At 36.4% G+C, this 45,468-nt stretch carries 32 protein-coding genes and 1 CRISPR repeat array; of the genes, 23 read left to right on the plus strand and 9 right to left on the minus strand.

What is annotated here, in order from left to right:
- Positions 1-171: 171 nt before the first annotated feature.
- Positions 172-714, minus strand: a complete 543-nt coding sequence (gene hslV, locus QM524_RS00005; RefSeq protein WP_095162887.1) for an ATP-dependent protease subunit HslV — start codon at positions 712-714, stop codon at positions 172-174.
- A gap of 137 nt (positions 715-851) precedes the next feature.
- Positions 852-2,537, minus strand: coding sequence for a 2-oxo acid dehydrogenase subunit E2 (locus tag QM524_RS00010; protein ID WP_283342926.1), 1,686 nt, complete (start codon positions 2,535-2,537; stop codon positions 852-854).
- A 553-nt stretch (positions 2,538-3,090) separates the two neighbouring features.
- On the opposite strand from QM524_RS00010, the gene QM524_RS00015 reads away from it, so the two are divergent.
- On the plus strand, positions 3,091-4,332 hold the full coding sequence (locus QM524_RS00015; protein ID WP_283342927.1) for a hypothetical protein: 1,242 nt from the start codon (positions 3,091-3,093) through the stop codon (positions 4,330-4,332).
- Between the two features lie 132 nt (positions 4,333-4,464).
- Here the strand turns inward: QM524_RS00015 and QM524_RS00020 are convergent, their stop codons facing one another.
- Positions 4,465-7,767, minus strand: a complete 3,303-nt coding sequence (locus tag QM524_RS00020) for a UvrD-helicase domain-containing protein (protein ID WP_283342928.1) — start codon at positions 7,765-7,767, stop codon at positions 4,465-4,467.
- Between the two features lie 260 nt (positions 7,768-8,027).
- On the opposite strand from QM524_RS00020, the gene QM524_RS00025 reads away from it, so the two are divergent.
- Both QM524_RS00025 and QM524_RS00030 read left to right on the plus strand, forming a co-directional pair.
- Entirely contained in the window at positions 8,028-9,908 is a 1,881-nt protein-coding gene (locus QM524_RS00025; RefSeq protein WP_095162898.1) for an SPFH domain-containing protein, read from the plus strand.
- A gap of 337 nt (positions 9,909-10,245) precedes the next feature.
- A complete protein-coding gene (locus QM524_RS00030) occupies positions 10,246-11,484 on the plus strand; it encodes a DUF819 family protein (RefSeq protein ID WP_283342929.1) in 1,239 nt (412 codons plus the stop codon).
- 455 nt (positions 11,485-11,939) lie between these two features.
- On the opposite strand, the gene QM524_RS00035 is transcribed toward QM524_RS00030, so the two are convergent.
- Positions 11,940-12,137, minus strand: coding sequence for an MbtH family NRPS accessory protein (locus QM524_RS00035; RefSeq protein ID WP_095162902.1), 198 nt, complete (start codon positions 12,135-12,137; stop codon positions 11,940-11,942).
- A gap of 400 nt (positions 12,138-12,537) precedes the next feature.
- On the opposite strand from QM524_RS00035, the gene pgi reads away from it, so the two are divergent.
- From pgi to QM524_RS00050, 3 genes are all read left to right on the plus strand, one after another.
- Positions 12,538-14,184: a glucose-6-phosphate isomerase gene (pgi, locus tag QM524_RS00040; RefSeq protein WP_283342930.1), complete on the plus strand. Its 1,647-nt coding sequence runs from the start codon at positions 12,538-12,540 to the stop codon at positions 14,182-14,184.
- A gap of 258 nt (positions 14,185-14,442) precedes the next feature.
- Entirely contained in the window at positions 14,443-15,222 is a 780-nt protein-coding gene (locus QM524_RS00045; RefSeq protein ID WP_283342931.1) for a carboxylesterase family protein, read from the plus strand.
- A 67-nt stretch (positions 15,223-15,289) separates the two neighbouring features.
- Positions 15,290-16,120 carry a phosphatase PAP2 family protein gene (locus QM524_RS00050; RefSeq protein WP_283342932.1) on the plus strand — a complete coding sequence of 277 codons (831 nt, stop codon included), beginning with the start codon at positions 15,290-15,292 and terminating at the stop codon, positions 16,118-16,120.
- 281 nt (positions 16,121-16,401) lie between these two features.
- Here QM524_RS00050 and QM524_RS00055 read toward each other — a convergent pair whose 3' ends face one another.
- Positions 16,402-17,736, minus strand: a complete 1,335-nt coding sequence (locus QM524_RS00055) for a rhamnogalacturonan acetylesterase (RefSeq protein WP_283342933.1) — start codon at positions 17,734-17,736, stop codon at positions 16,402-16,404.
- 205 nt (positions 17,737-17,941) lie between these two features.
- Here QM524_RS00055 and QM524_RS00060 point away from each other — a divergent pair, with 205 nt between their 5' ends.
- From QM524_RS00060 to QM524_RS00080, 5 genes are all read left to right on the plus strand, one after another.
- Positions 17,942-18,529, plus strand: a complete 588-nt coding sequence (locus tag QM524_RS00060; RefSeq protein WP_283342934.1) for a Crp/Fnr family transcriptional regulator — start codon at positions 17,942-17,944, stop codon at positions 18,527-18,529.
- Positions 18,530-18,657: 128 nt separating this feature from the next.
- Positions 18,658-19,104 carry a carboxymuconolactone decarboxylase family protein gene (locus QM524_RS00065; protein ID WP_166577499.1) on the plus strand — a complete coding sequence of 149 codons (447 nt, stop codon included), beginning with the start codon at positions 18,658-18,660 and terminating at the stop codon, positions 19,102-19,104.
- A gap of 251 nt (positions 19,105-19,355) precedes the next feature.
- Entirely contained in the window at positions 19,356-20,102 is a 747-nt protein-coding gene (locus QM524_RS00070; RefSeq protein WP_283342935.1) for a hypothetical protein, read from the plus strand.
- A 1,062-nt stretch (positions 20,103-21,164) separates the two neighbouring features.
- A complete protein-coding gene (locus tag QM524_RS00075) occupies positions 21,165-21,689 on the plus strand; it encodes a hypothetical protein (RefSeq protein WP_283342936.1) in 525 nt (174 codons plus the stop codon).
- A gap of 209 nt (positions 21,690-21,898) precedes the next feature.
- Positions 21,899-22,636, plus strand: coding sequence for a protein phosphatase 2C domain-containing protein (locus tag QM524_RS00080; protein WP_283342937.1), 738 nt, complete (start codon positions 21,899-21,901; stop codon positions 22,634-22,636).
- 112 nt (positions 22,637-22,748) lie between these two features.
- On the opposite strand, the gene QM524_RS00085 is transcribed toward QM524_RS00080, so the two are convergent.
- Complete coding sequence (locus tag QM524_RS00085; protein ID WP_283342938.1) at positions 22,749-23,300, minus strand: DNA-3-methyladenine glycosylase I; 552 nt, start codon at positions 23,298-23,300, stop codon at positions 22,749-22,751.
- A gap of 88 nt (positions 23,301-23,388) precedes the next feature.
- On the opposite strand from QM524_RS00085, the gene QM524_RS00090 reads away from it, so the two are divergent.
- Positions 23,389-24,261: a helix-turn-helix domain-containing protein gene (locus QM524_RS00090; protein WP_283342939.1), complete on the plus strand. Its 873-nt coding sequence runs from the start codon at positions 23,389-23,391 to the stop codon at positions 24,259-24,261.
- 87 nt (positions 24,262-24,348) lie between these two features.
- Complete coding sequence (locus QM524_RS00095) at positions 24,349-25,431, plus strand: alpha/beta hydrolase (RefSeq protein WP_283342940.1); 1,083 nt, start codon at positions 24,349-24,351, stop codon at positions 25,429-25,431.
- Positions 25,432-25,604: 173 nt separating this feature from the next.
- On the opposite strand, the gene QM524_RS00100 is transcribed toward QM524_RS00095, so the two are convergent.
- The 3 genes from QM524_RS00100 to QM524_RS00110 form a co-directional block, all read right to left on the minus strand.
- Positions 25,605-26,624 (minus strand): aldo/keto reductase, encoded by a 1,020-nt coding sequence (locus QM524_RS00100; RefSeq protein ID WP_166577507.1) that lies wholly within the window; start codon positions 26,622-26,624, stop codon positions 25,605-25,607.
- A gap of 118 nt (positions 26,625-26,742) precedes the next feature.
- Entirely contained in the window at positions 26,743-27,642 is a 900-nt protein-coding gene (locus tag QM524_RS00105) for a helix-turn-helix domain-containing protein (RefSeq protein ID WP_283342941.1), read from the minus strand.
- A gap of 55 nt (positions 27,643-27,697) precedes the next feature.
- On the minus strand, positions 27,698-28,579 hold the full coding sequence (locus tag QM524_RS00110; RefSeq protein WP_283342942.1) for a LysR family transcriptional regulator: 882 nt from the start codon (positions 28,577-28,579) through the stop codon (positions 27,698-27,700).
- 274 nt (positions 28,580-28,853) lie between these two features.
- Here QM524_RS00110 and QM524_RS00115 point away from each other — a divergent pair, with 274 nt between their 5' ends.
- The 10 genes from QM524_RS00115 (at position 28,854) to cas2 (ending at position 41,146) form a co-directional block, all read left to right on the plus strand.
- Positions 28,854-30,056 carry an MFS transporter gene (locus tag QM524_RS00115; protein WP_283342943.1) on the plus strand — a complete coding sequence of 401 codons (1,203 nt, stop codon included), beginning with the start codon at positions 28,854-28,856 and terminating at the stop codon, positions 30,054-30,056.
- A gap of 21 nt (positions 30,057-30,077) precedes the next feature.
- The gene (locus QM524_RS00120) at positions 30,078-30,788 is read left to right on the plus strand and encodes an MBL fold metallo-hydrolase (protein ID WP_283342944.1); all 711 of its coding nucleotides are present in this window, start codon (positions 30,078-30,080) and stop codon (positions 30,786-30,788) included.
- 426 nt (positions 30,789-31,214) lie between these two features.
- Complete coding sequence (gene cas6, locus QM524_RS00125) at positions 31,215-32,045, plus strand: CRISPR-associated endoribonuclease Cas6 (RefSeq protein WP_283342945.1); 831 nt, start codon at positions 31,215-31,217, stop codon at positions 32,043-32,045.
- 758 nt (positions 32,046-32,803) lie between these two features.
- The gene (locus tag QM524_RS00130) at positions 32,804-34,639 is read left to right on the plus strand and encodes a hypothetical protein (RefSeq protein WP_283342946.1); all 1,836 of its coding nucleotides are present in this window, start codon (positions 32,804-32,806) and stop codon (positions 34,637-34,639) included.
- Positions 34,640-34,667: 28 nt separating this feature from the next.
- The gene (locus QM524_RS00135) at positions 34,668-35,612 is read left to right on the plus strand and encodes a type I CRISPR-associated protein Cas7 (protein ID WP_283342947.1); all 945 of its coding nucleotides are present in this window, start codon (positions 34,668-34,670) and stop codon (positions 35,610-35,612) included.
- Positions 35,613-35,615: 3 nt separating this feature from the next.
- Positions 35,616-36,416: a type I-B CRISPR-associated protein Cas5b gene (cas5b, locus tag QM524_RS00140; RefSeq protein WP_283342948.1), complete on the plus strand. Its 801-nt coding sequence runs from the start codon at positions 35,616-35,618 to the stop codon at positions 36,414-36,416.
- A gap of 1 nt (position 36,417) precedes the next feature.
- Positions 36,418-39,231: a CRISPR-associated helicase Cas3' gene (cas3, locus tag QM524_RS00145; protein WP_283342949.1), complete on the plus strand. Its 2,814-nt coding sequence runs from the start codon at positions 36,418-36,420 to the stop codon at positions 39,229-39,231.
- Positions 39,231-39,773, plus strand: coding sequence for a CRISPR-associated protein Cas4 (gene cas4 / locus QM524_RS00150; RefSeq protein WP_283342950.1), 543 nt, complete (start codon positions 39,231-39,233; stop codon positions 39,771-39,773). Before cas3 ends, cas4 begins: the two co-directional genes overlap by 1 nt.
- Before the next feature lie 37 nt (positions 39,774-39,810).
- On the plus strand, positions 39,811-40,815 hold the full coding sequence (gene cas1b / locus QM524_RS00155) for a type I-B CRISPR-associated endonuclease Cas1b (protein WP_283342951.1): 1,005 nt from the start codon (positions 39,811-39,813) through the stop codon (positions 40,813-40,815).
- 31 nt (positions 40,816-40,846) lie between these two features.
- On the plus strand, positions 40,847-41,146 hold the full coding sequence (cas2, locus tag QM524_RS00160; protein WP_283342952.1) for a CRISPR-associated endonuclease Cas2: 300 nt from the start codon (positions 40,847-40,849) through the stop codon (positions 41,144-41,146).
- A gap of 215 nt (positions 41,147-41,361) precedes the next feature.
- Positions 41,362-45,452: a CRISPR direct-repeat array (repeat unit 30 nt; unit sequence CCTTTAATCGTACCATGTAGGAATTGAAAC).
- Positions 45,453-45,468 lie beyond the last annotated feature (16 nt).

Consider the following 45,468-nt stretch of genomic DNA (forward strand, 5'->3'; position numbering starts at 1 on the left):
AAGCTCTTTTAGTGAGATTCGAATTCTCAGTCAGAAACTGGATGTCGTTACATTTTATGGCATTCTCAGTCATTTTCTTACGCAAAATCAATAAAAAAAAGAAAGTTTAAACAGCTTCAATTCTATCGGAGTTACGGAGCTTTTGACTTAACTCATAATTTAGTATTATCCCTAAACAGCAGGTTTTTCGATAACGAAGTTATGATTAGTATAGATACAAATATCTGCCGCAATGGTTAATCCTTCTCTAACCATTTCTTCAGCTGTTAGATGAGGAGCATGTTTTTTCAAAGCCAAAGCTGCTGAAAGGGCATAGTTACTTCCAGAACCAATCGCAGCAATACCATTTTCTGGCTCTAGTACATCGCCTGTACCTGAAATAATCAAAGCCTCCTCTTTATCAGCTACAATCATCATGGCTTCCAATCTACGCAAATAGCGGTCGGTACGCCAGTCTTTTGCTAATTCAATACTAGCACGCTTCATATTCCCACCAAAAGCATTGAGTTTCTCTTCAAATCTCTCTAAAAGGGTAAATGCGTCAGCAGTAGAACCAGCAAAACCTGTTACAATTTTACCGTTTAGAAGTTTTCTGATTTTACGAACATGGTTTTTGGCTACGGTACTTCCCATAGTTGCTTGTCCATCTGCTCCGATGGCTACCTCGCCATTGTGCACAATCGCCAAAACGGTGGTTGATCTAATTTTTTCCATTTATTTTCAAGAATAAAATGTTTGTCGGTAAAGAAAAGAAGTACGTTAAGTCCTCTATAAAACACAAAAGATGAAAGACGCTTCCCATCTTTTGGATAAGAAGTATCTTTCATCTTTTGATGGTTCAAATACTTGGATTACACCAATAATTTGATTGGATCCTCAAGCAATTGCTTGAATGTTTGCAAGAAAGCAGCACCAGTTGCGCCATCCACAGTACGGTGGTCACAAGTCAATGTTACTTTCATCACGTTGGTAGCATAGAATTGTCCGTTTTTCACACCAACTGTTTCTTTGATACCACCTACAGCCAAAATACAAGATTCTGGTTGGTTGATGATAGAAGTAAACTCGTCGATACCGAACATACCTAAGTTACTTACTGTAAATGTATTGCCTTCCCAATCTTTTGGTTGCAATTGTTTATTTTTAGCCTTACCACCCAAATCTTTCGCTTCAGCAGAGATTTGTGATAATGACTTCGTATTAGCAAAACGAATAACTGGAACCAACAAACCGTCTTCAACTGCTACCGCCATACCGATGTGTACGTGGTGGTTGATACGGATTTTGTCACCCAACCAGTAAGAGTTTACTTTCGGATGTTTAGTCAATGCAGCAGCTACAGCTTTGATTACCATGTCATTGAACGAGATTTTCACAGGAGAGAATTCGTTCATTGAAGTACGAGCAGCCATAGCTTTGTCCATATTGATTTCCATCGTTAGATAGAATTCAGGAGCCGAGAATTTAGACTCAGACAAACGACGTGCAATAGTTTTGCGCATTTGGTTTACTGAGAATTCCTCGTAGCTTTCTTGACCCAAGATAGTGGCAGGTGCTGCTGCTGCCGCCGCTGGTTTAGCAGCTGGTGCAGCCTTAGGAGCAGGAACATAATTGTCGATATCAGTTTTTACGATACGACCGTTTTCTCCTGAACCTTTTACCTCGTTCAAATTGATGCCTTTGTCTTTTGCTAAAGCTTTTGCTAAAGGGGAAGCTTTAACACGGCCATCAGCAGAAGTTACGGTTGCTTCGGTTACAGGCGCTGCTGCTGGTGCAGGAGCTGCCGCAGGAGTAGCAGTTGCTACTGGAGCAGGTGCTGGCGTTGCTGCTGGAGCTGGAGCTGCTGGAGCAGAACCCGCTGACAACAATGCTTGGTAGTTGGCACCAGGCTCACCAATTACAGCGATAACGTCATCAACTGAAACGGTTTTGCCTTCTTCGATACCGATGTACAATAAAGTACAAGGAGAATATTTTGAAATATCAATGAAGTTATCAAGGTCAAACTCCATTGTTGCTTTGTCAGTTTCAACTTCTGCCAAAAGAGCTTCGCCAGGTTTGATCACATCCCCAACTTTACGAAGCCATGTTACAAGTGTACCTTCTGTCATGGTATCACTCATTTTTGGCATACCAATGATTTCTGCTTTGATACCTGACGTATCAACCGCAGGAGCTGCTGGAGCAGCAGGCGCCGCCGCAGGAGCTTCAGCAACAGGTGCAGGAGCTGCCGCCGCAGGAGCACCACTCAAGAGATGCTCGTATGCTTCGCCATTTTCACCGATGATAGCAATGATACTATCGATAGGTACAGCTTTACCTTTTTCTAAGCCAATGTATAAAAGTCTACAATCTTTAAAATTGCTCAAGTCCATTCTCTCATCCAAATCAAGCTCCATTGTCGCTTTATCTGTTTCGATTTCAGCCAAAAGACCGTCGCCTGGCTTGAGGACGTCGCCAACTTTCTTGAGCCACTCTGCCACAACACCTTCAGTCATGGTGTCGCTCATTTTGGGCATCGTAATAATTTCTGCCATGATTCTTAGTTATAGGAAATTTATGGTCGAAGCAACTTGCGTTGCATCAATCTTTAATTAAAGGGATTGAAAATACTGTTTTAAAGTAATTCACAAATATAAAACAAGCATTAAAGCTAGACAACACATTTGTATTAGTCAATAACCACTAATCAAATCTTTTTCTGGCGGCACCCTGTTTCATTTCAGACGCCAAAAATAAGAGTAAAGGATTTGTTTCAAAAGTTATCTTTGAAAAATATAATTTTGTCCTCTATTAATCCTGATAGTTTTTACTCAAACTTTCTATAATTAAATTTAGAAAAGTTAATTTTGCAAACCTGAGAGGAAGACTCATTGATAAAAGGAGTTTCCTTTGTTTTTTTACCCTGTTTTTGTAACGATTCTAATCACATTTTGTTTAAGTTACCCCGTGATTTCTCTTGCTAGTTACATCAATCATGGTGTTTATCTTATAATACAGACTATCGGTAAAAGTGGTTCCGTAACTGAGCTTAGAAAATTTTACCATTAGGTTAAATTTTCTGGAAAAGAATCCACCAACAATCTATTTATGTACGAAGTTATTTACAACAAAACATATCTTTCTTTAAGCCTCTGTTTGATTGCATGGTTGGCATTTAGATTCAGACCTCAAATCGAATCATTTTTTGACCGAATCGGCAAAACTGCTTCTTTTTCTTTATTAGCTTTCATCTTTAGGATACTCCCGTTTTTGGTTGTATATGTGTACTACGGATTCGATGCGCAGTCTGATGTACAGATTTTTTGGCGTTCGGCTCAAAAAGCAAAGGAGCTTGGTATCGTCTATCGCGATTTTCCTTCCTTGTATTCTCCTTTATTTGCGTATGTTACGGCTATTCCTGTGATCTTTTGGGATACAGCTAGAGCTGTGACTCTATTAATGATTATTATTGAGCTGTTGATTTTACTCCTAACAATGCGGACCTACCGCAATGGTTTGTCTAATGGTGAAATCTTATTCAAAACCTTAATATACCTGTGTTTTCCTGCACCTTTTATCTTTTGTGTCATCGGTGGACAAGAGGATATTTGGATGTGGGGATTTGCGTGTTTGATGGTTTTGGCGTGGTTGAAGGGTAAATCTGATTTTATATTGGGTGTTATTGTAGCATTAGGGCTGATCGTTACAAAAGCGTTTTTTGTCTTATTTGTCCCTCCAATTTTCCTAAAACTAAGTAATCGTTGGAATTTTATTTTGGGAATGGCTACTCTAGGAATCCCAACATTAGCCTTCTTGTATTTGCATGGAGGTACTGCTTTTTTGATGCCGATACAATTGGCACAAGAGCCTATGTGCCCTAATATCTGGTCAATAACCTACCCCATATTGGGCGAATTAATTGCTAAATTTAACATTCGAATCTTAAACTGGATTGGACTTTTTGTGATTATTGGGGTTTCGTGTTGGCAAGCAGTCAAATTCAAAAATCTTGAATTAAAACAATTTGTTCCATTTGTTTGGCTGGGTATTTTTGGCGTGATGATGATATTTCAAATAGGAGCCTACTCAAATTATATTTTTATCTATGCTATGCCAATGCTTTTTGGTCTGGTCAACTTTGAAGATAAAAAGTTTTTTGTTTATTCATTTATCATTCAAACGGCTGCTGTTTTACAACCTTCACTTTGGTTTAGAATAGGTAAGCCGTTTTATAATTGGTTATATTTCTTACAAATCAAGTTTGTTATTGATTATGTTTTCCAATTGATTATCTTCTTTGGGGTAATTTATTGGATGAAATATGCCTATCAACAAATGAAAAAAATGTAAAGTTCTCAACAAATAAAAGCGCCATAAATACCACGATGAAATGGGATTTATGGCGCTTTTGTTTTTATGAAATTGGGTAATCAGCGATGGGTATTCGGCAAAAATGCTTCCATTATGTCATTCGAAAACTTCCTAAACTTTCACTATATCCATAGTTTCGAGATACACCAAATATCCTTCTACTTCGGTATATCCCATGGCTTGATAGATTTTCTGATAGTCTTTTACTTGATATTTATGACTATTACTTTTTGACCCTGTTTTATAATCTAAAATTACGATTTTTGAGCCCATTTTGATTACTCTATCGGGGCGTAATGGCGACTGATTGGGTCTTAGGATTTCTCTTTCATTTCTGATAAAGCGTTCTGGAACTTCAAAAAACGGACTAATTTCTGGCAAATCAATGATTTTTTGAATGGTTACTTTTAGCTCTTCTTGCTCATTTTCGACTATTAATCCTTCACGCTGTAAATCTGCCAAAGCGCTATCTATATCTTTTTTGGTTTTTATTTTGGCAAAAGCCGCGTGTACTTTATTTCCGTAATCTTTACTTTTTTCAAAAGTCTCTAAGTCAAATAATCTTTCCGCCGATTGTTTTAGCTGAATCGTCTGACTACGTTCTGAAGTAACGATTTCTTGAATAATCATCGTAGGAGACATCTTCTCTTTTTCGGGTTTTAAGACCTTGGGTAACCCTTCGTATAGTACCTTCGTAAAGGGTTCTTCAGGAGGTAATCCTTCTCCATCTACAAAGCGTAGCAATAAGCCACCTACAGTCTTATTGAGGTTTCTACTATCTCTTTTGACCACCATGTATAGCCTATCTTTGGGACGAGTAAGCGCTACATAGAGCATATTTAGACTCTCAAGAAACGTTTCTTCTTTTTCGGCTCGATACTCGTCTACCAAATGTGTATTTTCTAACTCCTTAACCATTTTGAGCGGAGCTGTTGTCAAGGCTTTGGTAATATTCTCTTCCGCTTGCTCCACGATTAATTCTTCAAAAAGCCCTTCGTCTTCCAACCCAAACCAACGAGAAGAATTAAGCCCTGTGTCAATTGACCAATGACAATAAGGAATAATTACCACTGGAAACTCCAAACCTTTAGACTTGTGTACACTTGTCACCGTAACGGCATTTTGTCCTGCTGGCGACATGATAGAAAGGCTTTCTTTTTTATTTTCCCAATAATTGATAAAATCGGTCAAGTGAGTACTTTTCATGTGCTGAAACTCAATGACAACGTCTAAGAATCGGAATATAAAGTCGAGTTCTTTGTCATGTTTGAAAAGCTCGAAAGTCTGGAGGAGTTTTTCGGCTATTTCGTACAAACTCATTTGCTGTAAGGCAGTAGGAACAAGATTTTTGTCAATTAATTCAAAAAACTTCAAGATATCACGACTCTCTATGGTTTCCTTGATCACCTTGTTTTCTTGTGTATTAGGCACTTTGTGCAAAACCACTCGATAGTACAAATACACCGCCTCATATTTAGCAAGTGCATTATCTGGATTTTGTACTACCTTCATAATCGCCATGATTAAATTGACGGCATCTGAAGCGGCTAAACTCAATGAATCTGAAGAAATTACGTCGATATTTCGTTCCTTCAATGCATTGGCGATTACCTTAGAATCTTTATTTCTACGACATAAAACTGCTACATCTTTGAGCTTATAACCGATAGCGAGTACCTCTTCCAGAATTTGCTCAACTTTTTCTATCATCAAGCGGTCGGTTTCTTTTCCGATGATAAAATCCACTTGCACATGACCGCCCTCCAGAGGTTTAGCAGGTACTTTTTGTGCAAAATAGTCGTCATAAACCCTTGGCAAACTTGGTGCAATTGCCAAATACTCAGGGTCCACTTTGATAGCTTCGAAGAGCGCATTGTTAAAGTTGATAACCTCGGCAGAGCTTCGGTAATTGGTATTTAAGTTTTCAGGTTTGATATAGGGGCGAATACTCTCATAGCGTTCTACCAAAAAGGTATCATCGGCAATAGGTTTGGTCAAATCATCGATTTGTTTTTTGTGCAAATTCACAATCAATCCCATCTCACCACCTCTGAATCGGTAAATAGACTGTTTGGCGTCACCCACAGCCAAGTTGAAGTGCCCACTGGCAAGGGCGTTTTCTATCAAAGGCAAAAAGTTGTGCCATTGTAAGGTAGAAGTATCCTGAAATTCATCTATCAAAATATGATTATATCGTTCGCCCAAACGCTCGTAAATGAATGGAATAGGTTCATTGACCACAATTTCAAGGATTTTACGGTTAAATTCCGAAATATGGATTTGTCCCGATTCGTCCTGAATAGCAGCGATTTCTTTTTTCAACTGGCTCAACAAAGCAAGCTTTTTGATTTGCTTTAAGATTTCACGATAAAGCAAAAATCTTGGCTTCAATCGCTTTTGTGCTTCCAGCAAAAAGTTTCCAGTGTCGGTTAGTGTATCGGCAATACCCATAATTGTGGCAGCAATAGGCTTGGTCGCACTTTTGGCATGCCAAGTATTGTCAGCCAAAGCGTTCAAAAATCTTGCACCAGGTTCTTTGAAAACATCATTACCGTTTGCCAATTGGATAAAATAGCTAAACGGACCAGTTTTTTTAAAAGCAAAATCATCTACGGTCAAATCATTTTCGTTGGCAGTTTCTAGCGCAATCGCCACAATTTCTTTAATATGTTTTTCGACGCCTTGATTAAAATCCTTGAGTTGCTGTTCTATTTTCAGAAAATCCAGCGGTTCTAATGCGCCTAATTTTTCAATATGTTCTTGAAACTGGTCATTCAATAAATCTCGACCAAAATTGGCAATTTCATCATTGATACCATTCCATGAACGCCCGTCGGTAGCTTTGTCTAAGGCAAAACTTTTAATGGCCTCAGTAATCTGCTCGTAGGTTTCGGTATTAGTTTTTTGTAATAATTGCTCAACGGCAGCATCCAATAGCACCTCAGAATCAAGGTTTACTTCAAAATTGAATGGAAAACCTAACTCTTCGGTAAAGGCACTTACCACTCGCTGAACGAACGAGTCAATTGTCGAAACCGAGAAGTTCGCGTATTCGTGTATGATATGCTTGAACGTGGCGGAGGCACGTGCACGTAAAGTAACCTCGTCTATCTCGATACCTTCTTGTTGAAGTTCTTCTAATATCTGATTAAAAAGTCCTTGTTCAGTCGCTTGCTCTTGTGGGTCGTTACTGGAAAAAATACGTAGATATTTCAAGATACGCTCTTTCATTTCGCCCGCTGCTTTGTTGGTAAATGTTACTGCCAAGATATGGTTGAAATACCAAGGAGATTTGGAGCGAAGAGCCAGTTTGATGTATTCCTTTGCTAAAGTGTAGGTTTTCCCCGAACCCGCCGAGGAAGAATATATTTTGAAATATGTTTCGTGCTGTGATGCACTCAAAAAATCCGTCATAAGTGTTGCTGTTAAAGCTGAGGAGGTACATTTTGGAGATACAAATTTAGAGAAATATTTAGGCTATTTTTCTAAAAAGAAAACTGAAAAAGTATTCAGATTTAAAAGCGTTTTTAGGATAAAATCAAAAAGCTCCTTTTATCCTAACCGCCTACCATTCTTCACAAAAGCAGTATAACGAGTCTGACTTCCCTACAAATTTAGCATGTGAACCACTGCTAATCAGCGGTTTGATACTTTCACATAACATATATACTTCAATGTTAGCATCTTATTCTACGTATGTGGTGATTTTGATACCCGTACTTTGCCTCATTTTTTACAAATTCATTTTCCGTTTATTAGGTATTATCATTGTTCCAGAAGATCGCATTGGTCTAGTAACCAAAAAGTTTGTATTACTTGGTGATAAAAAATCTTTACCCGAAGGCAGGATTTTTGCCACCGAAGGTGAGGCTGGTTTTCAAGCAAAACCATTGGCTCCAGGGATTTATTTTTGGCTTTGGATTTGGCAGTATGATGTGGTATTACAGCCACTTACCGTAGTGCCAACTGGCAAAATTGGTTTGGTTTTGGCACGTGATGGCAAGGAGTTAGAAACAGGTAGTATTTTGGCTCGTAAAGTCGAATGCGATGGTTTTCAAGATGCTGAAGCATTTTTGAAAATTGGCGGTCGAAAGGGTCGACAAACTGCCGTAATCACTGCGGGTTCTTACCGCATAAACACGCTTTTGTTTGAAGTAGAAATTACAGACATTACCGAAATTCAGGAGAATATGGTAGGAATTATTACCACAATGGATGGTGCCTCAATTCCTGTCGGACAAATTTCAGGAAAGCCTATCGAAGGGCATAATAACTTTCAAGATGCCGACCAGTTTTTGAATGCTGGAGGTAATAAAGGTTTGCAACAGCAAGTAATCCTGGCGGGTTCGTATAACCTCAATCCGTGGTTTGCCAGAGTAGAGGAAATTCACATGACCGAGATTCCGATTGGACATGTTGGTGTTGTAATTTCGTATGTTGGTGAAGACGGGGTAGATATAAGTGGGACAGAATTTAAACATGGCAATATTGTCGAAAAAGGTTTCAAAGGAGTCTGGAACGAACCTCTAGGGCCAGGTAAGTATCCCTTGAATACCTACGTGCAAAAAATTGAATTGGTACCAACGACTAACTTAGTTTTGAACTGGGCAAGTGCCCGTTCTGAATCCCATCAGTTGGATAAAAATCTTTCGACGATTACGGTACGTTCTAAAGATGGTTTCCCATTCAATTTGGATGTTTCACAAATCATTCATATTCCTAATTATGAAGCGCCCAAAGTAATCGCTCGTTTTGGTAATATGAACAATCTGGTGAGTCAGGTGTTAGAACCAACGATTGGTAACTATTTCAGAAACTCAGCGCAGGATTCAGATGTAATTTCATTCTTGGGTTCGCGTGCCGAGCGCCAAGACACCGCACGTAAGTATATTGCTGAAGTACTCAATCAATACAATGTAAATGCAGTAGATACGCTGATAGGGGACATCGTTCCGCCAGAGTCTTTGATGAAAACACTTACCGACCGTAAGTTGGCTGAAGAACAAAAAGTAACATATGATACCCAGAAAATGGCGCAAGAAACCCGTCAGGCATTAGAGAAAGAAACGGCGATTGCGGATATTCAGAAAGATATTGTAAAAGCCGATCAAGGCGTGGTAATTGCCGAAAGGGTTGCAGATGCAGCTGTAAAAAAAGCACAAGGGGAAGCCCAAAGTTTGAAATTGCAAGCAGGAGCTGAGGCTGAAAGAGTAAAACTCCAAGCCAGTGCCGAGTCGGAGCGAGTAAAATTATTGGCGATTGCCGAAGCAGAAAGAATTAGTAAAACGGGTAATGCTGAGGCTGAGAAAATATTGGCCATTGGTAAAGCAGAGGCTGAATCGTATCAGTTGCAGGTATCGGCGATGGGTGGAGATAATTTTACACAATTGAAAATAACAGAAAGTATTGGTAAAGAAAAAATCAAAGTAATGCCAGATATTTTAATCACAGGAGGAAACAATGAACAAGGTGGTCCACTGAGCGGATTGTTAGGATTGAAATTGATGGAAGAAATGACCAAAAAACAAAAGAATGAAGAAAATCCTGCTGAATAAGTATCAGGAATAAATCCTCAAAATCAAAAACACCGACTGGCAATTTTGCGGTCGGTGTTTCACATACACAACATAAGTGGTATTTTGTTGTCTCTAAATGATTTAGCATTAAGTTTGAATGCTAAATCAAATTTATTCTTGTTTTTGACCTATTACAATACTAATTATTAGGTATATTTTAAAAAACCTGCATAAAACGTTTGTTTGATACATTTTCTTATTTTTTGAGGAGAAAAAATATAGAAAGAAACCCATGAAAGAAAACTGGATACTTGTCTGTTTCGCAATATTCCTTTAATTTGCTAATTAACAGAATACCTACTTACCTCTATTTTCTATGCAGACACTCATAACAAACGATGCCATTGTTTTTGGTTTACTCATTGGAATCATTGCATTTACCTTCTATACTTCAAGTATTCAATCTTCTTTTTGGCAAAAGTTTTATCAAATTATTCCCAGTATTTTGGTTTGCTATTTTTTGCCAGGGCTACTCAATTCGTTTCATATTATTTCTGGAGAAGAATCTAAATTATATGCTGTCGCTTCTAAATTTTTATTACCTGCTTGTTTAGTCTATTTTACCATAAGTATTGATTTTCAGGCACTCAAAAAACTTGGTCCAAAAGCTTTAATTGTGTTTTTGGCAGGATCGCTAGGTGTGATGGTTGGCGGACCCGTTTCTCTTTGGGTAGTAAAAACTATATGGCCTGAAGTATTGGTAGGCGAGGTTTGGCGAGGCTTGGCGACTATTGCAGGTAGTTGGATAGGAGGAAGTGCCAATCAGACAGCGTTGAAGGAAGTTTTTCAACCCAGTCCAGAGGTCTTTTCACAGGCTATTGCCGTCGATGTGATTACGGCTGAACTATGGTTAGCTGTATTATTATTTGGAGTAGCTCGTAGTGCCAAACTTGACAAATGGCTTGGGGCAGATACATCAGCCGTGGAGGAAGTAAAGCAAAAAATGGAAGCAGAAGCAGCGCATCAGCAATCAAGCTTAAGCGTGAAAGACTTGATGCTGGTGTTGTTTGTGGGTTTTGGAACTACAGCCCTTGCTCATGCCTGTGCCGATATCATTGTACCTTTTATTGAAACTCATTATCCTGATTTAAAGAAATTTAGTCTTACCTCTTCCTCATTTTGGGTAATTTCTTTGGTTACGCTGTTTGGACTGGCATTATCACAAACCAAAGCACGTCAGATAGAACGTATGGGTGCTTCACAATTTGGATCGCTTTTTTTGTACATCCTCATCGCAACCATCGGTATGCAGATGAACGTTATTTCGGCGTTAGACAAACCTCAGCTATTTCTGATTGGACTTATTTGGATGTTTTTTCATGCAAGCTTTACTTTATTGGCGGCTTATCTGGTCAAAGCTCCCTTCTTTTTCACGGCTGTGGGCTCTCAGGCAAATGTGGGAGGTGCGGCTTCTGCCTCGGTAGTGGCGGCAGCATTTCATCCTTCTTTAGCATCGGTAGGTGTTTTGCTAGCAATATTAGGTTATGCCTTGGGTACGTATTGTGGGTATCTGACAGGTTTGATGATGCAATGGGTGAATAATTTAGTGATTTAGTGAATTTTGAATTAGTGAATTGTGAATTAGAAGTGTACGAAGGATTTTATTTTGTTTAAAAGCGTTCCTATCGTTTGCATTTTTGTTGTAGTTGCAACCCTTGCGGTTGCCATGTTGATTTGGGTAATCGCAAGAGTTGCCAACTACATTTTATTTAAAAAACAAAATTTAAACCTTAGTATGGTACTAAATAGTGCGTTAATAATTGATTGTCTTGGACTTAAGTTTAAGTTTTGTTGATAAATTTGTGTTATGAAGTGTACTTATTAGTAAACTATAGAGACTTATTGCCGTCCGCCTATAGCTGACCACTGAAAGCCTAATAGTACCCAAAAGAAAAGGGTTCCAGCCAAAGCTGGAACCCTTTATTATTTGGAAAAAATCGTTTTGAAATCTAGAAATTTTGAGGAGCAAATGACGGATACAATAAGTTACTCACAGTCTTGCTCTCACGTTTAATAGGTACAATTACCTCTGTTCCTCAAAAAAGAAATGATTGAATTTCTTGTTACCTCGTCGATATACTCCAAGCACAAATCTTTTGTCCCCGAACGACCCGTTGTTTTCCACCCTGCTGGAACATCATTTTCCGCAGGAATGATGGTGTGAATATGACCATCACAAATTACCTGATAGATTGTTTCTTGTTTCATTGCAGCACTTATTTTACGTAAAGTGATTAGAATACGAATTATAAATATAACAAAAAAATCAAGAAAAAATTACATAAGCAGCAAAAAAACTATTAAATAATTGTCAATTAATGGTTAAAATACATTTTGGTAGTTGTGATTCAAGTGAGGAGCTTTGATTTTTGTATATAATTGAGAAAATTATTCTCTAAACATTTGATTATCAAGGTTAATCTAAAAAAGCTGTAAAGCTTATGTCTTTTTAGATTTTTGAATTAAAATCGGTGATTTTGGATAATTCTATTATTATTTTACACCTAATAAAAATTACCAAAGCTAAAAAGCTATTTTTTTCGGTATCTTATAACTGGTTTTCGTACTTTTGTCCATCAATTCCTTTTTATAAATTTAAAGACTAATCATGCTTAAATCTGTCCCGTTCAACCAAACTGTCGCCTTTCAACATTTAACAAAATTAAAAGCTGAAGTCGAACAAACACCTCTTAAAGAACTTTTCACAGCCGATTCAGAGCGTTTCGAGAAATACTCAATCCGTTTTGAAGACATTTTAGTTGATTATTCTAAAAACCTTATCAACGAAAAAACAAAAGCAGCATTGATTGCTTTGGCCAACGAATGTGAATTGGATGATGCCATCGAACGTATGTTTACTGGCGATTTGATTAACAAAACAGAAAATCGTGCGGTATTGCACGTAGCCTTACGCAATCGCTCCAATACGCCAATCGCTGTAGGTGGCGAAGACGTGATGCCAGCGGTAAATGCTGTTTTGGATAAAATGAAAGACTTTTCTGAAAAAGTTATTTCAGGTGCTTGGAAAGGTTATTCAGATCAAGCTATTACCGACGTTGTAAATATCGGTATCGGTGGTTCGGATTTAGGTCCTGTAATGGTTACAGAGGCGTTGAAACCATACAAAAATCACCTTAATTTACATTTTGTATCTAACGTAGATGGTACTCATATTGCAGAAGTTTTAAAGAAAGTTAATCCAGAAACAACGTTGTTTTTGATTGCTTCTAAAACTTTTACAACGCAAGAAACTATGGCCAATGCACACTCAGCACGTGATTGGTTTGTGGCAAATGGTGGTTCCCTAGAGGCTGTTGCCAAACATTTCGTTGCCATTTCAACTAATGAAAAAGAAGTCGTGAAATTCGGTATCGATTCTGCCAATATGTTTGGTTTCTGGGACTGGGTTGGTGGTCGTTACTCTTTGTGGTCGGCTATTGGTTTATCGATTGTCCTTTCTATTGGTTTCGAAAACTTTATTGAACTCTTGGAAGGTGCTCACGCTATGGACAAGCACTTCAGAACTACGGATTTCAACGAAAATATTCCAGTGATTTTGGCATTAGTTGGTATTTGGTATAACAACTTCTTCGATGCTGATTCTCACGCTTTGTTGCCTTATGATCAATATATGCACCGTTTTGCAGCCTATTTCCAACAAGGAGATATGGAATCAAATGGTAAATATGTAGGTCGTGACGGAAAAGCGGTTGATTACCAAACGGGTCCTATTATCTGGGGCGAACCAGGAACAAACGGTCAGCACGCTTTCTATCAATTGATTCACCAAGGTACAAAATTGATTCCTTGTGATTTCTTGGCGCCTGCTCAATCACAAAATGTTATTGGCAATCACCACCAATTATTGTTGTCAAATTTCTTTGCGCAAACTGAAGCTTTGATGAACGGCAAAACGTATGAAGAAGTAGTAGCAGAATTCGAAAAAGCAGGTAAATCCGCAGAGGAAATTGCTGAGTTGGCTCCATTCAAAGTATTCCAAGGAAATAGACCAACGAACTCTATCTTGTTTAAAAAATTGACTCCACGCACTTTGGGTAGCTTGGTAGCAATGTACGAGCACAAAATCTTTGTACAAGGAGTTATTTGGAATATCTTTAGCTATGACCAATGGGGTGTAGAATTAGGTAAGCAGTTGGCGAACAAAATTTTACCAGAATTAGCTTCGGAAGATAACATTACGTCACATGACTCTTCAACTAACGGCTTGATCAACGCTTACAAAGCTTGGAGATAGTGATGAATTGAGTGATTGAGCGAGTTGTGATTTAGTGATTGATTTTAATCAATATCTTACAAATTTTTGAAAAAAGCGGTCGGAAAATAATTTTCGATCGCTTTTTTGATGTTTTTACGCTAAATAGAAATTTTTCAAAATTAAATTTAATCAATTGTGAGCTCAAAGTGCTGTTAATTGAAATTCACAATTAAGCATTAATGCTTGAATGGTATACTTTTAACCAATAACTACCATTTACATAAACCAAAATCAATTATGAAATATCTTCTCAACTTACTTTTACTATTGTCAGCTATCAAAGGTTATTCTCAATCTGGAAATTTTGAGAAAAGAACCTTTACTGATAAAGAAGGACATATTTTGCCCTATCGAATTCTTTTTCCAGAGAATTATGATGCTTCAAAAAAATATCCTATCGTTTTAGTATTGCATGGTGCAGGTGAACGTGGCAACGATAATGAAAAGCAATTGACGCATGGTTCTAAACTATTTCTGAGCCCAGAAAATCGTCAGAAATTTCCTGCTATTGTTATTTTTCCACAATGTCCTACAGATAGTTATTGGGCTTCTGTAAAAATTGATAGAAGTAAGTCTCCATTAGATATTGATTTTACCTATAATGAACAACCTAATTGGCCATTAGCTGCTGCGGTTGATCTAGTAAAACAAATCAGTAAAACTGAAAAAGTTGACAAAAACCGTATCTATATCATGGGCTTGTCGATGGGAGGCATGGGGACATTTGAAGCTATTGCCCGTAATCCTAAATTATTCGCCGCCGCTGCACCAATTTGTGGGGGAGCCAACTTGACATGGGCCAAAAAGTATGCTCAAACCGTTCCTGTTTGGATATTTCATGGCGATGCTGATGGTGTCGTAAAAGTAGGCTATTCAAGAGATATGTATGCGGCTTTGCGTGCCTTGGAAGCTAAGGAAGTGAAGTATACTGAGTATCCCAATGTAAATCATAATAGCTGGGATAATGCCTTTGCTGAACCAAATCTATTACCTTGGTTGTTTGAGCATAAAAAATAGTGTTATGTAGACTTGTTGAAAAATATTGGAATCACAAGACTCAATTTATGTTTTTAAGTCATCATATATGAAATTAACCTTAGCTGTTCTCCTTTTTTTATCGGTATGCGTGCCGTCTTTCGGACAAAAAGACTCCGTAGAACACCAAAAAATCTATTTTGTAAAGCCCAAAATTGAGTTAACTGCGGGCGTTGGATTGACGGTGGCGTCCTTTTTCGGTTTTCGTCAATTGGATAAGGTCGCACACTTATCAAAAGAGGATATTCTAAAGCTTAATCCTAATGATTTGAATAGTTTTGATAGACCAATCGCCTTCAAAAATCCAGCAAATTTTCCTTCGGCTGAGAAAAGCTCTGATTTGTTTCTCAATATGTCTATCATTAGCCCTGCACTTTTGATGCTGGATAAAAATATCCGAAAAGATTGGGTTGATTTACTGAGTATGTACATGATGACGCATGCTGTGGATAATGCCCTGTATTTTGGTGCGGCATATTCTATTCGCCGTCCGCGACCGTTGACGTACAATCCTAATTTGACTGCGGAGGAAAAAATGGGCGATGGACGAAGCAACTCATTTTTTAGTGGACACGTTTCGTTTAGTTCAACGGCAACATTCTTTTTGGCAAAAGTTTACACCGATTATCATCAAATAAAAGGTTTGAAAAGAATCGGTTTATTTACGCTTGCTGCTATTCCACCAGCCTTGGTAGGCTATTACCGAACTGAAGCAGGGAAGCACTTTAAATCAGATGTGATTACAGGTTTTGTATCAGGGGCTATTTGTGGTATCCTAGTGCCTGAATTTCATAGGAGATTACAACAAAAGAAAAATTTGACTTTTCAACCGATCTATTCTCCGCAATTTGGTGGAGTAGCGGCGACGTTGGCGTTTTAGTGGTGAGTTATGAATGGTGAATTTGTGCTGTACGAAGGATTTCTAACTATTTCAGATTTGGGATTTCTGATTTCGGAAATATAAAAATATACTTTTATTTTTTATAAAATATAGAAGCTTACTCTTCCGAAATCCAACATCCGATATCCGAAATAAACAGTCTTATAATCCTTCGTACAACCCTAATGGTGAATTAGGGGCTGTCCTTGACTAAAAATTCAGGGCAACCTATTTTAGGCAAGGACAACTCAACACTCACAACTCACAACTCATCACTCTATTCAGTTACCATCAGGTTTGATTACTGAGACCAAAGGGCTCACTGGGAAATCCCATGTATTCAAATCATCGGGCTGAGCTGGATTGTAGGCATTTATATCCTTATTAAGATATTTTTCAATCCCTAAATGATTGGATTTGATTCCCTCTACAATACACTTTGCCAATTGGTAGGCACCATAATTACTAAAATGTGTGTCGTCATGAATCGCTTTTTCTTGATTCGGAAAGGTATTTGCTTCATAATGAACAAAAGCTTTTTTAGAGTTTTCTACACCGAGTGTTTCCCAAAGCGTTTTACTCTTATTGTTCAAATCAATTAAGGCTACATTTTCGTCTTTTGCTACCTGACGCATAGCGTCTGGAAAATCTTCAAGCGTATTAATGATTTTACCATTTTCGTCAAATTTACGACGGTGCATAGAGGTAACCAACACAGGAGTAGCGCCTTTCTCACGTGTTTTTTTAATGAAACTTACCAGATATTCCTTGTACGTCGTTTGTGATTTGAGCCCAGAGCCTGGTTTTTGGTCGTTATGCGCAAACTCCATAAAGAAATAATCTCCCTTTTTGATTTGGCTCATGACTTTTTCGAGACGTTTTTCAGAAGTAAAACTTTTAATAGTTTCACCTGATTCGGCGTGATTAGCAAACACTACTTTTCCTGCTTGGAAAAAACTTGGAATCATTTGGCCCCAAGCGGCAAAAGGTTCAATGGCTTGATCTACTACCGTAGAGTTTCCTGCCAAAAATACAGTCGGAATCTTACTCGATGCTGGCGTGATTTCTAAAGCACAAACCTTGGGCGATTTGCCATTAAATTCTAGCGTTAGTTGGTGATCCCAATGTAAATACTCCTTTTCTCTAGGCTTGAGTTTTACGCTTGAAGAATCTGAAATTTCAGGGTAACGAACGTTTACCGTAAAATTTTTAGTAATCAACTTTCCCTTTTCAGTCTCTACTTTTGCTAACATCAATCGGCGACATTCGGCTTTTATGCTAGTAGAAGAAGTCCCCTCGGCATCGCCCAAGATTACTCTGACATCATAATTTCCTTCAGGAACATCGACCGTAAAGAAAAAGGGAGTATTGCTTGTGCAAAAATCTGAAGAAAGTACATCCTTAGTAGCTCGATTTTCGGATGAGATTTTAGCGTTGGGCATAAAACCAAAGCCTTTTGCTTTTGAATAGTAGTCACTTGGACCAACAGCTTGATACCCTTTGGCAACAGCACCCATGCCAAAGTCAAACTTAAAAGAATTTTTTACTTGAGAAAAAGCAGTCAAGTTTACTGCTGTTAACAGGCAGAGTGATAAAACGGATTTGTGTGAAAACATTTGTTTTGTTGTTAGTTAATTGACTTGGAATAAACACATTGTTTTCAACAGTTAATTGATTTTATATTTTATAGGGGGATATCTTGTTTTATCTCCATAAAGCAGGAATCAATAATGATTTACTGATAATCTTGTTTAAATTTTTAGGAAGTCATCTCTTAATATTCAATATCTTTACCCTCTCAAAAATAGAACTTCTAAAGCCATGTCCCCACATCCATTAATTGTACATATAAACAAACACGTTCATTTGACTGAAGCACAAGTAGCAACCGTATTAAGTCATTTTCAATTACAAACTTTTGCTAAAAAAGAGCACTTGATACAAGAAGGTAATATTTGCAAAAACTTATTTTTTGTGTCGAAAGGCTGTTTGAGATTGTATTTTATGAATGAAAAAGGGCAGGAGCAAACTATTCAATTTGCGCTCGAAACTTGGTGGATGACCGACCTGATGGCTTTCGAAAAATCTGGAGAATCGGGTTTTAGTATACAAGCACTCGAAAAAGTGGAGGTAATGGCAATTACCAATGAAAGTTTGGAAAAACTTTTGTGTGAGGTTCCCCAGTTGGAAAGGTATTTTAGAAAAGTCTACCAACGAGCGTATTCAGCTTCTTTGCTTCGCGTCAAATACCTTTATACGATGTCAAAAGACATTTTCTATGAACATTTCGCTTCACTATATCCTGAGTTTGTTCAGCGTATTCCACAGAAAGTATTGGCCTCATTTCTGGGTTTTTCTCCAGAGTATTTGAGTGAACTTCGCAAGAAAAAAACCGTAGAGAAAAAGTAGCATTTGAGCATTCTTAAACTGGTTTAAGTTTTTTCTGTAGTCAAAAAGTGAACTTTGTCATGTAGTCCAGCGACGAATATTAAAACAAAATTCGATGGATATTTTTAAACGACAAATGACATCATACTATGACAACTAGAGTAAAAATTCACGCATCACAGCCAGCGGCTTGGAAAGCCATGTACGGATTAGAACAATATTTGGCAACGACATCAGTAAGTAAAACTCACAAAGAGTTTATCAAGTTGCGTGCCTCACAAATTAACCATTGTGCTTTTTGTATCGATATGCACAGCAAAGACGCCCTAAAAAATGGCGAAACAACGCAACGCCTACTATTACTAGATGCTTGGCGTGAAACTGACCTATTTACGGAAGAGGAAAAAGCGGTATTAGCCATAACAGAAGACATTACGCTTATCAGTGAAAAAGGTTTGACAGAAGAAACCTACCAAAACGCCTTGAAATACTTCTCAGAAGATTACATTGCCCAAATCATCATGGTAGCAGTCGCAATCAATGCTTGGAATCGTATATCGGTAAGTACACACATAGCGGTAGGTACGAAGTTTTAGAGTGGTCAGAAAAGCAAATTATGCCACGAACCCTGATGGAAATGGATATTTCTGTCAGGGTTTTGTTGGTATATTGATGTTGGGTAAGAAAGTTGTTGGGGGGGGATGTAGCTGACTTGAATTTTAGTATATTTAGAGGTATTACTTAAATTAAATGAGGCTAAAAACTGAAAATTTAACAACTGGAATGTTCTATTGGTTATGAGCCATTGACAAACTAATGAGTACCTCTATTTCAAACTACAAAAATTATGGAAAGAAATTTTGCCAAAGATTTTATTGAGATTGCAAGTGAATTCAAAAGGGCTAAACCCTCAAAAGATAGTATCATAAAAATGTATGATTTACTTTATGATCTAGAGTCCGCAACAAGAACTAAAAACGATGACATAACACTTGCTAATGTATATAGCATGTTGGGTTTTCATCTTTCAGCCTATAAAGTTTTGAAATCGGTGGCTGATTTAAGTGATAAAAAAGTGGTCGCCAAATTGTATGTAATGGAGGAAAAATCTCAATCTCACGGGAATAGATATATCATAAAAGATTTTAGAAAAAAACAGCAGGAAAAAATACTGTCGAAACTATTACCTACAGATTTTGTAGCTTCCGAAACAGTGGAGAATCATTATCTTATAACAACCAAGGAGATTTATATTTTTGATAAAATTATTGAAAAGGACACTATAAGTATTTCGCTTTACGGAGGAAATCAGTTTGATACTTATGTAGAAAAAATAATTGACTTTATCTTTTGGCTAGGAACGTGTAAAAAAGAGCTTATAAAATTTTATAATAAAAATATGAGCGATTTTTCAGGTGATGAGGCAAATGGAGAGTGGTATCACACTTTAGACATATATAATGTTAAGATCGGTGTGGCAGAAAATGGAAAGCTCTACGCAGAGATTTCGGTTGGAGATATTTTTGTATCAGATCATACTTTGGAAATAGAAATTGTTGAAAGAAAAGTAATAAATATGAATTATGATGGATAGGAAATATAATCCATCTTTCCCACCAATTGATTTTCAACATGAACAAAAGATTACCTTATTTTAATGATATTTTGTATTTAGTCATTATCATATCATTTAGCGTGCTCGTAATTTTTATTGGCTGTAAATTAGTACCGAGTGAATACAAAATATATTCACTCGGTATTTTAGCCCTTTTTTTAGGATTACTGTTTGAAAGTTTAAGAATATCTGATAGCTGGGTAAGGGTTGGCTACATTTTTATTGCTGCTTTTATCTGCAGCATTATTATGTTGCTACCTCCTTTCTATAATATTCGGCAAAATCTACCTTTTTTTCCTTATATATTTTGGATCGTCTTTTCTTTTCTATCTGCTATTTTCCATGATGAGAAAGCAACGCTTAAGCTAACAGAAGGAGTAACGTTGCTATACTCAATTTCTATAATCTATTGGGTTATCGATTATGGATTTATGAGAATTGAAAACTGGCTGGTAAAATCTCTACTTATCCTTGGGTTACTGTTATCATTATTTTCCATATTCAATGCTCTGACACCTTTCATACTTTCTAGAACTACGAGGTTGGTATTGAGTCTTTGGAGCTCTATTATCGTATTGTTGATGAGTATTGATTTGATATATCGAGTGTACCAAAATCATAATATTACATCTAATCAATCTCTTGCAGATGGAGCGTATTTCGTACTTCAGTATTTTTTTCTAGGCGTTTCGAGCATATACATTGTGCAAAATGTACTTATGTTATTGTTTTTTTTACCTAGTAGAGGTTCATTTTTTAATTCAAGACACTTTAGTGAAATCCAAGAGTTTAAAAATAAACACATCATGAGATACTCTGACCACCAAACTGACTTTAAACATGCGTGCGTTATTATTGTACTCACGGTAGGGCTTTACTGGTTAAATTATCGATTTGATTTCCTCCCAAGACATATTATTATTTGGATTGTATTTATGTTGTCACCCTTGGTTACGAAGTTGACAAGCCGCTGATTAGACGAGAAAATTTCTTCAAATTATAGAATTGGCAAAGCGCTCTTAAATCCTAAAAAACAAAGATATGTTCTCACTTCTTCACCAAACTAACCAAATTAAGATATCAGACGAGTCTGGATTTTTAGCAATTGTGAATTCAGAATCATATCAATCTTTTGTTGACGAAGACTGGCAACTTACTCAGCTAGTAGAACATTTTGTAAATGAGATGAATAATAAAAGTTTAGTTATTTGGTCAACAGGCTTACCAAGTATTTGGGTTGTTTCTTTTGTTGATAGACCTATTCACAAAAATCCTTTTCGTGAAATTACCAGCACTATTGCAGTTACCGAGGGAAAGCTATATTTAACTAATTTTGAAGATTTATCCATGTCTGCTCAGTTCGAGGAGGTAAATATTCCTGCACCACATCATGCTGACTTGGCAATAACGCTTGAAAATGGATTATATAATTTAACAATTCGGCAGTTGTTTGACCCGCAAGACTATACTTTTGAAGCTGATGGAGAAGTAAGCTTTGAAATTGTTGTGCAGAAAACGTTAAAAGAAACAGAAAAAAAGGAAGGGATATTTTGGTGGACTTTGTAGCGTAGGTACTTGAAAATTATTCGTTTTGTAGCCATTGAATTTGCGATAATTTGGTCTATCAAGTAAATTTTTCCTGAACCATACATCTCATAAATTCAACTTATATTAGGCGTAGACTCATGGTTTCGTACAATATTCAAAATAAGTGCTCATTATATTTTTCTGTATCAGTAAATAAAAAATAGAACTAGTAAGATTAACACTCAAGAATGAAAATTTATTCAACCATACAAATAGGCGATTACCATATAAATCATTGCGAAGATTATTTGTTTACAGGTAATATTGGAGATGATAAAGTCTTGTGCGCGGTCATGGACGGATGTACAATGGCTACTGATAGTTATTTTGCTTCTACACTTGTTGGAAAATTATTAAGAAAAATAACTATTGAAAAGGGATATAGTGAGTTATATAATTTAGGGACAATTTCCAATGACATTGACAACTATCTTAAATCGATACTTAGAGAGCTTTTTAAGGAACTGATAATTATTAAAAATCAGCTTTTGCTTGAAAGAAATGAGTTATTAACTACCCTAATCATTTTACTTATTGATAAGAAAACAAACAGAGGTATTGTGTTAGTTGTCGGCGATGGACTCGTAAATATCAATGGACAAATGACAGAATTTGACCAAGACAACAAGCCCGATTATTTAGGATTTCATCTTGCAGAAGATTTTGATACGTGGTATGATAATCAAAAACAGAAAATATTTTTCGACCAAATCGAAGATATTAGTATTGCAACAGATGGAGTCTTTATGTTTGAGAAGGTTAAAAAAGTAGAAAATACAGATTCAATAAATGCTTTGGAATACCTCATACTTGATAAAACGGAATTAGATCATGAAGATATGTTGAATTTTAAACTTAAAAAATTAGAACATAATTTTGGACTTAAACCAACCGACGATTTAGCAATAATCAGATTGGTGAAGTAACGAGAAATGATACACTTGTCTTTTTCTATTTTTGCAGCTATAAGTGATTGCAGTGCTCTTATTTCCCTCCTCCAAACCCATTTAAAGGAGGGAAATAAGAGTAAATTCACCATTAAACCTCCGCCCATTTAGGGTTTTGGGCAAGCACTTTTTGTTGTGTCGGACAATCGTCATCGTGCGAGCCTTTTAGATAGCCAATACTCATCAAGAATTCTCCCACAATTTCGCCTCCTGTAAATTTGAAAGTCTTTTTGAAAAGTTTTACCCATTCTTCCTTGGTTTTGGGATGGTGTGCTTCTAGCCATTTTTCAAAAGAACCATATTCCTTTTGCAAAACCTGAATTTTTTTGGCGTTTTCTATCGCTGCTTTGATTTTTAAGCGATTGCGAATAATGCCTGCATCTGCCAAAAGCCTTTCTCTATCCTCCTCGGTGTACGAGGCTACTTTGTCGATATCGTAATGACTATAGGCCTCTTTGAAGGCTTGCTCTTTTTTAAGAATTGTTTCCCAACTCAAACCCGCTTGGTTGATTTCTAAAATCAATCTGCCAAATAACGCATTATCGTCGTGGATTGGGAAGCCGTAGTGATTGTCGTGATAATGGGCATGCAAGGCCTTGCGGTCGGCAGGTTGCATATTTTGAATAGCTTTGCAATAAGACATAGGTCGGGTTATAGATTTGTTAAACTCAATCAACGTAAGTAATTTCGAAATAGTTCTTTCAAAAAAAGAATCCTTAAAACCCTTCAATATGACTCAGCAAACGCCCTCTATTTTCGAATCACATTATAAAAAATTAGGTTTAGTCCGACTGTCAACGGATACGTTAACAGCGGTTAATAGCGATTTGTACAAACCTTTTATCAAGGTTTTGTATTTGCCCCAAGGATACCAACTAAAAGTCGATTTTCAAGAATACAAAACTGTAGAGCCGAGTCTGTTTTTTGTAAATTCCAATCAGTTTTTACAGATTGATAAAATCGGGGAGCAAAAGGGATATTTGATGTTTTACAACCGAGATTTTTATTGTATTCAGATACATGATGCCGAGGTGGCTTGCGATGGACTGCTGTTTAATAATTTGCAAAACATGCCGATGGTAGAACTGCCTGCAAGTGAACAAGCGTGGGCCAATCAACTTTGGGTACAAATAGAGGAGGAGCTAAGCGCGAACGAATCGGGGCAGGAAGAAATGCTACGGGTGTATTTAAAACAGTTAATCATTCGTGCGACTCGCATCTGGAAAAAGCAAGAACTACATCAAGTTCAAGACGGAACTAATAGTGACATGGAGTTTTATCGAGATTTTAGTCGATTAGTCGAAATACATTATAAAGAAAAGCATAGCGTTGCTGATTACGCCGATTTGTTGGGGTTTGCTCCCAAAACTTTGACACATAAATTTAAAAGACTGCATTTGTCTCAGCCCAATGAAGTAATCAAAGACCGTATTATTCTGGAAGCAAAGCGCCTTTTGACCTATACCCAAATGAGCGCAAAGGAAATTGCCTATCATTTGGGGTATGATGACCCTGCCTATTTTAATCGTCTTTTTGCTCAGAAAGTAGGAGATACGACGACTAATTTTAGAAATAAATACCTTCAAGGGAAAAAAGTACAATAGTTGTATGCTTTTGTGCCTTTATCTGGGTAGTTCGTTGGAGTAATTTTGTCATATCAATTTTAAACAACAACTAAACAAATAGAAAACATGAAAGCTCAAGCACTTGCCTTACCTAATGGCAGCACACAAGATTTAACCATTGTAAAATCATTTTTAGTACTCTTATTGGCTTTAACGGCGCATTTATCTTTTGGTCAGTTACGCCCTTACGCTGGTCAGGACGACCCACAAGTTTTTTCCGAAATAAGACCATTTTTGAAAGCGCTCAACTCAGGAAACGGTAAACCACTCGAACAACTTAGTCCAGCCGATGCACGTCAAGTATTGGTTGGTGCACAAAAGTCGGTTCAGGTAGATTATTCAGGTATTCAAGAAACTGAAAAAGTGATTTCTCAAAATGGTTATAAAGTAAAAGTACATATCACCAAGCCTATAGGCGTAAAACCCAACGCACCAGTATTTATTTTCGTTCATGGCGGTGGCTGGGTATTAGGCGATTATCCGACGCATAGAAGACTAGTTCGTGACTTGGTCGTAAATAGTGGCGCTGTGGCTGTTTTTCCTGATTACACTCCATCGCCAGAAGCAAAATATCCAGTAGCAATCAATGAAATTTATGCTGCTACACAATGGATATCAGAGCATGGTAAAGAAATAGGCGTGAATGGTAAAAACTTAGCGGTAGTCGGTAATAGCGTAGGAGGTAACATGTCAGCGGCAATTGCTTTGATGGCAAAAAACAACAACGGTCCTGCTATTAAATTACAGGTGCTTTTGTGGCCAGTTACAGACGCTAACTTCGAAACTGGTTCATACAATGAATTTGCGGAAGGTCGCTTTTTGACTAAAAATATGATGAAATGGTTTTGGGATAACTACTTGCCAGAGGTAGAAAAACGCAAAGAAATCTATGCATCACCTTTGCAAGCTACGGTAGAGCAATTGAAAGGTTTGCCAGAGGCATTGGTACAAACAGCAGAAAATGATGTATTGCGTGACGAAGGTGAGGCTTATGCAAGAAAGCTCAACGAAGCTGGCGTAAAAGTTACTTTAGCAAGATATAATGGCTTGATTCATGACTACGGTATGTTGAACCCGATTTCAGGTGTTACAGCGTCTAAAGTGGCAGTCTTGCAAGCAGCATTATCAATCAAAGAAGCACTGAAATAGCTAAACAGATATATTCTCTTGATTTAGTGATTATTTTAAAATGTATTAGAATCAAACAAGGCGTTCGAAACGAGTTTTTCGAACGCCTTGTTTGATTCTATATTCCAATGACACATCCTTAGACGCAATCATTGCGTCTCTACAAGTTAATTTCGCGAGGAATAATCGCTCAATTATTTTCTATAATCTCCTTGGCGTTTTACCATCCAGCCAGGGTATTGCATTGGAAGCGGACTTATTGTATCAATTTTCTGCAAATCCTCAGCCGAAAGCTGTATTTGTGTCGAAGCAATATTGTCTTGTAACTGAGTAATTGTTTTAGCTCCGATAATCGTACTGGTAACACCTGGTTGATGACGAACCCAAGCCAAAGCCACCTGTGCTACGGTCGTTTGATGAGCTGTTGCAATTTCCTGCATAACATCTACCAAGTCATAAGCTTTTTCTTTATCGATTGGAGGAAAATCAAAATTCTCTCTTCTTGAACCCGCTACCACCTGCTGACGAGTATATTTGCCACTCAAGAAACCACCAGCCAATGGACTCCAAGGGAAAATGGCTAATTTGTGATGCTGTGCCATTGGTACTAATTCATGCTCTATATCACGCGAAACAGCCGAGTAATAGTATTGTAAACCAATGAAATGATGCCAGTTGTGGCTTTTTGCAATCTCCTGAGCCGTTGCCACCATCCATGCAGGCCAGTTGCAAATGGCAATGTAACGAGCTTTCCCGGCATTTACCACATCATTCAGCGTATGTACAATTTGCTCTACCGAAGTACGAGGATCAACGCCATGAACATACAAAATGTCCACATAATCCATTTGGAGGCGTTTTAAACTAGCATCAATCGAGTTGAAAATATGATAGCGAGAAAGCCCAGCACTATTGGGCGCATCATTCATTCGTCCTAATACTTTGGTCGCAATGACAACTTCGTCACGACGAATACCGAGGTCAGTAAGCGACAGTCCGAGTAATTGCTCAGATTGCCCAAAAGAGTAAATGTTGGCAGTATCAATAAAGTTAATACCAGCGTCAATGGCCGATTTGATTAATTGATTGACCTCCTCTTGTTGGAGTTGACCAATATTTCCCCAAATGCCAGCGTCTTTTCCGCCAAAAGTCATAGTCCCGAGGCATAATTCTGATACTAAAAGACCAGTTTCGCCTACATAATTGTATTTCATAGGTTTTGTTTTATTAGTTTTTGAAAAAGTTTTTACTAAAAATCTGATGCAAATTTCTTACAAAACTCTTGTGTACAGTTATCCCAAACGAAACAGAAACTATAAAAAATCAAACAATTTAGATTTCTCGGAATAACTTCGGGGTAGTTTGTAACGCACGACGGAAAAAGGAGGTAAAATGCGAAGGGTCATCAAACCCAAGGGCGTATCCTATCTCGGCAATATTCCAATCAGTATGTTTGAGGAGGGTTTGCGACTCTTGCAAAACCCTTTCTTGAATCAACTGAGAGGTAGTTTTACCTGTAACTGTTTTCAAGGCGCGATTGAGATGATTGATATGGATGGAAAGATGCCCAGCAAAATCAGCAGGAATGCGCAGTTTCATTCTTTGTAAGGGCGATTCAATCGGAAATTGTCTTTCGAGTAATTCCACAAACAAAGAGGTAATGCGATTATTAGCCGAATGCGTATGTTTTTGGATATTATCATTGGGCGACAAACGCATAGCTTTGTGAATAACCTGTTGCACCAATGCTCTCAAAAAATCGTATTTGAAGGCATAATCGACATTTATTTCAGCAGACATTTGTTCAAAAATAAGTCGAAATTCCTCAATCTGCTCTTCATCAAGATTATAAATAGGAAAGCTGCCAGGCTTAAAAATTGGATATTCTTTGATGTTGGGAATTTGATTCAAAAAAGCTTCGGTAAATACACAAAAATATCCTCGCTGAGATTCCCCAATTCGTTCGATTTTGTAGGGAATCATCGGATTGGCAAACGATATTCCAGCAGACTTTACTTCAATCGATTTGTCAGCGTAGTGATAAATATTCTTGCCAATAATCAACGAAATTTTATAGTAGTCCTTGCGACTATAAGGTACCGATTTTGTTGGTTTACCAATATAATCCTCCATCTTGAATACATTGAAATGCCCTACGTCTTTGCGGAGGTTTTCGGGTAAACAGTTGGTACTATTCTTGTAAAAATCTTTTAAAGTATGAACCTTTTCCATGAAGTAAAGTTATAAAAAATCAAACGAACCTGTAAAAGACAACAAGAAAACTACCTTACAAGTTAATTTCCTCGTGCAGAATTCGATAAAATTCTTTGACAGCCTTTTTCTGATAAACTTCTTTCATTGAAATAATCATAGCCGTTCGGTCCATATTTTCACCCAACAGCGGAATTGTTGCCAAGCCGTCTTTCTGGCTGACAGACGTTTTTGCCAAAATCGTGTGCCAATTCCCTGTTTTGACCAATTCTAGCAAAGTCGGAATATCATTGATTTCAATTACAATATTGGGCGATAATCCGTGGTGCTCGAACAAATCATGGACAAATTTGCTGGTCATATATCCTTTGGCGGGAAGCACCAGTGGATATTGCGTAATCTGCTCCAAAGTGATCATCTCCTTTTGCGCCAATGCCGAATCTGGTGCGGTCACAACTGTCATAGGTGAGCAAAATAAATTTTGATAGTCAAAATGGTTTTCAACTGCTATATCTCCAAAAAAACTTAACGCAAAATCAAGTTCCAAATGATTTAATTTATCAATCAATTCTTCGGAAGTGCCAAATACGACTTTTATCTTAATTTGTGGGTATTGCGTCGCAAAACGAATTAGTGCAGGAGTCAAAACATATCGTAGCCCATAGGTTACACCAATGGTAATTTTTCCAGTTTGAAAATTGTGCAAGTCCCTCAGCATCAGTAATCCATCTTGTGCTTTATTGATACTTTGAAAAGCAAAATCTGCAAATAATGCACCCGCTTCAGTAAGTGTAACACGTTTGCCAATACGATTAAATAAGGGTATATCCAGCTCATCTTCTAGCTGCTTAATCTGCTGAGAAAGAGTGCTCTGACTAATGTTGAGTTGCTCTGCGGCCTCCGTGAAATTAAGTAACTCTTTAGCCTTGAGAAAGTATTTTAATTGTCGAAGCTCCATGGGTATTGAGTGAGTTGTGAATTTTGAATTGTGAGTTAGTGAATTTTGAATGGGTGTTTGTTTTGGGAGATTCCCTATTTTGGTTTATTTATTATAAATCTGAAATCCGAAATTGAGGAGGTTTTTCTAAATCGAAAATACCGATTGATGTGATAGAAAAAAAGCGTTTTACGAATTTAAAACTTCTCTACAACTTTGCAGTGTAATCATGAAGCATTTCTAGAGTGTGGATGATATTGAGAAGAATGTTGCATAACGTAAAACATCCCAATTCATGAATATCGAATATAAGGCGGTTTCATTACCGAAAAATTTTATCCTAGGGTTTACCCAAATCTTGCTTTGGGGTGGCTCATTTTTCTTGTTGGCTATCTTAGCTAAACCTATTGTTGCAGAAACAGGCTGGTCGCACCAATTAGTGTATGGCGCCTTGTCTTTGGCAATGTTAGTATCAGGAATGTTGGCTTCGAAGGTGGGAAAAATGATTGATACAATCGCAAGAAATTACAATTTGTTATATGCAGGATTTGTCATGGGAGCGGGGCTTATTATCATAGGTTTATCCCGTCATTTTTTGCTATTTTTATTAGGCTGGTGTGTGGTAGGAGTAGCTATGGCGATGGGATTGTATGATGCACTTTTTGCTACATTAGGGAAAAAATATGGCAAAATTGCCCGTAAATCTATTGTGCAAGTTACCTTAATTTCAGGGTTTACCACAACGGTTGTATGGCCATTGCTTTCATTTTTATTGAATCAATATGGCTGGCGCAATGCTTGTTTTGTGTATGCAGGAATTCTCATCGTTTGGGTTTTTCCAGTTCATAAACTCTTGATTCCTGAAAAAGTACAAATTGGAGAAGAGGAAAATGTCTCACTGAGCATTCAAGAAACAGTCCCGACAGGCTTAGAAAACACTAGTGTGTTCACGATACTTTTAGTAAATTTTACCATTGGTTCTATCCTGATGACAGGAATTTCTGTCCATTTAGTAGAAATACTCAACGACAATGGACTACCCCTGACTATGGCTATAAGTGTAGGTGCTATGCTTGGGCCAAGTCAAGTGGGAATACGATTTTTAGATGCAATCTTACCTAAAAAAACACCTTTAAATTCAGCGTTGGTATCGTCAGTAACCATTTTTGTAGGTCTGATTTTATTTTTGATGCATCATCAAATTTCATTTTTAGCGGTCATTTGTTTTGGTTTGGGTAATGGTATGCGTTCAATTTTACGTGGCACATTACCTCTATGGATATTTGGTGCCGACTCGTATGCAACAATCATGGGTAGGTTAGCGGGATTACCGATGGTCGCACAAGCACTGACACCTTTATTGAGCGGCTATATGATTGCTCATTTTAGTGTCAAAAAATTTGTAGGTTTACTGGTAGTTTTGGCATTTATCAATATCATTACCATGGTGGTTTTGAGAAATAAGATATTGAATAAGAGTCGTTTACTAAGCGCATAGGCTCAAAATCCACTTGAAAATATGAAAATTATCCCTTTACAAGAAGGCAATTACTTTGTCGATAAAAATCGAGCGTTTATCCCATTGACTTCCGCCATAAACGAGCAAGGTTTAAAACTAGCAGTGCAACCATTTCTAGTAATTACCAATACGGATTATATCCTTATCGAAACAGGTTCGGGGCATGAGAACTTAGGACGCCCAATTATCCTAGATTTGTTAGCCAAAGAGGGAATTTATCCTGAACAAATAACTAAGGTATTTCTGACGCATTTTCATAAAGATCATATCGATGGTTTGGGAATTATCAAAGAAGGGCAATACCAAATAAATTTTCCAAACGCACAAGTTTTTGGGCAACGGAGAGAATACGAATACGCGCTATCGCAAAAGCAAAGTACCTCTTATAATTTCCAGAAATTGATGCCATTGCAAGATTTGTCCAACATGGTTTGGTTGAACGAAGATAGCGGAAATCTCACACCTGAAATCTCCTATCTAGTAGTGGGAGGACATTCTCCCTATTTGCAAGTATTTTGGATAAAGGATGATACAGAAACCTATTTCTTTGGTTCAGATAACCTTCCTCAAGAAAGTTACTGGCAACACAGTATCGCCTACAAGTCGGATTATGACGGCAAAAAAGCCAGAGATTTAAGAACTCAATGGAAGCAACAAGCCCAAGAAGAAAATTGGAAAATCTTACTTTATCATGATATGGGAAAACGATGATATAGATTGTTTTCCGATTTTATGACATTTTGTTCAGGTGTAAAATAGGATTTTGAATTTATATGCAGAACATATAGTATGTTTAAATTTCATAAATCATAAAAAAAAATGTATTTAATATTCTGAAATCCTGTTGTTTGAGCCGCAGGCGAGGTGGTTCGCCACTCCGATTAGGATTTCTTGACTTTCTTTTGCGGCCGCCGCTCGGTTACTTTTCTTGTGTTAGACGGGCACGCCTAGTGAAGAAAAGTAAGGAGTGTCGTAAGGAAATTTCGTTTCTTTTACAAATGTCAAACAAAATTTTTTAAACATACTCTTAATTCCACTAAATAAGATTTCTTGTTTTCCTTTTTATTAAACAAGAAATCTTTCTACATTTATATCACCTTAAGAACCCATTATAAAACTCAAAATTTACGCCAAAGAATGAGATTCAGGCTACATCTTAAACCTACTGAAGATAGACAAAAGCTACTTTTCAATTATCAGTATCCCTTACAAGCTTGGTTATATAAAATCTTGTATCAGGCAGACCAATCGTATGCTTCCTTTCTGCATAATCATGGATATGCAGTGCCCAACAGCCATAAAAGTTTTAAGCACTTTACTTTTTCCTCATTACAACTTGGAAAGACCAAACCTATCAAATCTGGCGACACGTATATACAGCTCAGTTCGGACAGTATTTCGTTAGTTGTATCGTTCTACATCGACAAGGCAGCCGAAGGATTTATCGTAGGATTATTTCAGAATCAGGAGGTAAGTTTATTCAATCGTGACTACCGCGCCAACTTCATAGTGACCAATGTAGAAGCACTCACCAATCCATTCGATGCCGTTGTAGGCAACCAAGTTGTAACTATGTCTTTCAGAACCATTTCACCTATGGTGGTAGCGAGAAAAGAAGAAGGATTAGACCAATATTTAAGTCCAACAGACGAACGTTACAGCGTGTTTTTCGCCATCAACTTGGTTGACCGATACCGAACCATCGAAGGAAACGAAAGTTTGCAAATAGATAGTACTATTGCCCAGAGTTTAGTAAAATTCAAACTTATATCAGACCCTACGAAAGTGAAGAAACGAGGTTTCTTCGTAAAAGAAGGAAAGCTTAAAGATGAAACAAAAGTCATTGGTTATCATAACTTTACCTTCGAAGTAACCGCCCCAGCTAAACTTTTGGAAATAGGATTTTTGGGAGGCTTAGGGAAATACTGTGCAGTTGGTTGTGGTTCTGTGGAGGTTTGGGAGAGGTAATTAATGTATTTGTAAAACTGGAGAATCTTTACAAAATGCGATCTTTGTAAGAAGAACTGGTAAATGTTTTTATCTCAGAACGCATCACTATTTGCGGGTTGCCAGTACTGGCACGAGGATAAAGGGATTTATCAGTTTTTTGAATAGAGGTTTGTCAATACAGAAAGTCTTATTCTATTAGTATAGTTTATCCGAATAATATAAGTCTATTATATTGCTCACCAATGAGTGTCTACAAGTAAATGTTTTCCCTTTCCGTAAAACTTGGGATTACCACATTCATCAATAGAGTAATAGCTGTTTTGCAGGAAAATATAAGTATAGATACCGTTTAATAAGAATAGTCTTTTTCTGGGAATTTATTGGCTTTAATTTAAGAACTTGTATGTGAATTATAAATAAAATTAATAGGAACTACATTTTATGAAAATTTTTAGTTGTGAAATCATAGAACAGGTATTATCATTTATAAGCCTAATTGCTTTGGCAGTTAGGCTTTGGTATTTAGATTACTATGTGATACGACCATAGGGCTATTGTGAATTAAAAAACCATCGAAGAGTTAGCTGGACAAAAATGTATTACACTTACAAAACAAAATGAATTATTTCCATGATAGTAATAAAACAAAGTGTTAGTTACTATTATAGAAATTTATATAATGACCATATAACTAGTAAGACATAATCAGTATACCTATGCTTAGAGAATTAATCAATTTTACCGATTCCTTAGACCCAGAATTTAAGGCTTTGGGTATGAAAAATAAAGAAGGTCTTCACATTTTCTTGGAAATTCAGAATGATGGTGAACGTCACTGGATTGATGAAAAAATGGAAGTCGTCTTTACGCGTAAAAAAGAGTTAACACCTGATGAAAATGCTCTGATAAATCGTACCTCTACGCTAACACAGCTTTCTTGGTGTGTGAATACCAATAAGTGTTTTGATTTACCTATCAAGGCTATTCACTCTTGTTCTCCTTATTGTCTTGCCCTCAAACGTGAAAATTTGGTTGGTGGAGAGAAGTATGCAAGCAATGCTTCTGGAAAAAAATCGCAAGTATATGAACGTATCAATGCTTATTTTGGGAAAGCCTCAGAGTTGCTGGATTCAGAAGAAGAAAAACAGTACATTGAGATTTTCAAGAATGCTTTGAATACAGAGGAGCGTTTTCAATTTTGGATAGAAAATTCTGGATACTGGTCAGAGTTAAAAGACTCAGATTATGTCATTTTCTATTTGAAAGAGCCTATCGAAAAATATCAAACTACGAATAAAAAGTATTTGGCGGATAAGCTTTTTAATACGAGTGATTATAATGTAGAAATTGGAAAATCAGTTTTTGGTACAAGTGATTTTTTCAATGGATTTCCTACCAAAAAAGCTTTTTTGACGCATCAATCAGCCTCTTTTGATATTTCTGGAAGAATTTCTGCCAACGATGCCAAATCTTTGTATGAATTTCATGATATAATCGGGAGAAATATTTTACCGAATCCTTTACCTATTTTTATTCATAGAGAAGAACTTAATAGAGTAGATAAAAAAACATTATTGGGAGAAAGTATAAGTCTTTTCAAAAAAGAAGCGATAAACGGTGTTCGTATCAAATATCAAGAGATAATAAAGACATTGTACAACGACTTCAAGGATGATTTCGGCAATTATTACCTACTTTTTTACAGTTTCGGAGAAATTAAAGACTTTGATTTTGTCTCAAAATTTGAATATGAATTAAGAGACGGCGAAGGTAATAAATGGGAAATAAAAGATTTATTTGGTGTAAAAAATAACAGAACTTTAGATAATGTTTTCGATTTACACATTGCTGTAATGCAACCTGCATTTAATAACTCCTTAGTGATGAAGACTAAAACTGGAGATTTTCAATACCGTTATTTTGATGATATTGATGCAAAATATTGTAAATCGGACAATACATTCCTATTAGTTAATAAATATAGAAAAGCATTTTACGATTTTATCTATAAATCCAAAAGGCAAGCGGTTACGTCGTTAATGTTTCATGATATTATGCGCACAAGTATTTTGGATGATATACGATTGGATGAACTTAAAAACGGCAATCATTCCGAGCGATTTTCAATACTACGAAAGCTTAATATTTGGTTTAGTCTCTACGAAAAATTTGACATAAATAATAAAACAAACGCTGAAAGTATGGCAAGCAAACTACAAGCCCATCGAGAGTTTATAGAAAAACTCACGAAAGGCGAAACATCTATTGAATCAGATGACCAATATGCTTTTGCAGTTGGACAAGTGATTTATTATCTGTTTACCAAAAGTAAAACGTCAGATACAAGTTACAAACGCCTTGAACCTTTTGTGCAACAAGTTCATGCTAAAGAACTTAATAAAGCAATTGCAAGACTTTTTGATACTTATAAGCATGAACCATTTTCAAGCAATTTTAGAAATCCTTTCGCAGAAGTGATGGATTATGAAACCTCAGCTAATATTAGGGATTTCATGCCTACTTTATTAGCTGGTGTTTTCTCAAAAAATGCCCTTTTTAGCGATAAAGAAAAAGACGCCGTATCAGATGATGATTCACAAACAGAAGAATAATATTTCTACCTTTTAACAATATTCAACAATGAGCAACTCATTCAATAACCGCGTATTTGGCTGTGCCATTATTAAATCTATTAACTCAAATTATAATGCAGATTTTTCGCATCAGCCACGTACCTTGCCTGATGGAACAGTGTATGCAACAGATAAAACATTTAAATACAGTATCCGTAACTATATCTCAAAGAATTTTGGTAGCGAAAAAATATTCTATTTCAAAAGTCTGAACGACGAGATGCAACCTCGTGACCTTGACCAAACTTACACTAAGCATTTTGGAGAATTTCCCAAGAAAGAAGCTGGTAAAGATGGTGCCTTGAAAGTCCGTAAAACTATCTTGAAGAACTTATTAGAGTGTGTTGATATTCGTTTGTTCGGAGGAACTTTTGCTAGTAAAGATGCCAATATTTCGTTGCATGGTTCTGTACAAATTACCCACGGTGTAAATCGTTTTCCAGAAGGAATTATTTACTCTGAGCAGATTTCTTCGCCTTTCCGTAATTCTAATGATAAAAGTACAGATTCAATGCAAACAACATTGGGTACTCAGTTCAAATTAAGAGAAGGGCATTACGTGCATCATTTTTCTATCAATCCTCGTAATTTAGAAGATTTGGCGAGTAAAGTAGAAAGCGATGGAGTTACTAGTGGAGACATTTGCATTTTGAAAGAAGCCATGCGTTCGGGGGTATCTTTCTACGATTCTTCTGCTAAAGCTGGTACAGAAAACGAGTTGTTGCTTTGGGTGCAACTAAAAGAAGATTCAAAATTAGTATTACCTTCTTTTGTTGAATTGGTATCGGTTAATAATGATAGTAATAGAACTATTGATTTGACAAAGGTTTCGGCTGTTTTGGCAAAAGAAAGCGTAAAAAGCCAGATCGAGAAAATAGAGTTATACTACGATAGTGCCGTTACAACGGTAATTAATGCACCTACTGATGCAATCGTATCTGAACTTAATTAAGCTATGGCAAATCAAAAATTAATCTCTTTTGATTTACAGGCGGACTTTGCTTTTTTTAAGAAACCAGACCATAACGTTGGGATTTTACTATCCTACAATATGCTTCATAAACCTGCTTTATTGGGTATTTTAGGGGCAATTATTGGTTTGGAAGGTTATCAGAAAAAAGGAGAATTACCCGAATATTACCACAAATTAAAAGATATTCCAGTGGGGATTGAACCTTTGGAAGGCTTTCACGAAAAAGGTAATTTTCAAAAAACGTCTGTAAAATATACCAATACCGTTGGTTACGCCAATGATGATGGTAACTTATTGGTTGAAGAAACCATGCTGGTTAAGCCTGCATATCGCTGTTATTTATTATTAGACTTAGAGGATACACTTCATGCGAAACTATATCAATATTTAAAAAATGGACAAGCAGAATATGTGCCATATTTAGGGAAGAACGAGTTTCAAGCGTGGATTATTTTAACAGATGGGTTTATTAAAGAGTATGACTATCAGGTTTTTGATGAGAGAAATGATTTTTTTATACGTTCAATTTTTATAAAAAACGGTATCTTAAAAAATCAAAAAATAAACGTCAAAATAACACTTAGAAATAAAGATACCGTACACAGACCAACTTTTACTTATTTTGAAAGGTTACCTATTGGATTTGAAGAGGGAAAAATGATTCAATATGAAATGGCAGAGTTTGCCCTTACGGATTGGTTAATCTCTTCAGAATCATCAATATCACAGCTATACGAGATAGGTATGGATAGTAATAAAAAACATATCATTCAGCTTTTTTAAGATGCTCACCTACAAGCACTTTTTTGAGTTGTTGCTCCCTATTGAGCAACAACTCAAAAACCATAGTGACTATTTAGCTCACTTACCCAATAAAGAAAATTCAGATGTTCAGCCACCAGAGCTTCTGGCTGAACATTGTAAATTGGTAAACCATTATTTTGAACGACTAATTGAAGAACATAATTTAGAATTAGTAATAGATACTCTAGTTCTTGAATTATGTGAAAAATTACGGTTTCAGAATCAAGAAAAAGCCATAAATTTTATAAAAAAGCTATTCTTCAGTACTGTGGTTTTTCATGATTACGGCAAAATCAATGAAGATTTTCAAGTGCTACGGATGTCAAATAAAAAATTTAAGACAAACAAAGTTTCTATATTTACACCACCTCATGGACATTCTTGGCTGGGTGCATATATTTTTAATAGTCAATTTCTAGAAGAGGTTGCTTATGAACAATATGAAGAATATGATGAGGGCTTATTATTCATCATTACAACTTTTTTTAGCTACTCTATTTTGATGCACCACAGTAGTAATTTAGGAGGTGTTGGTGAAAAAATTGAAAACTCAAAATTTGGCAAATTTTATGAGGAAATGCAACCTTATTTAGCAAAATATGGCTTTGCTTTTAATAAGGATTATTCTGATTTTATTTTAAAAGATGATTATAATACCCTTTTAAAACAATTTCATGAAGAACAAAAAAAGGAGGAAGCGTTCCCCCTTTACGCACTATTAAAACTCAATTTTTCACTACTTACCGCTTCCGATTTTTTGGCAACTCACGAATATATGAATAGTTCTGAGCATGGTAAAGAAGGAGCTACGGTAGATTTTGGCGTATTTAAAAGCAGAGAACGAATTGTAGAAATTTGTGAAAATATTCGTAAAAGCCAACCTCATAACCAGAAAACGTTTACTGAATTAGAGTCATGGAAAGATTATGATGCAGCCAAAGAACTGCAAGAAATGTCGAAATCGAATTTGAATCTTCTTCGTCAGCAAATGGCGGTTGAGCTTATTAGAAATATTCGGAAGAATGCTAACAAAAGGCTTTTTTATATCGAAGCACCAACTGGAGGGGGAAAAACAAACCTTTCAATGATTGCTCTAACCGAGTTGTTGGCTCAAAATCCTGATTTGAATAAAGTATTCTATGTTTTTCCGTTTACCACTCTTATTACCCAAACGTATAAGTCTTTGCAAGAGACTCTAATGCTTAATGATAACGAATTGGTTGAAATTCACTCAAAGGCAGGTTTTCATAGCAAAAGAGAAGAAAAAGAAGATGGAGAATATGGGGATGATAAAAAGGATTATATTGATAACAAATTTGCCTTATATCCCGTGAGTGTGCTGTCTCATTTGAAGTTTTTTGATATTCTAAAAACCAATAATAAAGAGACCAATTACCTCTTACATCGTTTGGCTAATTCTATTGTAATTATTGATGAAGTGCAGACTTATAACCCCAATATTTGGGATAAAATGCTGTATTTTATCAGCCAATATTCAGCCTATTTTAATATTCGGTTTATTCTAATGTCGGCAACTTTACCAAAGATTGACGAATTGGATATTCCAACGGTGAAGAAGGAGTTTGTGAATTTGTTACCTAATGCTCAGAAATATCTCTCAAATCCAAACTTTAGTCAAAGGGTGCAATTTGTGTTTGAAGAAGAATTAACAGTTGGTTTGACGATTGAAAAATTGCGAGATGTTGTTTTAGAAAAATCAGAAATCTATGCAAATAACAAGGGGAGTGTTCGTACGATAATCGAATTTATCTTTAAAAAATCAGCGTCAAGTTTTAGACAGCTAATTTTAGATTCTGAACAAACCTTGTTTGATGAAGAAAATATCCTTGTTCTTTCTGGAACGATATTGGAGCCCGAAAGAAGAAAAATTATTAATAAGATTAAGAATAAAGACAATAGAGGTGAAAATATCTTACTCATTACAACACAAGTTGTAGAAGCAGGCGTGGATATAGATATGGATTTAGGCTTTAAAAATACTTCTCTTTTAGATAGTGATGAACAATTGGCTGGGCGTGTTAATAGAAATGCAAGTAAGGATACCTGTGAAGTGTATTTATTCAAATTAAATGATGCCAATTTTATTTATGGTAAAGACGAACGGTATAAGGTTTTAAAAGAAAATAAAATTTCTAACGAAGAAGTAGCTGACATTCTGAATAAAAAGGAGTTTCATAGATTATACAGAGAGGTTTTTACGAAAATTGATGGTTATAATCAAAAAGCTTATGCTGATAATTTCGAGGCAGAAATTTTGGATAATGTAGAAAAATTAAATTTTGATGATATTGATAGAAACTTTAAAATAATCGATCAACAGAATGAAACAGTATTCGTTCCGATACATTTACCTATTCAAATAGAATCAAGTAAAACTGGGGAACAGGAAGATATTTTTTCAGACGACGATTTGAAGTTTTTAAAAACGTTTAATGTTCTTCCAGAAGGTGAATTGTTGGATGGGAGAGAGGTTTGGAGAGTTTATGAGTTGTTGATTGATACAGAGATAAAAAATAAAAAGGAAGAAAAAGGATTTGATATTAAGACGAAAATTGATTTTAAGGTATTGCAAAGTATTATGTCAAAATTTACATTTTCACTTTTTGCACATACAAAAGTTGTAACAGAATTAAGAAGCTGTGGATTTATACAAGAAAAATATGGTTTTCAATTAATAACCGAATCTGGTCTTAATTTGGGCACTCCAGTTTATTTGATAGAACACGGCTTAAATGAAAATGCTATTCAGACTACTGAAAATTTCTTTTTATAATGAAAACTATCAACGCCACACTTATTAATATTTACCATATCTGCCACCGTGAACTTTGGCTTCATGCCAACGGTATTACGATGGAACATACTTCTGATGTGGTTTATGAAGGTAAACTTATTGGGGAAGAAAGCTATCCGCAGCGAGCGGAGAAAAACCAAGAATTAGAAATTTTGGCAGAGCTGGATGGTGGCATTCGAGCTTCGGCAAAGATAGACTTTTTTGATGCTCAAAAAGGAATTGTTCATGAGACTAAGAAGTCAGATGCCAAGGAAAGAGCCCATGTGGCTCAGGTGAAATTTTATCTCTTTTTATTGAGAAAAAATGGTATTCCTGCGCATTATGGCATTATCGAATACCCAAAACTTCGAACTACTGAACGGGTTGATCTGCCTAATGATGAAATGATTGAAGTCGAAAATTGGATAAAGGATGTTTCTGAGATTATCAACCGAGAAGTCTGTCCACCCAAGCTATCCGTATCCAAATGTCGTTCGTGTAGCTATTTTGATTTTTGTTGGTCTGGTGAAATAGAAGAATAACATTGTTTGAACACCATAATATAAACCGTTTGACATCATGAAAAAATCCTATTACCTCTTTAATCCTGGACGTATGAACCGTAAGGATAATACGCTGTATTTTACCCCTGTAGATGAACACGGAAATGAAGGTCAAGTTCGCCCAATACCTGTTGAATCGGTAGATAATTTGTATTGTTTTGGAAGCTTGGATGCCAATAGCGCCTTGTTTAATTTTATGGGTAAAAACCATATATCAGTACATTTTTTTGACTACTATGAACATTATACAGGCTCGTTTATGTCCAAAGATTACCTGTTGGCTGGCAAAATGCAAGTAGAGCAAACCAAGCACTATATTTCGGATAAAAAACGAATGGTTATTGCCCAGACTTTGATTAATGGAGCGGCGTTTAATATGAGTCGTAACTTGAAATATTACCAGAGTAGAGGTAAAGATGTTGCCAGTTCGTTGGAACGTATAGAAAATTACGTTTCTTTGATTGAAAGTGCCAAAAAGGTCGATGAATTAATGGGGATAGAAGGCAATATTCGTCAGGCGTATTATGATGCTTTTGATACAATAATCAATGATTTTGAGATGGGAAATCGTAGTAAAAAACCACCTAAAAATGAAGTGAATGCCTTGATTTCATTTGGCAATATGATGTGTTATACGATGTGTTTGGACCAAATTTATCATACACAACTGAATCCTACGATTAGTTTTTTGCATGAACCAGGGGTGCGACGATATTCATTGGCCTTGGATATTGCAGAGATATTTAAGCCATTGTTGGTAGATAGAACTATTTTTAGTGTATTGAATAAAAAGCAAATTCAGGCGAATGATTTTCGACAAGATACCAACAGATGTGTCTTGAAAGACAGCGCCAAGAAGGTATTTGTACAAGCATTTGACGAACGATTAAAGGAAACTTTCAAACATCGAACATTAGGGCGTAACGTTAGTTACAAGCACCTAGTAAAATTGGAGTGTTATAAACTCAGCAAGCATATTTTGGGAATAGAGACTTACAAGCCGTTTAAAATGATGTGGTAGAGCCAATTAGTGAGTTGTGAATGAGTGATTTTTGAATAAAATTGATGGAATTAAAACATTGATTGATATGTATGTGATTTTGGTGTATGATATGGGAGAAAAGCGAGTAAGCAAAATGATGAAACATTGCCGAAAGTATTTAAACTGGATTCAAAATTCGGTATTTGAGGGGGAAATTACGGAGGTAAAGTTGAAGGAGTTAGAGATAGGTGCACGAAAAATCATGAATGAAAATGAAGATAGTTTGATTATCTTTAAGAGCAGGAATGAGCGTTGGCTTGATAAGCAAGTGATAGGAGTAGAGCGTATGAGCACGGATAATTTTTTATGACGTATATTAGTATACGCAAGTCGTCGAGCCTTATAAAGTTCATTGAAATACTGAAATTTTATCAATCAAAGCGAGAGTTTTTTGAGTTAAGTTTCTGATAATCAATAGTCGTCGATGTACGGGGTAAATCCTATCATTACACATCGACGATTTTTTTCTAGTTTTTTCGAGGAAAAAAATGTTATTTTATCAAATCAAGGCCACTTTTCCAACGGCTTTTAATCGTACCATGTAGGAATTGAAACTTGAAAGCAATTGAGCTTTTAGAAGTGATTGTTGAATCTTTTAATCGTACCATGTAGGAATTGAAACAAAATGGTTGCAGATATGGTTGATGAGAAATTAAACTTTTAATCGTACCATGTAGGAATTGAAACAATTTTCCAACTCGATTTCTGCATCTGTTTTTACTCTCTTTTAATCGTACCATGTAGGAATTGAAACTTCCAAATATAGACTTCTAGGATGTGCTGGCAAAACTCCCTTTTAATCGTACCATGTAGGAATTGAAACTGGCAGAGCCAATTTTGCGCACGGAATCAGGATAGTTGCTTTTAATCGTACCATGTAGGAATTGAAACTAGCCTGTAGCAGTGGCAAAATAGTTGGGAATACTGCACCTTTTAATCGTACCATGTAGGAATTGAAACTAATCTTCCTGACTAAGCTTTTTTTCTTCAAGCTCCTCTTTTAATCGTACCATGTAGGAATTGAAACTTTCCATATTTTTCGAAGTTTTGAGCCTATTGCTACTTTTAATCGTACCATGTAGGAATTGAAACGGGTCAACTCTATTGCTGAGGTAAAAAGAATGATGCAAACTTTTAATCGTACCATGTAGGAATTGAAACGGAAGTTGGAAACGAAGCCCGTGTAATTAACTCTAAACTTTTAATCGTACCATGTAGGAATTGAAACGTATTGTACGAACCATTACCTAAAGACGTAAATTCACTTTTAATCGTACCATGTAGGAATTGAAACTTAGAATCCAGTTATTGAGCATTTTAATATGTGATAGCCTTTTAATCGTACCATGTAGGAATTGAAACGCGTGTTTTATAAAATTCTGAGTGTCAAAACACTACTCTTTTAATCGTACCATGTAGGAATTGAAACTGCAAGAAGCTGAAAAGAATTTTCAGGATGCCATCGACTTTTAATCGTACCATGTAGGAATTGAAACCTTCAACCGTTTCAGGGTTTTGGAATCCAGTTAGCTGCTTTTAATCGTACCATGTAGGAATTGAAACGACAGTAAACGGTTGTGATATACGACAAGCTTTTCGTAACTTTTAATCGTACCATGTAGGAATTGAAACTTCTCTTCAGTAAGTCAGCAAGCTAGACAACAGATCTTTTAATCGTACCATGTAGGAATTGAAACTTGATTTTTGCACCGATTCAATTTGATCATTGAACTTTTAATCGTACCATGTAGGAATTGAAACTTGAGAGGAATAAACTTGGGTTGAAAACTCAAAACCTTTAATCGTACCATGTAGGAATTGAAACAAACCTTAAACGTACGTATAGCGAGCCTAAATTATCGCCTTTAATCGTACCATGTAGGAATTGAAACAAGTTTTGGTATCCCTTGCGAGACGGAGACCAGCACAACCTTTAATCGTACCATGTAGGAATTGAAACAGAAGACCGCGGGCGAGTTAAAGATTTTCGTAGCGTCCTTTAATCGTACCATGTAGGAATTGAAACGAAAGGAGCGTATAATTACCGTGCAGAAAAAGCCTCCACCTTTAATCGTACCATGTAGGAATTGAAACTTAACGCCTACGTGTGATTCTGAGTCTTGCGTAACCTTTAATCGTACCATGTAGGAATTGAAACTTCAAAATCAAGTGAGCGTGTTTACCTGTAATTGCCTTTAATCGTACCATGTAGGAATTGAAACGCTATTAAAAAAAGGCTGTCAGCGTTTCCAAGTATGCCTTTAATCGTACCATGTAGGAATTGAAACTCATTTATCAGGCCTTTTAATTTATTGGCCTTTCTCCTTTAATCGTACCATGTAGGAATTGAAACAAAGTTCCTTTAAAGTTTCGATTTCTTTTCTGACCCTTTAATCGTACCATGTAGGAATTGAAACGGAAGGGATAAATTTATTTTTAGGTGAAGAAATAGACCTTTAATCGTACCATGTAGGAATTGAAACATTCTAATAGCCTCTTGCTTCCTTTCGTGAGCAATAACCTTTAATCGTACCATGTAGGAATTGAAACTAATATCGCCTGCTACTTGCATTGCTACGTCGGTATCCCTTTAATCGTACCATGTAGGAATTGAAACAATTGAGTTTTTTTGTTGTTATATTCCGCTTCTGAAACCTTTAATCGTACCATGTAGGAATTGAAACTCTACACCGCCTGGGAAGTCCTCTTTCATCGCGATTACCTTTAATCGTACCATGTAGGAATTGAAACTTGAACGACCAATTCCCACTAAAAAGAAAATTCCAACCTTTAATCGTACCATGTAGGAATTGAAACTAATTAGTTTAGGTTTTAAGCCCCGACAAGCGAGGCTTCCTTTAATCGTACCATGTAGGAATTGAAACTTAGATGTTACAGGATACCCAAAAACAGTGATTAAGGCCTTTAATCGTACCATGTAGGAATTGAAACCGAAAAAAGACCAGCTTTAGCCGAAATTACACAAAGCCTTTAATCGTACCATGTAGGAATTGAAACAGTAACTTTTGCGTGTTCTCCTCAAGTCTCCCAGAAGCCTTTAATCGTACCATGTAGGAATTGAAACGCGCTTGATTAGATGAGTTTCTTAATTGTGTCCAAAAACCTTTAATCGTACCATGTAGGAATTGAAACATACAATCGTAGAGTTTGGCTATTTTGATTATGCCAAACCTTTAATCGTACCATGTAGGAATTGAAACAATACTTTTATAGTTACAATGTCGTTACTTTCCATATTCCTTTAATCGTACCATGTAGGAATTGAAACAGCTCCGACTGTAAAGCATTTTTATGAAGTTCAAGACCTTTAATCGTACCATGTAGGAATTGAAACTTGTTTTGTGCTGGTGCTGTAGTTGATGTTTTATAGCCTTTAATCGTACCATGTAGGAATTGAAACTTGAGAGGAATAAACTTGGGTTGTAAACTCAAAATACCTTTAATCGTACCATGTAGGAATTGAAACCAGAATTCGCAGAGGAGCTAAATAATATCTCAAAAACCTTTAATCGTACCATGTAGGAATTGAAACTAAATATGAAAAAACAATTATTAGCCATTGCACTCCTTTAATCGTACCATGTAGGAATTGAAACTTATCCCAAGCTGGCCACTGGCGCAGGACAACACTCCTTTAATCGTACCATGTAGGAATTGAAACGCAAAATTCAGCTTGAAAAAAGCTGATGGCACTATCGACCTTTAATCGTACCATGTAGGAATTGAAACTCGACTGCATGCAAGCTTTGAAGTTATCCGCTGTACCTTTAATCGTACCATGTAGGAATTGAAACACAAAATTATTACTGATGAGATGACCCACTTCCAGCAAACCTTTAATCGTACCATGTAGGAATTGAAACATTAGGATAGTGCTACGAGTAGCCATATCCAGACTAGCCTTTAATCGTACCATGTAGGAATTGAAACATTTTTATTGAATGTGAGGTAGGGACAAAATTTATCTTCCTTTAATCGTACCATGTAGGAATTGAAACATTTTTGCGGACTTAGATAAAAGCCTGACTTCTTTTGACCTTTAATCGTACCATGTAGGAATTGAAACAAGAATTCTTTTGCAATTGGGCTTTGCAAGTCTTTCCTTTAATCGTACCATGTAGGAATTGAAACTGAGATAATAATATTTATATCTTGACGTTTATTTGACCTTTAATCGTACCATGTAGGAATTGAAACATAAAAAAATAATGAATCTCTCAAATGCTTTTATATCCTTTAATCGTACCATGTAGGAATTGAAACACAGCTTTTAGCCTACGGCACAAGTGCAAACAATGTCCTTTAATCGTACCATGTAGGAATTGAAACAATGCGAAGTAGGCCTTTATACTAGCGCCTATTCCCCTTTAATCGTACCATGTAGGAATTGAAACATTCATGAAAACATGGAAATTATGGCTTCTGGTATCCTTTAATCGTACCATGTAGGAATTGAAACATTTTATAATATTACCCTCCCTAAAAAACCAATTTCGCCCTTTAATCGTACCATGTAGGAATTGAAACTTTTCGAGCGAAATTGCTTGTTCTCTTGTTAGTTTTGGCCTTTAATCGTACCATGTAGGAATTGAAACAGAATAGTACAAGTGT

Origin of the sequence: Flectobacillus roseus (genome assembly GCF_030056595.1) — a bacterium.
Classification (GTDB): Bacteria; Bacteroidota; Bacteroidia; order Cytophagales; family Spirosomataceae; genus Flectobacillus; species Flectobacillus roseus.

What these genes read in the sequence shown, in the direction of transcription:
- hslV (WP_095162887.1), bottom strand. Translation starts at nt 714, where the DNA reads ATGGAAAAAATTAGATCAACCACCGTTTTGGCGATTGTGCACAATGGC.
- QM524_RS00010 (WP_283342926.1), bottom strand. Translation starts at nt 2,537, where the DNA reads ATGGCAGAAATTATTACGATGCCCAAAATGAGCGACACCATGACTGAA.
- QM524_RS00015 (WP_283342927.1), top strand. Translation starts at nt 3,091, where the DNA reads ATGTACGAAGTTATTTACAACAAAACATATCTTTCTTTAAGCCTCTGT.
- QM524_RS00020 (WP_283342928.1), bottom strand. Translation starts at nt 7,767, where the DNA reads ATGACGGATTTTTTGAGTGCATCACAGCACGAAACATATTTCAAAATA.
- QM524_RS00025 (WP_095162898.1), top strand. Translation starts at nt 8,028, where the DNA reads ATGTTAGCATCTTATTCTACGTATGTGGTGATTTTGATACCCGTACTT.
- QM524_RS00030 (WP_283342929.1), top strand. Translation starts at nt 10,246, where the DNA reads ATGCAGACACTCATAACAAACGATGCCATTGTTTTTGGTTTACTCATT.
- QM524_RS00035 (WP_095162902.1), bottom strand. Translation starts at nt 12,137, where the DNA reads ATGAAACAAGAAACAATCTATCAGGTAATTTGTGATGGTCATATTCAC.
- pgi (WP_283342930.1), top strand. Translation starts at nt 12,538, where the DNA reads ATGCTTAAATCTGTCCCGTTCAACCAAACTGTCGCCTTTCAACATTTA.
- QM524_RS00045 (WP_283342931.1), top strand. Translation starts at nt 14,443, where the DNA reads ATGAAATATCTTCTCAACTTACTTTTACTATTGTCAGCTATCAAAGGT.
- QM524_RS00050 (WP_283342932.1), top strand. Translation starts at nt 15,290, where the DNA reads ATGAAATTAACCTTAGCTGTTCTCCTTTTTTTATCGGTATGCGTGCCG.
- QM524_RS00055 (WP_283342933.1), bottom strand. Translation starts at nt 17,736, where the DNA reads ATGTTTTCACACAAATCCGTTTTATCACTCTGCCTGTTAACAGCAGTA.
- QM524_RS00060 (WP_283342934.1), top strand. Translation starts at nt 17,942, where the DNA reads ATGTCCCCACATCCATTAATTGTACATATAAACAAACACGTTCATTTG.
- QM524_RS00065 (WP_166577499.1), top strand. Translation starts at nt 18,658, where the DNA reads ATGACAACTAGAGTAAAAATTCACGCATCACAGCCAGCGGCTTGGAAA.
- QM524_RS00070 (WP_283342935.1), top strand. Translation starts at nt 19,356, where the DNA reads ATGGAAAGAAATTTTGCCAAAGATTTTATTGAGATTGCAAGTGAATTC.
- QM524_RS00075 (WP_283342936.1), top strand. Translation starts at nt 21,165, where the DNA reads ATGTTCTCACTTCTTCACCAAACTAACCAAATTAAGATATCAGACGAG.
- QM524_RS00080 (WP_283342937.1), top strand. Translation starts at nt 21,899, where the DNA reads ATGAAAATTTATTCAACCATACAAATAGGCGATTACCATATAAATCAT.
- QM524_RS00085 (WP_283342938.1), bottom strand. Translation starts at nt 23,300, where the DNA reads ATGTCTTATTGCAAAGCTATTCAAAATATGCAACCTGCCGACCGCAAG.
- QM524_RS00090 (WP_283342939.1), top strand. Translation starts at nt 23,389, where the DNA reads ATGACTCAGCAAACGCCCTCTATTTTCGAATCACATTATAAAAAATTA.
- QM524_RS00095 (WP_283342940.1), top strand. Translation starts at nt 24,349, where the DNA reads ATGAAAGCTCAAGCACTTGCCTTACCTAATGGCAGCACACAAGATTTA.
- QM524_RS00100 (WP_166577507.1), bottom strand. Translation starts at nt 26,624, where the DNA reads ATGAAATACAATTATGTAGGCGAAACTGGTCTTTTAGTATCAGAATTA.
- QM524_RS00105 (WP_283342941.1), bottom strand. Translation starts at nt 27,642, where the DNA reads ATGGAAAAGGTTCATACTTTAAAAGATTTTTACAAGAATAGTACCAAC.
- QM524_RS00110 (WP_283342942.1), bottom strand. Translation starts at nt 28,579, where the DNA reads ATGGAGCTTCGACAATTAAAATACTTTCTCAAGGCTAAAGAGTTACTT.
- QM524_RS00115 (WP_283342943.1), top strand. Translation starts at nt 28,854, where the DNA reads ATGAATATCGAATATAAGGCGGTTTCATTACCGAAAAATTTTATCCTA.
- QM524_RS00120 (WP_283342944.1), top strand. Translation starts at nt 30,078, where the DNA reads ATGAAAATTATCCCTTTACAAGAAGGCAATTACTTTGTCGATAAAAAT.
- cas6 (WP_283342945.1), top strand. Translation starts at nt 31,215, where the DNA reads ATGAGATTCAGGCTACATCTTAAACCTACTGAAGATAGACAAAAGCTA.
- QM524_RS00130 (WP_283342946.1), top strand. Translation starts at nt 32,804, where the DNA reads ATGAAAAATAAAGAAGGTCTTCACATTTTCTTGGAAATTCAGAATGAT.
- QM524_RS00135 (WP_283342947.1), top strand. Translation starts at nt 34,668, where the DNA reads ATGAGCAACTCATTCAATAACCGCGTATTTGGCTGTGCCATTATTAAA.
- cas5b (WP_283342948.1), top strand. Translation starts at nt 35,616, where the DNA reads ATGGCAAATCAAAAATTAATCTCTTTTGATTTACAGGCGGACTTTGCT.
- cas3 (WP_283342949.1), top strand. Translation starts at nt 36,418, where the DNA reads ATGCTCACCTACAAGCACTTTTTTGAGTTGTTGCTCCCTATTGAGCAA.
- cas4 (WP_283342950.1), top strand. Translation starts at nt 39,231, where the DNA reads ATGAAAACTATCAACGCCACACTTATTAATATTTACCATATCTGCCAC.
- cas1b (WP_283342951.1), top strand. Translation starts at nt 39,811, where the DNA reads ATGAAAAAATCCTATTACCTCTTTAATCCTGGACGTATGAACCGTAAG.